This window comes from Ruegeria sp. YTSA064, from assembly GCF_059610325.1.
Map to the genome: position 1 here is coordinate 1 of NZ_JBXWNK010000015.1, position 57,671 is coordinate 57,671.

Annotated in this window: 50 protein-coding genes and 4 pseudogenes (1 of these 54 running past the window's edge); 22 read left to right on the top strand and 32 right to left on the bottom strand. The window is 54.1% G+C overall.

Annotated elements, in window-relative coordinates; all coding sequences use genetic code 11:
- A partial coding sequence (locus AC2FI7_RS19775) for a hypothetical protein (RefSeq protein ID WP_496833578.1) occupies window positions 1-528 on the top strand: 528 nt, incomplete at its 5' end.
- Here the strand turns inward: AC2FI7_RS19775 and AC2FI7_RS19780 are convergent.
- The 4 genes and pseudogenes from AC2FI7_RS19780 to AC2FI7_RS19795 form a co-directional block, all read right to left on the bottom strand.
- A complete protein-coding gene (locus tag AC2FI7_RS19780; RefSeq protein WP_010443771.1) occupies window positions 529-1,470 on the bottom strand; it encodes a metallophosphoesterase family protein in 942 nt (313 codons plus the stop codon). It lies immediately after the preceding gene.
- Complete coding sequence (locus tag AC2FI7_RS19785) at window positions 1,460-2,893, bottom strand: hypothetical protein (protein WP_010443769.1); 1,434 nt, start codon at window positions 2,891-2,893, stop codon at window positions 1,460-1,462. Before AC2FI7_RS19785 ends, AC2FI7_RS19780 begins: the two co-directional genes overlap by 11 nt.
- Before the next feature lie 758 nt (window positions 2,894-3,651).
- Window positions 3,652-3,867 (bottom strand): annotated as a pseudogene (locus tag AC2FI7_RS19790) (type III glutamate--ammonia ligase); the annotation flags it as partial.
- Between the two features lie 55 nt (window positions 3,868-3,922).
- Complete coding sequence (locus AC2FI7_RS19795) at window positions 3,923-4,606, bottom strand: IS6 family transposase (protein WP_010443762.1); 684 nt, start codon at window positions 4,604-4,606, stop codon at window positions 3,923-3,925.
- 540 nt (window positions 4,607-5,146) lie between these two features.
- Here AC2FI7_RS19795 and AC2FI7_RS19800 point away from each other — a divergent pair.
- Window positions 5,147-6,202 carry a tyrosine-type recombinase/integrase gene (locus tag AC2FI7_RS19800; protein ID WP_496816608.1) on the top strand — a complete coding sequence of 352 codons (1,056 nt, stop codon included), beginning with the start codon at window positions 5,147-5,149 and terminating at the stop codon, window positions 6,200-6,202.
- An 81-nt stretch (window positions 6,203-6,283) separates the two neighbouring features.
- Here AC2FI7_RS19800 and AC2FI7_RS19805 read toward each other — a convergent pair whose 3' ends face one another.
- A complete protein-coding gene (locus AC2FI7_RS19805; protein WP_496816610.1) occupies window positions 6,284-7,339 on the bottom strand; it encodes a ParB/RepB/Spo0J family partition protein in 1,056 nt (351 codons plus the stop codon).
- Window positions 7,336-8,646 carry an AAA family ATPase gene (locus AC2FI7_RS19810; protein WP_010442314.1) on the bottom strand — a complete coding sequence of 437 codons (1,311 nt, stop codon included), beginning with the start codon at window positions 8,644-8,646 and terminating at the stop codon, window positions 7,336-7,338. Before AC2FI7_RS19810 ends, AC2FI7_RS19805 begins: the two co-directional genes overlap by 4 nt.
- A gap of 374 nt (window positions 8,647-9,020) precedes the next feature.
- Between AC2FI7_RS19810 and AC2FI7_RS19815 the strand changes: the two genes are divergently transcribed.
- From AC2FI7_RS19815 to AC2FI7_RS19835, 5 genes and pseudogenes are all read left to right on the top strand, one after another.
- Window positions 9,021-9,719, top strand: coding sequence for a DnaA N-terminal domain-containing protein (locus tag AC2FI7_RS19815; RefSeq protein WP_010442315.1), 699 nt, complete (start codon window positions 9,021-9,023; stop codon window positions 9,717-9,719).
- Between the two features lie 315 nt (window positions 9,720-10,034).
- Window positions 10,035-10,313 carry a hypothetical protein gene (locus tag AC2FI7_RS19820; protein WP_010442316.1) on the top strand — a complete coding sequence of 93 codons (279 nt, stop codon included), beginning with the start codon at window positions 10,035-10,037 and terminating at the stop codon, window positions 10,311-10,313.
- A 629-nt stretch (window positions 10,314-10,942) separates the two neighbouring features.
- Window positions 10,943-12,640 (top strand): ABC transporter ATP-binding protein, encoded by a 1,698-nt coding sequence (locus AC2FI7_RS19825; protein ID WP_259462659.1) that lies wholly within the window; start codon window positions 10,943-10,945, stop codon window positions 12,638-12,640.
- A gap of 7 nt (window positions 12,641-12,647) precedes the next feature.
- On the top strand, window positions 12,648-13,559 hold the full coding sequence (locus AC2FI7_RS19830; RefSeq protein WP_010442318.1) for a glycosyltransferase family 2 protein: 912 nt from the start codon (window positions 12,648-12,650) through the stop codon (window positions 13,557-13,559).
- Window positions 13,560-13,762: 203 nt separating this feature from the next.
- Window positions 13,763-14,443 (top strand): annotated as a pseudogene (locus AC2FI7_RS19835) (IS6 family transposase).
- Window positions 14,444-14,499: 56 nt separating this feature from the next.
- Here AC2FI7_RS19835 and AC2FI7_RS19840 read toward each other — a convergent pair.
- Window positions 14,500-15,210, bottom strand: a complete 711-nt coding sequence (locus AC2FI7_RS19840) for a GntR family transcriptional regulator (RefSeq protein ID WP_170781411.1) — start codon at window positions 15,208-15,210, stop codon at window positions 14,500-14,502.
- A gap of 228 nt (window positions 15,211-15,438) precedes the next feature.
- On the opposite strand from AC2FI7_RS19840, the gene AC2FI7_RS19845 reads away from it, so the two are divergent.
- From AC2FI7_RS19845 to AC2FI7_RS19885, 9 genes and pseudogenes are all read left to right on the top strand, one after another.
- The gene (locus AC2FI7_RS19845; RefSeq protein WP_010442321.1) at window positions 15,439-16,626 is read left to right on the top strand and encodes an ABC transporter substrate-binding protein; all 1,188 of its coding nucleotides are present in this window, start codon (window positions 15,439-15,441) and stop codon (window positions 16,624-16,626) included.
- A 95-nt stretch (window positions 16,627-16,721) separates the two neighbouring features.
- Window positions 16,722-17,591: a branched-chain amino acid ABC transporter permease gene (locus tag AC2FI7_RS19850; RefSeq protein ID WP_010442322.1), complete on the top strand. Its 870-nt coding sequence runs from the start codon at window positions 16,722-16,724 to the stop codon at window positions 17,589-17,591.
- A 4-nt stretch (window positions 17,592-17,595) separates the two neighbouring features.
- Entirely contained in the window at window positions 17,596-18,582 is a 987-nt protein-coding gene (locus AC2FI7_RS19855) for a branched-chain amino acid ABC transporter permease (protein ID WP_010442323.1), read from the top strand.
- Window positions 18,579-19,361, top strand: a complete 783-nt coding sequence (locus AC2FI7_RS19860; protein WP_010442324.1) for an ABC transporter ATP-binding protein — start codon at window positions 18,579-18,581, stop codon at window positions 19,359-19,361. Before AC2FI7_RS19855 ends, AC2FI7_RS19860 begins: the two co-directional genes overlap by 4 nt.
- 3 nt (window positions 19,362-19,364) lie before the next feature.
- On the top strand, window positions 19,365-20,087 hold the full coding sequence (locus AC2FI7_RS19865; RefSeq protein ID WP_010442325.1) for an ABC transporter ATP-binding protein: 723 nt from the start codon (window positions 19,365-19,367) through the stop codon (window positions 20,085-20,087).
- Window positions 20,088-20,094: 7 nt separating this feature from the next.
- Entirely contained in the window at window positions 20,095-20,772 is a 678-nt protein-coding gene (locus AC2FI7_RS19870; RefSeq protein ID WP_010442326.1) for an aspartate/glutamate racemase family protein, read from the top strand.
- A gap of 380 nt (window positions 20,773-21,152) precedes the next feature.
- Window positions 21,153-21,308, top strand: coding sequence for a hypothetical protein (locus tag AC2FI7_RS19875; protein WP_238528816.1), 156 nt, complete (start codon window positions 21,153-21,155; stop codon window positions 21,306-21,308).
- A pseudogene (locus AC2FI7_RS19880) lies at window positions 21,304-21,783 on the top strand (aldehyde dehydrogenase family protein); the annotation flags it as partial. The gene AC2FI7_RS19875 and the pseudogene AC2FI7_RS19880, both read left to right, overlap by 5 nt.
- 26 nt (window positions 21,784-21,809) lie before the next feature.
- A pseudogene (locus AC2FI7_RS19885) lies at window positions 21,810-23,147 on the top strand (aminotransferase class III-fold pyridoxal phosphate-dependent enzyme).
- Window positions 23,148-23,618: 471 nt separating this feature from the next.
- Here AC2FI7_RS19885 and AC2FI7_RS19890 read toward each other — a convergent pair.
- On the bottom strand, window positions 23,619-24,554 hold the full coding sequence (locus tag AC2FI7_RS19890; RefSeq protein WP_010442332.1) for a haloalkane dehalogenase: 936 nt from the start codon (window positions 24,552-24,554) through the stop codon (window positions 23,619-23,621).
- Window positions 24,555-24,924: 370 nt separating this feature from the next.
- Between AC2FI7_RS19890 and AC2FI7_RS19895 the strand changes: the two genes are divergently transcribed.
- The 5 genes from AC2FI7_RS19895 (at window position 24,925) to AC2FI7_RS19915 (ending at window position 31,241) form a co-directional block, all read left to right on the top strand.
- On the top strand, window positions 24,925-26,655 hold the full coding sequence (locus tag AC2FI7_RS19895; protein ID WP_010442333.1) for a sensor histidine kinase: 1,731 nt from the start codon (window positions 24,925-24,927) through the stop codon (window positions 26,653-26,655).
- Window positions 26,652-27,992: a sigma-54-dependent transcriptional regulator gene (locus AC2FI7_RS19900; protein WP_496816616.1), complete on the top strand. Its 1,341-nt coding sequence runs from the start codon at window positions 26,652-26,654 to the stop codon at window positions 27,990-27,992. Before AC2FI7_RS19895 ends, AC2FI7_RS19900 begins: the two co-directional genes overlap by 4 nt.
- A 125-nt stretch (window positions 27,993-28,117) precedes the next feature.
- The gene (gene dctP / locus AC2FI7_RS19905) at window positions 28,118-29,128 is read left to right on the top strand and encodes a TRAP transporter substrate-binding protein DctP (RefSeq protein ID WP_010442335.1); all 1,011 of its coding nucleotides are present in this window, start codon (window positions 28,118-28,120) and stop codon (window positions 29,126-29,128) included.
- Between the two features lie 68 nt (window positions 29,129-29,196).
- Window positions 29,197-29,829, top strand: a complete 633-nt coding sequence (locus tag AC2FI7_RS19910; protein WP_010442336.1) for a TRAP transporter small permease subunit — start codon at window positions 29,197-29,199, stop codon at window positions 29,827-29,829.
- A gap of 11 nt (window positions 29,830-29,840) precedes the next feature.
- Entirely contained in the window at window positions 29,841-31,241 is a 1,401-nt protein-coding gene (locus AC2FI7_RS19915) for a TRAP transporter large permease (protein WP_010442337.1), read from the top strand.
- A gap of 1,487 nt (window positions 31,242-32,728) precedes the next feature.
- On the opposite strand, the gene AC2FI7_RS19920 is transcribed toward AC2FI7_RS19915, so the two are convergent.
- From AC2FI7_RS19920 to AC2FI7_RS19990, 15 genes are all read right to left on the bottom strand, one after another.
- On the bottom strand, window positions 32,729-33,826 hold the full coding sequence (locus tag AC2FI7_RS19920; protein WP_010442338.1) for a M56 family metallopeptidase: 1,098 nt from the start codon (window positions 33,824-33,826) through the stop codon (window positions 32,729-32,731).
- Window positions 33,813-34,208, bottom strand: coding sequence for a BlaI/MecI/CopY family transcriptional regulator (locus AC2FI7_RS19925; RefSeq protein ID WP_010442339.1), 396 nt, complete (start codon window positions 34,206-34,208; stop codon window positions 33,813-33,815). The genes AC2FI7_RS19920 and AC2FI7_RS19925 overlap by 14 nt, the downstream gene beginning before the upstream one ends.
- A gap of 65 nt (window positions 34,209-34,273) precedes the next feature.
- Window positions 34,274-34,675 carry a DUF2160 domain-containing protein gene (locus AC2FI7_RS19930; protein WP_496816619.1) on the bottom strand — a complete coding sequence of 134 codons (402 nt, stop codon included), beginning with the start codon at window positions 34,673-34,675 and terminating at the stop codon, window positions 34,274-34,276.
- Window positions 34,676-34,683: 8 nt separating this feature from the next.
- A complete protein-coding gene (locus AC2FI7_RS19935) occupies window positions 34,684-35,481 on the bottom strand; it encodes a carbohydrate ABC transporter permease (RefSeq protein WP_010442341.1) in 798 nt (265 codons plus the stop codon).
- Window positions 35,478-36,341, bottom strand: a complete 864-nt coding sequence (locus AC2FI7_RS19940; protein WP_170392846.1) for a carbohydrate ABC transporter permease — start codon at window positions 36,339-36,341, stop codon at window positions 35,478-35,480. The genes AC2FI7_RS19935 and AC2FI7_RS19940 overlap by 4 nt, the downstream gene beginning before the upstream one ends.
- A complete protein-coding gene (locus tag AC2FI7_RS19945) occupies window positions 36,338-37,414 on the bottom strand; it encodes an ABC transporter ATP-binding protein (RefSeq protein ID WP_010442343.1) in 1,077 nt (358 codons plus the stop codon). Before AC2FI7_RS19945 ends, AC2FI7_RS19940 begins: the two co-directional genes overlap by 4 nt.
- A gap of 1 nt (window position 37,415) precedes the next feature.
- On the bottom strand, window positions 37,416-38,465 hold the full coding sequence (locus tag AC2FI7_RS19950) for an ABC transporter ATP-binding protein (protein WP_010442344.1): 1,050 nt from the start codon (window positions 38,463-38,465) through the stop codon (window positions 37,416-37,418).
- A 91-nt stretch (window positions 38,466-38,556) separates the two neighbouring features.
- Window positions 38,557-40,296, bottom strand: coding sequence for an ABC transporter substrate-binding protein (locus AC2FI7_RS19955; RefSeq protein WP_010442345.1), 1,740 nt, complete (start codon window positions 40,294-40,296; stop codon window positions 38,557-38,559).
- Window positions 40,297-40,523: 227 nt separating this feature from the next.
- Complete coding sequence (locus AC2FI7_RS19960; protein ID WP_158005276.1) at window positions 40,524-40,796, bottom strand: YHS domain-containing (seleno)protein; 273 nt, start codon at window positions 40,794-40,796, stop codon at window positions 40,524-40,526.
- A gap of 182 nt (window positions 40,797-40,978) precedes the next feature.
- Window positions 40,979-42,034, bottom strand: coding sequence for an ABC transporter ATP-binding protein (locus tag AC2FI7_RS19965; RefSeq protein WP_496816622.1), 1,056 nt, complete (start codon window positions 42,032-42,034; stop codon window positions 40,979-40,981).
- Complete coding sequence (locus AC2FI7_RS19970) at window positions 42,034-43,281, bottom strand: MGH1-like glycoside hydrolase domain-containing protein (RefSeq protein WP_120981223.1); 1,248 nt, start codon at window positions 43,279-43,281, stop codon at window positions 42,034-42,036. Before AC2FI7_RS19970 ends, AC2FI7_RS19965 begins: the two co-directional genes overlap by 1 nt.
- 5 nt (window positions 43,282-43,286) lie before the next feature.
- Window positions 43,287-44,495: a carbohydrate ABC transporter permease gene (locus AC2FI7_RS19975; protein ID WP_010442349.1), complete on the bottom strand. Its 1,209-nt coding sequence runs from the start codon at window positions 44,493-44,495 to the stop codon at window positions 43,287-43,289.
- Window positions 44,495-45,730, bottom strand: coding sequence for a carbohydrate ABC transporter permease (locus AC2FI7_RS19980; protein ID WP_010442350.1), 1,236 nt, complete (start codon window positions 45,728-45,730; stop codon window positions 44,495-44,497). Before AC2FI7_RS19980 ends, AC2FI7_RS19975 begins: the two co-directional genes overlap by 1 nt.
- 65 nt (window positions 45,731-45,795) lie before the next feature.
- The gene (locus AC2FI7_RS19985; protein WP_496816625.1) at window positions 45,796-47,151 is read right to left on the bottom strand and encodes an ABC transporter substrate-binding protein; all 1,356 of its coding nucleotides are present in this window, start codon (window positions 47,149-47,151) and stop codon (window positions 45,796-45,798) included.
- An 18-nt stretch (window positions 47,152-47,169) separates the two neighbouring features.
- The gene (locus AC2FI7_RS19990) at window positions 47,170-48,309 is read right to left on the bottom strand and encodes a LacI family DNA-binding transcriptional regulator (RefSeq protein WP_037321643.1); all 1,140 of its coding nucleotides are present in this window, start codon (window positions 48,307-48,309) and stop codon (window positions 47,170-47,172) included.
- A gap of 104 nt (window positions 48,310-48,413) precedes the next feature.
- On the opposite strand from AC2FI7_RS19990, the gene AC2FI7_RS19995 reads away from it, so the two are divergent.
- Entirely contained in the window at window positions 48,414-48,704 is a 291-nt protein-coding gene (locus AC2FI7_RS19995; protein ID WP_496816626.1) for a hypothetical protein, read from the top strand.
- 154 nt (window positions 48,705-48,858) lie between these two features.
- Here the strand turns inward: AC2FI7_RS19995 and AC2FI7_RS20000 are convergent, their stop codons facing one another.
- The 9 genes in view from AC2FI7_RS20000 to AC2FI7_RS20040 are tightly spaced (at most 27 nt apart) and all read right to left on the bottom strand, a layout consistent with a single transcriptional unit that may run on beyond the window.
- Window positions 48,859-50,013, bottom strand: a complete 1,155-nt coding sequence (locus AC2FI7_RS20000) for a Gfo/Idh/MocA family protein (protein ID WP_496833583.1) — start codon at window positions 50,011-50,013, stop codon at window positions 48,859-48,861.
- Window positions 50,013-51,068 carry a sugar phosphate isomerase/epimerase family protein gene (locus tag AC2FI7_RS20005; protein ID WP_496816628.1) on the bottom strand — a complete coding sequence of 352 codons (1,056 nt, stop codon included), beginning with the start codon at window positions 51,066-51,068 and terminating at the stop codon, window positions 50,013-50,015. The genes AC2FI7_RS20000 and AC2FI7_RS20005 overlap by 1 nt, the downstream gene beginning before the upstream one ends.
- A 27-nt stretch (window positions 51,069-51,095) precedes the next feature.
- The gene (locus AC2FI7_RS20010) at window positions 51,096-52,154 is read right to left on the bottom strand and encodes a LacI family DNA-binding transcriptional regulator (protein WP_010442356.1); all 1,059 of its coding nucleotides are present in this window, start codon (window positions 52,152-52,154) and stop codon (window positions 51,096-51,098) included.
- A gap of 7 nt (window positions 52,155-52,161) precedes the next feature.
- The gene (locus AC2FI7_RS20015) at window positions 52,162-53,784 is read right to left on the bottom strand and encodes a dihydroxyacetone kinase subunit DhaK (RefSeq protein ID WP_010442357.1); all 1,623 of its coding nucleotides are present in this window, start codon (window positions 53,782-53,784) and stop codon (window positions 52,162-52,164) included.
- Between the two features lie 11 nt (window positions 53,785-53,795).
- The gene (locus AC2FI7_RS20020) at window positions 53,796-54,788 is read right to left on the bottom strand and encodes an ABC transporter ATP-binding protein (RefSeq protein WP_010442358.1); all 993 of its coding nucleotides are present in this window, start codon (window positions 54,786-54,788) and stop codon (window positions 53,796-53,798) included.
- Window positions 54,781-55,878 carry an ABC transporter ATP-binding protein gene (locus tag AC2FI7_RS20025; protein WP_010442359.1) on the bottom strand — a complete coding sequence of 366 codons (1,098 nt, stop codon included), beginning with the start codon at window positions 55,876-55,878 and terminating at the stop codon, window positions 54,781-54,783. The genes AC2FI7_RS20020 and AC2FI7_RS20025 overlap by 8 nt, the downstream gene beginning before the upstream one ends.
- Window positions 55,879-55,880: 2 nt before the next feature.
- Window positions 55,881-56,069, bottom strand: a complete 189-nt coding sequence (locus tag AC2FI7_RS20030; protein ID WP_010442360.1) for a hypothetical protein — start codon at window positions 56,067-56,069, stop codon at window positions 55,881-55,883.
- A complete protein-coding gene (locus AC2FI7_RS20035; protein WP_010442361.1) occupies window positions 56,066-57,004 on the bottom strand; it encodes a carbohydrate ABC transporter permease in 939 nt (312 codons plus the stop codon). The genes AC2FI7_RS20030 and AC2FI7_RS20035 overlap by 4 nt, the downstream gene beginning before the upstream one ends.
- Window positions 57,001-57,671, bottom strand: the 3' portion of a protein-coding gene (locus AC2FI7_RS20040) for a carbohydrate ABC transporter permease (protein ID WP_010442362.1). It continues 277 nt past the right edge of the window; only the last 671 of its 948 coding nucleotides appear in the window; the start codon falls outside the window, past its right edge — the gene reads right to left on this strand; its stop codon occupies window positions 57,001-57,003. The genes AC2FI7_RS20035 and AC2FI7_RS20040 overlap by 4 nt, the downstream gene beginning before the upstream one ends.

The following is a 57,671-nucleotide window of genomic DNA, read 5'->3' on the forward strand; positions in this document are numbered from 1 at the left end:
AAAGCCCGTAGAAGTGTCAGCGATATCGTCATGCCGCGACTGTTCTTCCTTTATGCGCTTGTCGGCATGGCGGTTGGTTTTCTGGTGGTTCAGCACGGTTCAATGATCGGTTTCGTTATCTTTGGCATCGGCGCGTTGCTCAGGTTCCGCTCCAATCTCGATGATCCGGTGGACACTGTCGAAATGATAATCGTGACCGTTCTTGGTCTTGCGGTCGGTCTGGGCTTGCCGCTGATGGCCACACTGGTGGCGGTTGTATGTTGGTGTTTCATTTGGCTTGGTGGAAGAAACAAGGGTGTAGAGATTTCCCTCAAGGCCTCAGACGAAGAGCACTCGTTGAATGTCAGCGGCGCCATTGAAGCTATGGCCGCAGACGCTGGATGGAAGCTGGTCAGAAAACACCACGTCCCCGGAAAATCTCGCGTTTCATTACTGTTCATCACCTCGGGTGGACTTTCAGAAGCTCGGATAGAAGAGATGATAAACGATCTGGTTCCTGAAAAAGTTGAACTGAAACTCAACCTCTAGTCATTTAACAAGGTCTAAACGTTTCAACACCGCATTCGGGGATCTGATCTCTTTCGGGAGCGACTTGAAGTTTACCGACCTTTCGAAATCAGGCCCTCGATATACTGCTATCCCAAACTCTCCGTTCGGCTGGAACGTAACATGAGTGAAGCTGTGAGGTGATCTGGTGCTATCGCCAATAAGCCGCCGTGGACCACCTCCCAAACAAGCTTGAGAGACATAAGCCACACCGTCTTTCCAACCGGGGTAGAAGGCATGATGGTGGCCTGACAGATGCAGAACAACACCGCTTTCCAGATAGATTTTTTCAAGTGTTGGGTCACCGATGATTTCGCGTTCGCGTTGGATCGCGAACGGCCAAAGTGGGAGGTGACTGAAAGTGACAATCGGGTCTCCGTCTGCACCCAGTTCCTGTAGGCGGTCCTGCTGGTCACCGGATAGAGGTCCTAGTGTCGTTGCATCCAGAGACGCAAAAGTAATGCCCTGCATCTCAAATGCGTAGAAGAGTGGGTAGTCATCTGAAACCAGGAAATCGACGTCTGGTTTTCTCGGAACCCATTCCTCTGCGTATATTTTTCTTTCACGCTCGAACCCACGGTAGGCAGAGGCATCATGGTTTCCTGGCGTGACTGCAAATGGAATGCCGGCAGCCTCTAAAGGATCTGATACGGCCTCGTGAAACGCCTTCCACATCTCCCTGACCTGTTTGTCGGACAAGTTGGGAATGCGCTGTCCCGCAACCATATCTCCGGTCGAAATAACCAGATCTGGATCAATCTCGATTATGCGCTCAATCGCCTTGTCGACGCGGGTATCGTATCTTACCGAACCGTAGCTTCCGTTCAAATCCGATATGACGATGACATCCAATGCCGCCCCTTTGCTGGCGAGCAGATTGGTCCAAATGATCACCGCAACAAGGGCAGAACGCTTAAGGGTCATTACAATCCACAACCTCTACCTCGGTGTCGTTTCTCAAAAAGAATGCGACAGGATCCAAGTCGAACATCAAATCACCACTAGAACAATTGCTCTGGAGGATGGACGTTGCCAGCGCAGTGTTTTTGACAACTTGTGCAATCTGTCTGTCTGACAATCCAAAGCTTTGCGACAACCAGTCATAGACCGGGCCTTGGGACTGAAGGTCACTATTCAATGCAACCAAGCGCCGATACGTACTTGGAGAGAAGTGCCGCATTTTCTCCAGCATTTGAGTAGATTTCGCGAAGTTGGCATACTCGACACGCCCGCCAGCATCGTTGTCGTTTAGATTGCTGCGACGGATCAATAATGCGTCGGCGGGAATATCTCCATCGTTCGGCTGATGGTGCTTCGTTTTCTTATGTTTTAGCTTTCCGTCTTCGACCCAATACCAATAGGGTGTGAAGTCTATGTTTCCTACACGGTCCTGCTGGCTGAAGATGAAGTCGAGTAGAACAATCTCGGTAAGTTCTTGCATCCAAAATGCCATCTGTTGGTCACTGACATCGGGGCCGAGATCCTTGTTGATCATCCGGTCTCTTCGGCCTTCTTTAACGCCCTCTTCAATAGCCTCTGGCAGGGGTTTTGAGGAACGCAAAGCCAAGAAAGCAGGCGTTTCCTGGAAATCACGGTTTTGGCCTTTCCCCCAACCAGACTTGCGGGTGCCGTTGATTTCCGAGCCGTATCGATGCCCAGGACTATCAAGCAGTACACCGTATATTTGCGTTCGATCTGCGGTGAATAGATCATCGGTCGGTTGGTATGAGTTCGGGTCGGCGTCCGCAGCTGCAAAGACCCGCCAGCCTTCATGGTTCATGCGCCCGCCGCGAGAGCCACCAGAAATCGCAAGGCCAGGCTCTGCAACCTCGGAGAAATGCGCCTGGGCGTCCATGCTACGCCAAACGGCGACTGGAACTTTGACAGTCGCGTCGAAATATCTGGAGAAATGATAGTAAAGCAGTGAAGACGTGGAAAAGGTTCCACTGGTGCCCTTTTGGTTCATGGTGGACTTGAATTTAGCCACCCTGTCCTTGGCCAGATCATTCGCCGCCTTCCCCTCTTTGCAAGCGTTTCTCTCGAATTCAGAACGGTTCCCCGTGTAGGGTCCTTCCGAAATATCGTAGACGGCCATTCCTGGGCTGGTGCTCCAGGTTTTCGGGCAAATAGCAATTTCGGAGGCATAGAAATCGATCTCGCAATAGGCAGTTTCTTCCTCAAGATCGCTGTCCTTGTACTCGCCAGTCGGAACTTTTTCGATCCGAATACAGCGTTCAGTAATGCCGTTGGGACTATCAAATGTCGTGGCTTCACCCAGAACATCGTCGTTCGCCCACAAGGCAGTGGGTGCAATGAGAGCAAGTGACCCAAGAAGATTGAACTTCATTTAGATAGTCCTCCCGGTATCATTTAGGGCAAATCGCTGCCTGTTGTTCGGTGGAGATTTTCAACTTTGGGTCGACACTGAAGTTGGAGAACTTTGTGTCAATCCACTTGTCGCACCCGCCTGAACAAGGGGCCCCGTTTCGGGCACCATTCCAATAATCCTTGGCCCTTTCTTCCGTCCAACCGCAAAACTGAACGAGCGCCATTGCCGACAATGCCCCCGAGGAATGAACGCCCCACATGCAGTGCACCAGAACAGGGCCCTTTCCAGGGTTTTCAATCACCTCGTGTATGGACGACATGACAGCACTGGGACGGGAGGATCTGGCGCTTTGATAGTCGAAAGATCCGTTTCCGCAACTGGTGCGACCGTATTCAGTGTTTTTGCCGAAGTCCGCATAAAACCCGGTTGAAAACCCTTCATCACACAAAGTTTCGCGTTGTTCTTCACTCAGGCCCGTTCGATCCTTGTCGCCGCCCTTGAAACCGGATCGATACAACACTCCGCTTAAGACTGGACGAAAGAAAGCGACACCATCAACGCCTCCGTCACCACCCTTTGACAGCATTTGACTGTTGTTTGGACCGCCATTTCGACTGGTCACGTCAGAATTCGCAGCGGTTGCGAGAACACCAATGAATATGAGGGACGCCAAAAACCGCATGCGAACTCCTTTCTATTTGTCAGCCTGTTATGCTCAAACTCTTCCCACTTGGCGGGGCCAGAACATCCTAAAACAACGCGATGGGATCAAACAGTTAGACATCCAATGTGTGTTCTTTTTCCCAACGCGAAAAGTGGTTTGTAAAAGACATCCACTCCTGCTTCTTCATCTTCAGGTAAGCGGCCGAGAATTCCTCGCCCATAGCAGCCTTCAACCCTGCATCCTTGTCATATTCGCGCAGCGCGTCCAGCATGTTCAGCGGCAGCTTGGGCGCATCGGTGACAGTGTGCCCTTCGGCATACATGTCGATAGGTTCTGTCGCAAACTTTTTAGATGGCAAAGCATCAGTGGATTTGGCGAGCAGTTTATCCCGCCATTTGGATGAACTGCTGAAACGGACGGAGTCCGGGCGTGAATTGACCTTTGCGGATCATGTTGACCAGTTCTATGCCTGCCAGGACAGATGCGGCTGAAGCGAAGGATTTGAACCCCAGCATGGGTCTGATCCTTCGTTTGATAAATCGGTGATCCTGTTCAATGATGTTATTGAGGTATTTGCGCCTGACCATCTCGATCGGGATTGGACAACCAAAGCTCTTGAGCATTTTGTTGATCGCCTTGATGCCAGCTGTATTGGCACCACTTTTGTCGATGACGATCTTGCGCAGTAGACCGTTCACCTCAAGCGCGCGGGCGAAGAACTTCGTCGCAGCGGCTTTATTCCGGCGCTCGGACAACATGAAATCCAGGGTCTTGCCGTGTTTGTCGATCGCTCTGTAAAGATAAACCCATTTGCCTTTGACCCGCACATAGGTTTCATCCATACGCCACGAGCGGTCTGCGGGACGCTTTCTATACCGCGCAGCTTCAGCAATGAGGCCTGCATATCGACTGACCCAGCGGTTTAGCGTTGCATGATCCAGATCAACGCCACGTTCCGCCATGATTTCTTCCAGATCCCGGTATGAAACACCGTAGCGCAGGTAGAAGAAAACCGCATGCAAGATCACGTCTTTCGGAAAATGCGCACCCTTAAATGAGATCGTCACGGCCTGCTCCTGTCAAGTTCTAGTGCGCGCTACCAGAAATGCACTCGACCTGACAGGTAGGGACAAAGTTTGCGACAGAACCATTTCCTTGTCGTCTTGATTTGGTTGAACGGTCATTAGACTAAAAATTCCAACACCAACTCAGTTGTGTGAGTGGCCTCATCTGACTGGTCCAGTTTGATTGTTAGTGCATGATCAGCCTGTGTTCCATCGGGATGATGGTGGCCGAGCTCGCGGCGAAGACCCAATCTCAGACGGTTCTTACAACAAACTGCGGGCAATTACCCAATCGAATGAATGCAGGGAGGCTATTCAAGACGAATAGAACGATCAGAGGTGCAACTCCATGAAGGTCAACAGTCGAGGTCCGCAACAGATCCCGGCAAAGCCTTTACGTTTAACCTAATAACATCATTACGCGCAAAATTCACTCTTTTTGGTTGTTACATTTCTCACTCTATCAAACTCTTACCATATCCGATAAGTATCCCTTATCATGTTTGATTGATTTTGCCGAAAAATCAGCGCAGAATGTGCCCTATGAAGCCGCCTGCCCCCTATCTTCCAGCTGCCACCCCTGCCCTGTCGCAGGCGGATCAGGATGCGCTGACCGACCTGTATGTGCGCGGCACGCCGGCCAATACGCTGCGTGCCTATGAGCGGGATCTGCGCTACGTGACGGCATGGAAAGCCGCGCGTTTCGGATCAGCGTTGGATTGGCCGGAAAGTGCGCCGATCGCGCTGTCTTTTATTCTCGATCACGCCCGCGACCTGAACGACGCACCAGAAACGGATGTGGCGCGCGAAACCGCAGAGCTGCTGATTGCGCAAGGGCTGCGCAAGTCCCTCTCCTGCCCGGCCCCGTCCACGCTCGACCGGCGCATCGCCTCCTGGCTGGCCTTCCACCGGATGAAGAACCTGACTTCGCCTTTTGACGCGCCACAGGTGAAACAGGCCCGCGCCAAGGCCCGTCGTGCCGCGGCCCGGTCCCCTGCCCCAAAATCCACCCATCCAATCACCCGTGACATTCTCGAACTGCTGCTGGCCACCTGCCGGGGCTCGCGCCGGGATTGCCGCGACCGAGCGCTGTTGATGCTGGGCTGGGCGTCGGGTGGTCGGAGGCGCTCGGAGATCACCGGGTTGATGCGCGAGGATGTCTCGCTCAAGGAATTTGACAAGAGCGGCGTCGTCTGGCTCTCGCTGCTGGAAACCAAGACCACCCAGAAGGGCGAGACCCCGCGACTGGTTTTGAAAGGCCGCGCAGCCCAGGCGCTGGTGCATTGGATCGAGATTGGCGGGATCGAGGATGGACCGCTGTTCCGCCCTGTCTCAAAAGCGGATCGTGTGCTGAAACGTCGTCTGAGCCCGGATGCGATTTATCAGATCGTCAAACACCGCCTGAAACAAGCCGGATTGCCCGAGGATTTTGCCTCGCCCCATGGGCTGCGCTCGGGGTTTCTGACCCAGGCCGCACTGGACGGTGCGCCCATCCAGGCCGCCATGCGCCTGTCACTGCACCGCTCCCTGGCCCAAGCGCAGAAATACTACGATGACGTCGATATCGCGGAGAATCCAGCTACAGACCTGTTGGGGTGAATTGGGGCTAAACGAAGAAGGCGGTAACCCATGGGTTACCGCCATTAAAATCAAAAAACGTAAGCATGGGTAACCCGCGGGTTACTTCTCGTTCAAAACCGCTTCGAAAGCTTCAACCGCCCTCTGGAGCTTTGAACGGTCAATCGAACTAAAGTCTTGACCGGACAATATTCTGCACTCTCCCTTTCGCGCAGTGATTTTTGAAGCGCCCACATGAAACTCATACTTCACGCTCTCGACTTTCTCACGTCGCTTGCCTTTACCCCGTTCAGAATCAGTATCCGCCAAGAAAGCATCAAGCACCGCGTTTTGCTCATCAGCTGTGGATGCGCGCGCCAACACATCTTTTAACACAGCAACTGAACCCGACGAAGCTCGAAGTTTCCGCGCAACCTCAACGCCAAGATTTCTGGAGACACTCTTAGGAAATGGCAACGCGCCATCAAGTTCATTGAGCAGGTAAACAAAGCTACGAATATAAGAGCGTTTCATCTTGTGCAGGGATGAGTAAAGCCTTCCGACCAAAGCTTCTGCATCCCCTGCCCCCAACTCAGAATCGTTGGAAGCAAGAATTGCCACTTGCGCCATCTCAGCAAAAGTCAGGTCCTCTCGAACAACGTTCTCTTCAACCATGTCAATGTAAAGGTCGATACGATCACTCTGGGATTCGGCAACTCGCGCTGTAACACTGGAAAACCGTTCATCACCGGTCTCCTCATAAAGCTGCTTAAGAGCAGTTACTCGTCTCCAACCCTTTTTGAGCTGGAATCGACCATCTGAATCCTTATAAAGCTCTATGGGCTCCTTCTGGCCGCGTTCCTGAATAGAAGCCTTGAGTTCATCCATCTCATCCGAACTTGCGACGGCCGATAGATCCAAGCGATCTCTTGGAAGATCTGTCGTAAGAATTTCATTGATGCTGACCGCAACCAAAACTCGCCCCTCGTCACGAGCTTTGCGATACTCCTTGGCATCGGAGGCATTTTGCCGTCGCTGTTCGACACGGTTCTCAGTGCTTTCATTTAAACTGTTTGCTGTCTCGCGTACCGCAGCCCCCATTGGACCCACTTCGCGGCGGCGTGTTTTCTTGATGTCATCTTCATCAATTGGAGTGAAGCCAAATTTGTTACCGCTCATTCTACCCGCTCCTCAACTTTGGTACGCGCCTCCCAGGCCCGTAGGACGACGTCCTTAAATTCACTGTATGCATTATCAAAGGACAGACGCGCCCGTTTCCATGTGTCCCGAGTCATCTGCCTATAGTCCTGCTCGTAGACAGACATCTGGAACCTACCAGATTGCTCGACCGCACGTGTCATTTCGATGGGATTTTGACAGACATCGGCCCCGAAGACATTTTTGAAAGCGTCCATCATCGCGACATGCAGAGAGTTGCTGGCCTCGAAGCGAGTCATGAGAACACGTATGTCATCGAACCTTTTAGGAAGAGTAATACCAGCATCCTGTGCAATACGTTCGAAACCGCTGGTTATGTCTTCCAAGGCGTCGCCAAGCTGACCAAGATAACTCGTTGTGCTGTCGTACTCCCAATAGCCAGGACCAGACGGAATATAGAGGATATCAGCCGCAAAGGCCGCATTCAAAGACTGATATCCAATTGCAGGCGGACAATCGAAAACAATCAAATCATATTGGTCGTCTGGCAACTCATCGAGATATCTTGCGACGCATCCAAAAAAACTCCATGCCTTATGAATGGACCTATACTGGGCGGAAGCAAATTCAACGAAGGCGGCGTTCGCGCAGCTCGGAATGATGTCAATCGTCGACCATGAAGTTCTTTGAATGAAATCCTGAACACGCTGTGCGCCGATCGACTGAACATCTTCTGGCAACTCGTCAGCAGTAGGGTAGGGGCAATCTGCAGGATCATCATATTCGTCCGCGATCCGGTTCGCCTCACGGCAGAGGTCGCGACACATAATGCCCCAGACAGTATTCCACTCTCTTACTTCAGCCAGACCCATTGAATGAGTGAGTGTCGCCTGGGGGTCAAAGTCCACCACCAAAACACGATAACCATCAAGCGCAGCCGCATTCGCCAAGTGCTGAGCAACGACAGTTTTGCCAACACCACCCTTAAAGTTCGAAACCGCCACTCTCATAGCCCGGCCTGCCGGCCTTTGAGGCAGAAGGCTCTTACCCCTAAATCTCAGACGCCGTCTCAGTTCATTAATCTCAGCAAGAGAAAACCATCTTTGCCGTCCATCATCTTCAGTCGCACCTTGCGGAAGAGACGGGTCTTCGGCCAACTTCTTTCTCAAGGTGTCCGCCGGGACATCAAACATGAACTGGCTAATTTCCCAGATTGAGAATGGTCGAAGAACTTTCTCGTCTGCAGGCGAGAAGGTAGCGCGGCGGACGGCAGCCTGTTGAGCCAGGCTTCGTTCGTTCATAGCTTGAAGGTCGGTGTGGTCACGCATGATGTTGCTCTTGTTATATGACGGTGGTCTTTTATTAACGCGATTTTTGGAAACTGCAAAACGTAAAGAATAGAAATTCCGCTTTTTTGCCTATGATCCGTTAAATACGGGAAGAAATTCGAATGCCAGGCTATGTTTTGGTGACAAGCATCAATCACTAACTAGATATATGGTGACATTCACCCCCCAATAGGGTGACATCCAGCATGTCACCTAATACCTAATAACCGATTTTTCTTTTGAATTTGAGAAGTGAAGTGGGCATCCTGCTTTTCAAAGTTCGTTGACAAACTACGGGATTTCATCACACTGAACCCAATTGATGGAATCGGACAGCAAGACCGATCCGCTCGAGGCACAGTGGCAGTATCAAAATGGAAATAAAACGATTTACAGGACATCAGGCCGGTTCACAGAAGTACGATCTACTAACTGCAATCTCTGTTGCGGGATTAAGTGGTACACCCGGTTTTCAAAATTCAATGATGCGGCTCATTGCGTTGATAACCGCCCGATACAACTGGCGCACTGACGAGCTGACGGTCGGACAAAAAGAAATGGCCCGCCTCTGGTCCGTGGACCAACGAACCGTCAAGCGAGAAATTAAGCGATTGACGAATTATAATATGCTTCTTCAGCTTAGGCCCGGAGTTAGAGGCCGTGTTGCGGCGTACCGACTCAACTACACGGAAATTTATCGCCTAAGCAAACCAGTTTGGCAAAATGTTGGTTCTGATTTTGTATCACGCATGGAAATGCAAATACCAAAACCATCCGAAAAGGTCGTTCATGTTCAATTTGGTCAAGAAAAACAATTAGAAGTCGAACTTGAGAGGCAAGATCTTCAAAGTCCGTGGGGTAGGGTGCTCCAACGCCTATCAGAGTCAGAAATGTTGTTGTTCAAATGCTGGTATCGTGACCTTCAACTTGTTGAAACCCAAGATCAGACGATCACCTTGCGTGCGCCAAGCAAGTTCATTGCACAATACATTCAGTCTCACCATTTGAAACCTTTGCTTGGAGCTATCCAACTTGAATTTGGGCGAATTCGGAAGGTGCGTCTGATAGGCTAACTGGACCATGCCGTTGCTTTTCCTGAATTTGTTTGAATTATACCAGTCAGATTTTCAGATTAAAACTAGTAGGGAACCGTTCTTTGTCGCGGTCGTTGATCGGCATGTTGCAGCTTCGTGTGTTTATTCCAATCGAGGCTTGGTCTGTAATGATATTTGGGAAAGTCTTGTGATCTATTTCAATGGCGCGCTCTACCCAGTATCTGTGATCCTATTCACGGTCTACTTCTGCGTTCGAAACGGCGTTTCCTATCGTGATCTAGAAGAAATACCGGCTGAAAGTAGTGTTAAGGTCGAACATGCAAGGATGAACAGATGGTTAGTAATGTATTCATCCTTGGCGGGTTGCAAATCACAGAAATGGAAGGCCAACACAATGGCATCCTAAAGCGGATCAAAGTTAACAAATTTCGTAGCAACACGACCGGGATCAAAGAAGTAAACAATATCTTCAAGCAGGATCACCGGCTCATCAAGCAGCTTACGAGGCCCATGCTTCGCTTTGAAAGCTTCACCCCGGTTGTTGCAGACTTCGAAACAGCAAATTTGATCGGTAAGAGGCCGCTGGGACGTTCGACACGCGGATTCCGCTAGTTTGCAGAACTCGCTGGATAATTTAACCTAATCAGAGTGATAGCTTTATTTCTCTGCTATGTTTGCGATAGCTCCACAGATTCTACTTGGTACGGTTGAGGTGAGCCCATTTTCGGATCAGACTTTCAGAATCGGATGCAACATGAACCCGATCAGCACAACAATATTGTCGCGTCTTAGTCAAATCCAGCTAATTCTCCCTCTCTAGGGGAGGGGGGCTGGGCGCAAGTTCAGACCATTTTACATGGGTGCGATCCAGAGTTTTGGGTCAGTTGGTTTCGACATTTGAACGAGGCCGAAAGGGTAGGGGCCTAGGCTATGCTTGTTGAGCCTTCTTGTTTATTGCCCACTACATTGCATATCAGTGGTCAGGGCGGGTTTTGGCGGTCGACACACCGATCAGGACATTGCGCATCGAAACCGTGGATTAAGGCGGAATACCGCGTGGGCTTGCCCAATAGAGAGCGGGCGACTATCTAGCGGACACGATTTATGAGTCTGTCATAACAGACATGTCTCAATCCTGATCACAGTGGGCATGTGCATTGCAAAAGATCAAATCAAAGTTTGCGGCGGTACTAAGCGATTCCGTCTTGTGGCGTTTGCTGTCAGAGAACATGCGGGAGCAAATGCTGCCGTATACCATTGCAATTATCGCGATGGTGTTTGTGGCGGGGACTACAGCTGGTATCGCGTTCATCATGCGAGATGTCGTTGACTCGCTGTTCGACAGTGAGAATTCGGCCAAGATCTTTAGCGTTTCGATGGCCGTGTTCACTATTTTCTTGGTAAAAGGTGTCGCCACCTACGTCCAGGTTGTGGCATTGACCCGCGCTGGGAACCGGATCGTATCAAAACAGCAGATCAAGCTATATGACAAGCTTTTGCGGCAGGGCGTATCTTTCTTTAACCTGACCGAAAGCTCGGATTTGCTGTTGAGAGTGACACAGACAGCACAGGCTGCGCGGACGGTTATCGAAATAATGGTCACGACCGCCGTTCGAGACATGCTTACATTGATCGGTTTGCTTGCCGTGATGTTCTATCAGCAACCAGTTTTGTCCCTCTTTACGCTAATCGTCGGCCCGCTTGCAATTCTGGGGGTTCGGATGCTGCTTCGTAAAGTCCGCGATATTGCGGATATGGAGCTGCAGTCGATGAGCGCGATCATGAAAGTCATTCAGGAGACGTCAGCCGGAATTCGGGTGGTCAAGTCCTTTGGACTAGAAGAACGCATGGCGGAACAGATGAATTCGGCAGTTAAAAGCGTCGAAAAACGCCGAAATAAGCTTGCTCGCTTGCAAGCGGCAACCAGCCCACTGACTGATATTCTGGCAGGATTTGCAATTGCGTCGGTCATCGGGCTGAGTGCAGGTAAATTGTTTGGTGCAGCGGCCTCTACCCCAGGCGAACTGATGTCATTCGTTACTGCTGTGATGATGGCGTATGAACCTGCGAAGCGTCTGACCAAGGTGCGGGTGAAGATGGAAGTGGGTTTGCGGCGTGTTAAAATGCTGTTCAGCATGCTGGACGAGCCGGAAACCCTGCCTGAGGAAGCTAATCCCAAAGCGTTACCGGATGGGCCTCGCAAAGTCGTGTTTGACGATGTTGTATTCGGCTACGCCCGGCGTGATCCGATCTTGAAGGGGCTTTCGTTGACCTTTGAGGCCGGCAAGACGACCGCTTTGGTTGGCTTATCTGGTGGCGGAAAGTCGACCATTTTGAACCTTGCATTGCGCCTATATGATCCAAACAGTGGTACGATTTCGATTGATGGCCAAGACATAAAATACGCCTCTTTCAAGACGTTGCGCCAGAATATGTCCTTTGTCGGCCAAGAGACATTTCTTTTCTCAGCGTCGATCGCAGACAATATTCGCTTTGGCCGAGAGGGAGCGACACAAGAGGACGTGATTGAGGCCGCCAAGGCCGCAAACGCCTATGATTTCATAATGACTTTGGAGCAGGGCTTTGACACCATGGTGGGCGAAAACGGAGCCTTCTTATCTGGCGGTCAGAAACAGCGCCTTGCGATCGCCCGCGCGTTGTTGCGCGATAGCCCCATTCTGTTGCTGGACGAGCCGACGAGTGCGCTGGATTCAAAGTCGGAACATCTGGTGCAGGAAGCGCTCAGCAGGCTTACGGAAGGGCGTACAACAATTATCGTTGCGCATCGCCTTTCAACGATTATGCACGCGGACAAGATTGTTGTGATTGAAAGCGGGGAAGTGTTGGAGCAAGGGAGCGCCAAACATTTGTTGAAAGAACAAGGCCCTTTCAAAACCTTGTACGACCATCAGTATTCTAACGCAGTTAGCGCAGAGTGAGCTTGGTTTGACGCAGCAATCTGCAAGACGACCGGCGCGGCAACCACTGGCCGCGACCGTCATTATTCCAACTTACCACAGTTGGGATCAACTGCAGATCTGTCTGGACTGTTTGGCTTCCCAGACCCTGAATGCCGTTCAATTCGAGATTATTGCGGTAAACAATGATCCTTCCGACCAAACTCCGTCTGAGTTTCGCTTGCCTGCAAACGCTCGTATATTGAGCGAAGCAAAGCCGGGCTCATACGCGGCACGAAATCGCGGTATCGATGACGCGAATGCCGACCTATTTTTCTTTACCGATTCAGATTGTCAGCCTGACCCACAGTATCTGGAAGCTGGATTGAAGATGGCCCAGGATCACCCTGAGGTTGGGCGGTTCGGAGGCAATGTTGTTCTAATTCCTAACGGGGAAGAATGGACGACAACGGAATTGTATGACGTTCATCTTGGTCTGGAGCAGCAGAAGTGGGTTGAGCGTGGCAGAGCTGTTACTGCCAACCTGATTTTGCGTCGCAGTGTGATAGATCAAGTCGGTCGGTTCAACGACACGGTTTTGTCAGGTGGTGATATGGAATGGAACGATCGCGCAAAAGCTGCAGGCGAACCTATCCTTTTTGCCGAGGAAGCCATCGTAAGACATCCAGCGCGTAGAAGTCTTGGTGAACACATCACCAAAGCCCGCCGAATTGAAGGCGCGCGTTTGCGTAGGAACGCGAAGCGTGGATTTGTGAATTACATACCACCCGTTCACAAGCTGATCCCGTCGTTTAAGACTCTGAAAAATCTTCTTGGAAAATCCGATCTATCTACCCGACGAGCCCTTGGAGTTTGGGGTGTCCATTATGTTCTTCGAGTGGTGAAGATAACTGAAACTATTCGTCTGCTCTGGCTACGACGCGCCGATCAGCGGAAATAGGGCTAATTAAACAGATCTCTTCATGTACTTGGTTTGAAAACTCAAATTCTTTGCGAAACTAGGCTTTTGTGTAGTAGTCATAAGTATAATATTTTGATTATTAAGACGCGTTGATGATGGCTCAGTTGCAAACTCTTATCCATTGACCTTCGTGGCTTTAGCGCATGTGTGGCGAACGACACTATCCAGTTGAAGGTTGGTCCATGATTTCTTTCAAAGGTGCGCAATATCCGAAGGATGTTATCCTATTCGCAGTCTTCTTTTACGTCCGATACGGCGTGTCGTACCGAGATCTGGAAGAAATCATGGCAGAACGCGGTGTATCGGTTGATCATGCGACACTGAACTGTTGGGTGACACGATGCTCAGGCGCAATTGCTGATGTAGCGCGCCGCAGGAAAGGGCCATGTGATCGCTCTTGGAGAATGGATGAGACTTACATCAAGGTGAAGGGTGCGTGGGTCTATCTCTATCGGGCCGTCGATAAATACGGCAAGACGCTTGATTTCATGTTTTCACCACAGCGAAACAAGCCTGCCGCGACGAACTTCTTCGCTCGGATGAAGGAGGTCAATGGTTTGCCACGGAAGATTGTCATCGACAAAAGCGGAGCTAACACGGCTGGCATCAAGGCCATAAACAAGATGCTGAAAGGCTTTGGTTGCCCGATCCCGATTGAGATGGTCAGGCGGAAATACCTGAACAACATCGTGGAACAGGACCATTGTTTCATCAAGAGACGCATCCGGCCAATGCTAGGGTTCAAGGCATTTGCCTAAGCGGCGGCAACCCTCGACGGAATCGAAGTGGCGCACATGATCCGCAAAGATCAAATCACGCCCGGACTCTGTCCCTTTCAACAATTCAGAGAACTGCTCGCATAACAAAGAAGGTCAGATGTATTTCCTTGAACATCGGAACACTTCGCAACAGTACCAAGTTACATGCGCCCGGTGAGTATCTTAGCCAGATCGGGTTCAACCTTTCGGGTTTGTTCCAAATCCAGACTGTTTTTTACGTGGAGGAGGTGGTGTTGGATGTTGTCTTCCGCGGATTGTGGGTCACCACTCACGATCGCATCAATGATCGAGGCGTGCTCATCATCGGGACACGAAGAGTCCCTGTTAGTTCCAAACAATGCCACGATCAGAGATGACCGGGTCACCAACTCGCGCACAACGCGTGTAAGTACCGAATTGTTGTGGCATTTGGCCAGTTCCACATGAAATTCACCTGAAAGCCGGATGATCTCAGTTCGATCATTTGCTGCCCGAGCTTCATCTTCTTCTTTGACATGTGTCCGTAGCGCGTCGATTCCTAGGCTGCCGTTCTCATGTGCCAGTGTACGTACGATGCCAGATTCAATCATCAAGCGGGCCTCAAAAACCTCTCGAGCTTCGTCAGGGCTTGGACAAGCTATAAAGGCGCCACGGTTGGAGTGCAGTTCAACAATGCCTTGGCTGCTCAATAACAACAAAGCTCGGCGAACGCGCATTCGGCCTACGCCAAAAGTCTCGCACAAGGTTTGTTCGCTCAATTTGGTTCTAGGCGCCAGCTTCTGTTCCATGACCGCAGAATAAATTCGGTCAACGATCAATTGCTCATCCGGATCGGATTGGACGGCGTCGAGTTTTTGTTGGGCGTCTGTCATCTTGTTCCGATTTGGCAGGAATACATGTCGATCGTACTTAACCGTACAACTTCTAACTGACAATATATTGGTCTTCTGTTTGCAATATCAACAATCACGTTTACTAAAAGTGTTGACACAGATTGTTAACAATGCAGTATCCAAGAGGCATTCCGGGATTCGACCGGTCGCATTGTATACTTCGCCAAGCGCCCAGAAGAGGCGCCGAGACCTCATAGGGAGGAAAGAATGAAACGTAGAAAACTGATTAAATCCTCGGTCGCATTGGCCTTGACCGCATCCGTGCTTGGCTCGGCTGCCTGGGCGGATAACCCCGTACTTAAGATCGGCTTTGTCGGGGTTACCTCGGGTCCGGCGGCGGCTTGGGGCATCTCTAACCAGCGATCGATGGAGGCGAGGGCAGACTGGATTAACGAATCCGGCGGTTACCAGATTGGCGATACCACTTACGATATCGAAATCGTTTCATTCGACGATCAGAAAGACCCCAAACGTGCGATCGCTGGCATGGAAAAAATGGCGCAGGAAGGGATCCACTATGTGGTTGGTCCCAACGTGGATGACGGCGCAGCCGCCGTTCGCCCAGTTGCCGAAGCAAAAGGGATCATGTATTTTCCATATGCTTTCCCTAAAGAGCTTTACACAGCGCCGGCATCGAATGCGGTTCTGGGCATGGTTGCAAACTACCAGTCAGGTCCAGCGATTTATAAGTATCTGAAGGACGAAAAGGGCGTGAAGACGGTGGCTTTTGTTGCTGCCAACGAGTCTGATCCGCTGAGCCAGCGTGATGGCGGGATCGCTGCGGCCAATGCGCTGGGTCTTGAAGTTGTCTCTGACAATGTGACGTATCAGGTGGACACTACGGACTTTACCCCAGTTCTGACGCCGGTCATGCGGACACAACCTGATCTGCTGGTCCTGTCAGGTGTTTCACCGGCCAATGCCCCTCAGCTGATCCGTTCGGCTCGAGAGCTTGGGTTCCAGGGCATAATTTCAACTGAGACGGCGCAGGATGCGACGGTTTTGCGCGAAGGCGCAGGTGAACTGGCCAACGGGTTCATCTCGGTGGGCGGCGCTTCAACCCCTGAAATTGCATCGGATGACATGAAGGAATTCGTCAAGCGCTACACTGACATGTTCGGCGAATATAACGACGAGTCGAATACCAAGGTCTATGCGCTAGAGTATATTCTGGCGACGCTAAACGCCAATCCGGCAGGTATCGACGATGTGAACGCTTTCCAGACCACAATGGACACGTTCGAAGCACCAAATCCCTTCATGAAGGGCGATGCTAAGATGCGGTATGTCGGCACGACATCGTTCGGGCAAAAGCGTCAGATCGCGGTTCCGCTGGTGGTAAATGTCTACCAGGACGGAGAGTTTGAAACACTCTTTGTCGCCGAAGTCGACTGAGGCAATACTCCCAACCAAGGCAATCGTCTAACGAGCCTCAATCTCTCCCGGGCTGATGATCAGCCCGGGATACCCGAACCTTACGCGGGACTCCAATGGAACAGATACTAGCAAATGGCATCTATCTGGGCGCGCAATATGCGATGATCGCCTTAGGACTGACGCTGATCTTCGCCCTGATGAACGTACTGAATTTTGCTCACGGACAGATGTACGTTCTCGGCGGCTTCGTCACTTACACCTTTTACGGGCAGCTTGGTTGGCCATTCATCCTGGCGTTGCTTGCGTCTTGTATCACCCTGGCAGTACTTGGCGCACTCATCGAACGGTTCTTGTTTGCGCCAGTGATACGACGATCGTCGCGCGAAGAAAGCACAATGCTGCTGGCGGCGGGACTGGCGTTTCTGTTTGACGCGGTCATCCTGCTTGTCTTCGGAGAAAAACAGCGTGGCGTGCCCAAGATTGTCGACGGTGTCTTCAACTGGGATTTCAGGCTGATCATGCCTTATGATCGGATCCTGATCTGCGTGCTGGCCATTCTCTCAATCGTCACCTTCATTCTGTTCATGCAATATTCCAAAACCGGCCGCGCCTTGCGTGCGCTGGCGCAGGACAGAACCGCGGCCCAGCTTATGGGCGTGAATGTTGCCCGGTACTCTATGATCGGGTTTGCCCTGGGTGCGATGCTGGCTGGTCTGGTCGGCGGCCTGCTGGTGACCATCACAGGCGTCAATCTGGGCATGGGCGGGCCGACCTCGATCAAAGCCTTCATGATGGTAATGATCGGCGGTGCAGGTGTGATTTCTGGCGCGATCGCCGGAGGGATCATCCTTGGCTTTATGGAAGCCATCGGTTTGGCGGTTCTGTCGCAATACGGCGATATCACATATCTACTGATCTTCGTTTCACTGATGATTTTCCTGGCCATCCGCCCGCAGGGCTTGATGGGCAAACCGTGGGGTTAACACTGTGCCGAAACTTTCCACGATCCAATGGGCCGGTTTGGCGTTTTTCCTACTGGCCATCTTCGTCGCGGTTCCCGGCTTTATCGCGGCGTCCGGGCGGTCTGACCTTTACTATACGCTGACCTCGGTTGCGCTGCTTTCGATTGCCAGTGCCGGTGTCTGGCTGACTTTCTATATCGGCCGCATCAATATCGGGCAAGGCGCTTTTGCCCTGATCGGAGCTTATGTCTCGGCCATTCTTGTGACGAAGGCTGGCATGTCCTTTTGGTTGTCTCTGCCGCTCGCGGGTCTGTTTGCGGCAGGGGTCGCCGTGTTGATTGGCTTACCGATCCTGCGGCTGCGGGGGGTGTACTTTGCGATGATCTCGCTGGTACTGACGCAGGTTGTCACCCTGACCGCGCTAGCCTTACCAATCACCAATGGGGCCAAGGGGATCACCTCGATCCCGCTGCCGGGTGGCGTGTCGATCCTGGGTCTTACCCTGATCCCGGATTTCGCGACGCTCGAGAATCCACGGCTGGCCTTCTACTACTCGGCCTGTGTGCTGATGGTGCTGACCTTTGCCGCCATGTACCGGCTGGTGAATTCGCGCCTCGGCCACCTGTGCCGGTCGATGCAGCAGAACGAGGAACTGGCCAGCTCCATTGGCGTGAATATCTCATATATCCGCATCATCATCTTTGCTATTTCCTCCTTTCTGGGCGGCATTGGCGGAGCCATGTTCGGATCGATTGCACAATCGGTCTATCCGTCCAGCTTTCAGGTCGCTGACAGTGTGAACTTCATGCTGAACTGCTTCCTCGGTGGTCTGGGCTATGTGTTTGGCCCGATGTTGGGCACACTGGTTCTGTATTTTGGATGGGATCTGTTGTTTGAGTTGGGGCGCTTCCAACTGCTGGCCTATTCCAGCCTGCTGATCATTCTGATGCTGTTCCTGCCGAACGGGCTGCTTAGCCTGCGGCTGCCGGGCAAGAAAGGAGATGACAAATGAGCCATCTTCTGGAAGTCCGCCACGTCACCAAAAAATTCGGCGGGTTGACCGCCAACAGCGATATCTCATTCAACGTCAATGAAAACGAGATCCTGTCGGTGATTGGACCGAACGGTGCTGGAAAGAGCACATTGTTCAAGATGATCTCGTCGTTTCTGCCGACGACCGCCGGAGAAGTGCTGTTCAAAGGTGAGAGGATTTCGAACCTGAAACCGCATGTGGTGGCGCGCAAGGGGGTGGTCCGTACCTTTCAGGAAACCACGATCTTCAAGTCAATGACCGTGCGCGAAAGCATCATCGTCGCTCAGCACCTGCGTGCGCGTGCCTCGCTGGCCGGGTATTTCTGGGGCACGAAAACGGCACATGAAGACGTCGACAGTTTTGGCCAGTATGCCGATGACCTGATCGAATTCCTCGGCATGACCGAGATCGCTAACGAGCAGGCCTCGAACCTGCCGCAGGGCAATCTGCGCGCGCTGGGGATCGCCATCGGTCTGGCCACTGATCCCAAGGTCCTGCTGCTGGATGAGCCTTTTGCGGGTATGAACCACGACGAGACCATGAAAATGGTCAATCTGGTCCGCAAGGTGCGCGACGACCGGGGTGTCACAGTGCTGTTAGTGGAACATGACATGCCCGCAGTGATGAACATCTCGGACCGGATTGTTGTGCTGAATTTCGGCGAAATGATCGCCGAAGGCACCCCAGCGGAAATCCAGAACAACGAAAAGGTCATCGAAGCCTATCTGGGCAGCGCCGATGACGAGATCGGGATCTGAGCCATGAGCAAGATGTTGGAATTCAAGGATGTCGAGCTTTACTACGATCACGTCTATGCGCTGAAGGGCGTGTCGATTGATCTTGAGCAAGGTGAAACCGTCGCCCTTATCGGTGCCAATGGTGCGGGCAAAAGCTCCATCCTGCGGGCGATCACTGGGCTGGCGAAGATCAAGTCCGGTTCGGTTGCGTTCGAGGGCGAAGATATCGCAGGAACCAACCCGGCTGAGATAGTCTCGAAAGGCATTGCGATGGTGCCAGAGGGGCGGCGGGTCTTTCCTTATATGACGGTCAAAGACAACCTGCTGATGGGTGCATTCACCCGTTCAAATAAAGCGGATGTGCACCGCACCTTGGATTCCGTTCTGGAACGGTTTCCGCGTCTGAGAGAACGCTATAGCCAGTCCGCTGGTACACTCTCGGGCGGCGAACAGCAGATGATGGTGATTGGGCGCGCCTTGATGGCGAAACCTCGACTACTGCTGCTGGATGAACCTTCGCTGGGCATCGCGCCCAAGTTGGTTCAAGACATTGCCCGCTCAATAGTGGCGATCAACCGGGACGAAGGAGTGTCGGTGCTGCTAGTCGAGCAGAACTCGCGCATGGCGCTGTCGATCTCACACCGCGCCTATGCGCTAACGACAGGAAATGTGGTCATTTCAGGAAACTCCAAGGAACTTTTGACCGATCCGCGGATAAAAGCTGCCTACCTGGGCGGAGAAGTGTGAGGATGTTGTGAAACTTCTAGTCGTCAATCCCAACACTACCAGTTCCATGACGCGAAAGATAAAAGAGGCAGCGCGGGCGGCTGCGCATCCTGAAACCATGATTATCGCTGCCACGTCCCAAAACGGTCCCGCCAGCATACAGGGCTATCTGGATGTCTCTACCTGCGTTCCCGGACTGCTGGAGGTTGTGAACGCGCATCCGGACGCAGATGCAATTGTTGTGGCCTGTTTCGACGATACTGGGGTCGACGCCGTGCGCTGCGTCACTTCGGCGCCAGTCATCGGTGTTGGGGAAGCGGCCTACCATGCGGCATCCATGATCAGTCCAAAGTTCAGTGTCATCACCACATTGTCCCGGTCTTTAGCAGGGCTGGAGGCCAACTTGTTGCGATACGGTCTGGATCGTCGCTGCGTTCGAGTTCGGGCATCGGATGTTCCGGTTCTGAAGCTCGAGGAAAACGATCCGGCGACAATCGACAAGATACGGGTCGAAATTCGCGCTGCCATCGAGGAAGATCGGGCTGAGGCCATTGTGTTGGGCTGCGCGGGGATGACCGACCTCATGTCGCATCTTTCGGAAGAATTCAATCTGCCCGTTGTCGATGGAGTGGCCTGTGCCGTTACCTTTGCCGAAGCCTTGGTCAAAGCCAAGCTCACGACTTCGAAACTTTGTTCCTATTCCTGATCCGATTAACCACCTTTCCTGCGGTTCATAGGGTTGTGTTGCAAATTTTTGGAACGATCAGAGTACCAGTCGTTCGCTGCGGGTGCGAACGGCATTGTTAACCATCGCGAAAGCGGACATACGTACATCGACTACCACTAGGTAAAATTTACGACTCTCGAAGTATCGGCCGCTACGACCTATTCAATTAACTGGCTTGTCAGTTGGTAATTGTTTTTGTCAGGCGTTCACCCCATCAAAATGTTCTTTGGAAACCTTCAAACCCGTTGTGTTCATAGAGCCGATGATGCGGCCATGCCGACCAAAAAGCTCTCTACTTCTGAGCGAGCCACTTCGGGTTCTTCCGACCTTATCGCATCTGCGATCTTTGAAAGACGGTCATGAAAATGCTTGCGTACAAGATTTGCAACGGGCGCCTGATTTGTGCCGCCGTCAAACTTGTTAGCGCGGCGCGCAGAGACAATCTGGTCGAAAGTCCAACACAGAAATCCGTTGCCAGCTTCGACGTAGTAGAGCTTTGCGAAACCATAGATTAACGATCCAGACCTCGGGCCGCTGATAAACGCGGCAGCAGTCGCTAAGCAGATCGAACAGGTTGAAGACGCAGTCGCGCATGGCGCAAACTGTTTACTCGGAGGGCAGATATCGGACAAAGGCCCTCTGTTCTTTGAGGCCACTGTCCTCAGCGATGTGCCGACAAGCGCAAAGATCTTTCACGAAGAGACGTTTGGCCCTGTGGCAGCGATTGCGCCCTTCGATACTGAGGACGAGGCCGTTGAGATCGCAAATGCGACGGAATACTGGCTGGTCGCGTATGTCCACACTCAGGACCCACGCCGCATTTATCGAACCAGCCGGGCCTTGCAATTCGGCATGGTCGCCGTGAGCCGGACAAAAATTACCGGCGCGCCGATCCCTTTCGGCGGCGTCAAACAGTCTGGGCTTGGGCGCGAAGACGCAAGACAAGGGCTCGAGGCGTTCACAGAAAGCAAATATATCTGCCGCGACTGAGCGTGACAAAGGCGAGGAACAAAACAATGCTGACAAATGATCAACTGGCCGCATGGGATCGCGAAAATTTCTTCCACCATTCAACGCATCTGGCCAACCATGCACATGGCGAGACGCCGTCTCGTGTCATCACAGGCGGAAAAGGCGTGTATATCGAAGACCGGGATGGCAAACGACTACTTGACGCGTTTGCCGGGCTATATTGCGTCAATGTTAGCTATGGGTGTCAGGAAATCGCTGATGCGATTGCCGAGCAAGCCAAGGAACTGGCCTACTATCACGCTTGCCAAGATGATCCTGGATCGCGCGCCGGATCATATGTCCAAGGTATATTTCGGACTGGGCGGGTTCGACGCGAATGAGACCAACATCAAGCTCGTCTGGTACTACAACAACATCCTCGGCCGCCCTGAAAGGAAGAAGATCATCAGCCGGTGGCGGGGTTATCACGGATCAGGCCTAATGACCGGATCACTCACCGGGTTAGAACTCTTCCACAAGAAATTCGACCTGCCGCTTGCTCAGGTTATTCACACCGAAGCACCATAATACCTGCACCGACACGAGGCCGGCATGAGCGAACAGGAATTTTCCGGCTGGTGCGCCGCGCGTCTCGAAGACCTGATCCTCGCCGAAGGGCCCGACACGATTGCTGCGTTCATAGGCGAATCCATCCTTAGAACCGGCGGGATCGTCCCGCCGCCTGATGGGTATTGGGCAGCCATTCAGGAGGTTTTGAACAAATACGATATTCTGCTGATCGCGGACGAGGTGGTCACCGGCTTCGGGCGGCTCGGCAGCATGTTCGGCTCGACGCATTATGGATTGCAGCCGGACATCATCACAATCGCCAAAGGCCTGACTTCGGCCTATGCGCCGTTATCCGGTTCGATCGTGTCCGAAAAGATGTGGTCTGTTCTGGAACAGGGGACAGATGAAACGGCCCCATCGGTCAAGGATCGACATACTCCGCCCATCCCATCGGGGCCGCCGCCGGTATTGCCAATCTGCAGCTGATCGACACGCTGGATCTCGTAAGTAACGCAGGTACCACCGGCGCCTATCTGAATGCCGAGATGCAAAAAGCATTAGGTAACCATCCAAACGTCGTTGAAATTCGCGGCTTGGGTATGCTCTGCGCTGTCGAATTTGCGCGTGATCCTGCATCGCAGGCATTATTCGAGCCCAGCAAAGGCATCGGTGCAAAGGTCGCCGGAGCGCTCTTGGGGGAAGGCATCATCGCAAGAACCATGCCGCAAGGCGACATACTGGGCTTCGCCCCTCCACTATGCCTCACGCGCAACGAGGCCGACCGGATCGTCGAGGCAACACGCCGAGCCGTTGCGTCCACCCACTTTGCATAGGCCCATCGTTTCGTTGCCACCGTAGTGTCACAATTCGAACGTGCTGGGGCGTTAGGGATAATTGAAGCTCGACGCCTCGGCAGCGATTGTGGGTTCCTTTGAACCTCAATTGCTACCGTCGACGCGTTTGAAAGGATGCACGCCCGATAGCCTTTTGTGCTGACATTGCTCTGCTCTCTTCAACTGTCGTTCTGAACTCAGGTCCCATAAAGCGGTCGTTTGAACAATGGCCGGTCTGTCCCGCGTTTCCGACTTCCGTCTTTTATCAACTCATGCAACTGAAGCGAATGGTGGCTTTGGCGGGCTGCACCGCAGCGGAGTAGGCCTTTGGCCAGTAGCAGCTGGGCCGTCCTCGTGATCAGTTATTGGCGGGGCAGCGGGCTTTGCTGCAATGGCACAGAGGTCGGTAGCGAGCCCAGAAGTAACTGATGCTGCGGTCTGCAGGAAGGTCCGATTTCTAAACCATTAAGGCTATATGGGATGCCCTACATCTTCCCATGCAGACAAGCACGCGCGAGCAACTTGTTCGCCGTTGGTCTCCTGAACGAAGTGTCCTGCGTCTGGCAACATCAGAGGTGGGCGAACTACGCCCAATATTTCGTGCATGCGTTTCATCAGCCTCGGCGGGATCAGAACATCTGCTTCTCCTATCGCCATGAAGCTGTCGCCAGACCAGTCAGTTTTCCACCATGCCGCTGCACGTCGTGACACATCAACGCCCTCCATGTCGGGTTCGGTCATCACCAGCGACGGGAACTTCCGTACGCCGCCCCGATAACGCGCGTCCGGGAACGGGGCGGCGTAAGCGGCCGCAACTTCATCACTCATGCCGGGCACGTATTTTTGAAACAATGCGGCCACGTCATAGTCCGGGTGGGTTCGGTGGAAATCCCTCCATGCATCGAACCCTTCGCTGCTACCGCCACCCAAGCCAAGAACCGTGTTCATAACCAATAGCCGATTGAAGCGATCAGGCATGTCTGGTGGAATTGTAAGACCAAGAAGCCCACCCCAATCCTGTACAACGAGTGTAATTCCTTTGAGATCGAGCGTTTCAATCAACTCGATCAAGCTCTGTCTGTGAAATGTGAAAGTGTAGCAATTATCTTGGATAGGTTTGTCAGACCGGCCGAAACCGAACAGATCAGGAACGACAACTCGGGCGCTAGTCTCGAGAAAGACCGGAATCATATGCCGATACAAAAAACCCCATGAAGGCTGCCCATGAAGGCACAAGAACACCCGCTCTGCATCCTGCGGACCTTCGTCTATTCTTGCCATCCGCAGGCCTTCATACCCGGCCAACTGATCTTCGTACTGAGGACGCCAGACGAAATCAGGCAGGTTTAGAAAACGGTCGTCTGGCGTACGTACAGCGTCAATAGGTGACAATCCTGTTCCCTGCATTTCTGTTTCTGTTGGCTAAAATTGCATCTTTCAGAGTTTTCCCACAAGCGGACATTCGCAATTCACAACTGAATGGCAACTTCGTCCGCATCCTGTGAACTCGCAGACGTCGAGATTTTGCATTTGCAGCGAATGTCAGAAAAGCGGGCTGCGTCCGCAGAATTGCGATACTGTGCTAGATGTCTCCTTTGGGCCGAATCTGCTTGCGGAATGCAAATAGTTGTTTCGGCATGTTCGTTCATTGCTTCGCGTTCTCAAATTACTCGGTCATTCTTGTTCGGCCAAAACATCCAAATGTCAGTTTAGAACTCTTGGGATGGACGGCTAATACCTACTGTGATCCTATGCCGTCGCAGTTCATGGGCATTCAATGCGATCAGCTTCGTATATTGTAGGTATTTTGATAGCCATTGCCGCCAGCATTGGCCTTTATTTGGTTTCTTACCAGTACTTCGTTTCGGAGGAGCTTTCGAAAGCTCAGGGCCGGCTCTCTCTTTACCAAAGCTCGGTGAACAGCGAACTCGAGCGATTTTCCCACCTCACATATGTGCTGTCACAGGATTCCTTTGTAATTGGAACAGCCGAAGGGGATGGCACCGGAACTTTAAACCGACGCCTCGAGGATTTTGCGGCGCAGGCGGGGCTGGATGCGATCTACCTGATGGACGAAGACGGGATCACGATTTCCTCATCGAATTATCGCGACACTGGGAGCTTTGTTGGCCAGAACTACGCTTTCCGCCCGTATTTCCAAACTGCCATTTCTGGAAAACAGGGCCGCTTCTATGCCATCGGGGCAACGACTGGTCTGCCAGGCTACTTCATCGCCAACGCAGTGCTTGACGACGAGGGAGCTTCAACTGGCGTCATAGCGATTAAGATCGATTTCTCTAATCTTCAGGATAGTTGGAAAAACTCGGGTGAACAGGTTCTTTTGGCCAATGAAGACGGCGTCGTTCTGCTTTCTTCGAACTCGGATTGGCGATATCGCGCGTTGACGCCATTGTCAGAACCTCAGCAAGAGCGGATTCGGGATGCCAGGCAGTTTCCGGGGCAAGACTTAGATGCGTTGGATTGGGTTGAGTTGCCGGGAGATCAGGCCAGAATTGCTGGGACGAAGCGCCTGCACCTTGCAGCAACGGATTTGCCCGATGGCTGGTCGCTTCATTATTTTGCAAGTGACGATCAGGCCGTAGCACGTAGTTGGCTTGTAACCGCAATCTTTGTCCTTTTGGCGGGGCTCGCATTTATCTTTTTCCAAATACAACGCGCGAGGCGCGTAAGCGCGGCCTTGGAGCGGTCCGAAGAAGAAGAAGCAAAGCTGCGGGAGGCAAATGAAAGGCTCGCTATCGAAATCGACGACCGCAAGACAGCCGAGCGGAGCCTCAAACGCACACAAAGCGAGTTGGAACGCGCAAGCCGATTGGCGGCTCTGGGGCAATTATCCGCGTCGGTCACGCATGAACTGGGCCAGCCGATCGCAGCGATGCGCAATCACCTGGTGGCAGATGAGATCTCATCTTCCGGTGAGTCCAAGCTACCGCAAAAAATTGGAAGCCTCGTGGACAGGATGGAAGGGATCACGCGCCAATTACGGTTTTTTGCACGGTCAGAGAGTGAAGCGTTCGACGACGTAGACTTATGCACTTCGGTTGACGCCGCGTTGGCTTTGGTTGCGCCAAACATCGAGCAGGGCAAGGTGAAAATCTCAATTGATGCGTCGACTGGTCCGGCCATTATCCGGGGCAGTGCTCTGCGGATCGAACAGGTCATCACTAATCTTTTGCGTAATGCCATAGATGCTACGGATGAAGCGGATGGGCCTGAAATCCATATCGCTGTCATGGCTTCTGATGATGAGGTCGTGTTGGAAATTCAAGACAACGGTCACGGATTGGGCGAAGCAACGCTGGTTGAGTTGCAAGAGCCATTTGTAACCACAAGAGAGAGCGGGAGAGGCATGGGCTTGGGACTGGCTATCTCCACCAGCATTGTCAAAGATCACGACGGCACAATGACGGCCCGAAATCGTAACGACGGCGGAACAATTTTTCGTGTCACCTTCCCGATTGCCCCAATTACGGAAGAAACGGACGAATGACTCAGCAGCAACCCTTCAAAATTCTGGTCGTTGATGATGACAAATCGATGCGACAATCTCTTATCGAGTTGCTCGAAGCCGCTGGCTGGATTGTTAGCGCCCTGTCGCGCGCGACCCAAGTGATGGAGTATCTGGCCAGCGCGTCGCCCGATGTTATTCTGTCCGATGTGCGTATGCCGGGTATGTCGGGGCTTGAATTACTGGCCAGTTTGGACAGACAGGTGGCGCCTCCGGTGGTATTGATTTCGGCACATGGTGACATCCCGATGGCGGTTCAGGCCATACAGGACGGGGCGTACGGGTTCATCGAAAAGCCATATGAACCACGGCGATTGCTTACGGTGCTGAGGCACGCAGCTGAACAAAACCGAATGCGAAGAAGCAATGCCCGCCTCAAAGACCGGCTGTTCAAACTGTCAGGCCTTGACAGCATCCTGCTGGGCCAAACAGACGCCATTACAGACTTGCGACAAGAAGTACTTGATCTTGCTGATACCTCGGTTGCGGTATTGTTGCAGGGGGATACGGGCACCGGGAAAGAGCTAGTTGCCCATGCTTTACATGATTTGGGCCGCTCGCCGGAGGCTCCGTTCTTGGCGCTTAATTGCGCCGCATTGTCGGCCGATACGTTCGAAGTGGAAATGTTCGGCGTCGCGGGTGAATCCGACGGAAGGCTTGTGGCGGCATCAGGCGGGACCTTGTTTCTGGACGAAATCTGCTCATGCCCACCGGCGGCGCAGGCCAAGCTACTAAGGGTCATCGAGGATCAGCAGGTGCTGCCAATGGGGGCTGTGTCGCCAGTGCCAGTAAGCTTCAGGGTCGTATCAGCAACCAACGAAGACGTTGTACTTGCAGCCGAGGAAGGTCGACTGCGTCAGGATCTTTTGTTTCGATTGAATACTGTCGTCCTGTCTTTACCTCCGCTACGTCAAAGACGGGATGATATGGTTCTGTTGGCAACGCATTTCTTGAACGAATACGCGCAGGTTTATGAGATAGACGCGCCAGAACTCGATCAGGACGATTTGGCCGCTCTGCTTGCCCATGACTGGCCCGGCAATGTGCGTGAATTGCGCCATGTCTGCGAACGACGCATTTTAGCGGCCCGACGCGGGGGCGGGTCGGTGGCGCAGGCTATCCAAAGCGATCAGCAATTTGACGAAGTACCGGATACGCTGCGCGAAGCGGTTGCTGCGTTTGAACGCGAGCTCATCGGCAAGGCCATCAAGGCGCATAAAGGCCGCATGGATGCCGCCGCTGAAGCGCTTGGGATTGGCCGTCGGACGCTCAACGAAAAGATCGTCAAACTCGGTCTCGATAAAGAGGCGCTGTTGTAAGCGAAACCACTCTGCGGATATCCGCAGGGAAGTCGATATTCCACGCGCATTTTCCTTCATAGGCAGGCTGCCGCGCATCCTGAATACTCCACCCAAGCGAATTGCGTGATCTGGGAGGAGCCATTATGCGCAAACATCTGAACCGGGCGGCCATTGCGGCCCTGTCGCTGACCGTTGCATCCGAAGCACTGGCTGTCGAATGGAACGTTTCCCTTTGGGGCAAGCGTCGTGCCTTTACCGAACACGTCGAGAAACTCGCCGAACTGGTGAACGAAAAAACGGGCGGTGAGTTCACACTCAACATCAGCTATGGTGGCCTGTCGAAGAACAAAGAAAACCTCGATGGGATTTCGATTGGTGCGTTTGAAATGGCCCAGTTCTGCGCTGGCTACCACCGCGACAAGAACCCCTCGATTACTGTCCTGGAACTGCCGTTTTTGGGCGTGACATCCCTTGAACAGGAAGTCGACCTGTCGATGGCCGTCTATCAACACCCGGCTGTTGTCGAGGATCTGGCCCGCTGGGACGCGACTCTGCTGATGCCGTCGCCGCTACCGCAGTACAACCTTGTTGGTGTCGGGGAAGCACCCAAATCCCTAACCGATTTTGAAGGTCTGAGCGTTCGGGCGACAGGTGGCATCGGCAAGGCGATGGAGACGGTTGGAGCGGTTCCGACCTCGATGTCTGCATCCGAAGTGCGTCAGGCAATGGACAGCGGCATCGTCAAAGCGGTCAGCTTTGCGCCACACGCTCATATGTCATTCGGCACCATTGAGAATGGCACGTGGTGGACGACGAACCTCAACCCCGGCACCGTCAACTGCCCCGTCGTGGTGAACACACTGGCACTGGAAGATCTGTCTGACGAACACCGCGAAGCTCTGCTGGGATCGGTGGAAGAGGCACTGGATCACTACGTGAGCCACTACCAGACTAAAACGATGGAAGCGTGGGGCCCTGAGCTGGATCAACGCGGCATCGAACGGGTCACTTTCAGCGATGAAGAAATCGCAGCGTTCAAAGAAGCCGCTGCCGCCCCCGCGGCCGAGGCCTGGATCGTAGAAAACACCGAGCGCGGCCTGCCAGCACAAGAGCTTTATGACCTTGTGACTGGCAAGATCGCAAACGGCAGCTAATCCACTCACTGCCCGGCGTCAGCTTGATTGGCGTCGGGTTCTTTCTTTCCTGACAGCGGAGTACAAAGATGGCCGGGTCATCCCAGGTGCTGTCCGACGACAGCCGTCTCAGCATCCTCGATCAACATCTCTACAAACTGGAGCGCCTTCTGGCTCTGATCAGCGGTCTTGCAGTTTTCTCGCTGATGGTCATGGCCGTAGTCTCTGTTGGTGGTCGGAATTTCGCCAATGCGCCACTTCCTGGTTACGTGGACTGGATCGAGCAAGCCATGCCGTTAATCGCCTTCATGGGAATTTCCTATGCGCAGCGTGATGGCGGTCATATCCGAATGGACATGGTTGTTGGAGCGCTTAGAGGCCGGACGCTCTATATCGTTGAGTTCGTCACAACCGCTGTCATTCTGGCGCTCATCGTCTTGCTGATCTGGGGGAGCTGGGCACATTTCGCACGCAGCTTTGACTTTGGTGCTCCACTCTGGAGCCGCGACAGCTCGATCGACATAGGTATCCCGTTGTGGCCCGCAAAGCTATTGGCCCCCGTCGCCTTTAGCGTGCTTTGCCTAAGGCTTGTCCTACAGCTCTGGGCCTATGGGCGCGCGATCCGGCACCCCGATCAGGCACCTATTGCCGTCCCACTGATAGCCGATGCAGCCACTCAAGCTGCAATGGAAGCCGAGCACGTCTCGGGCCACGACAACTGAGGTTAAATCTGATGGAACCCATTGATATTGGTCTGATTGTCTCGGGCGGTATGCTTGTTCTTGTGGTGCTGGGGATGCGCGTGGCCTTTGCCGCCGCGACAGCTGGCATGATTGGCCTGATCTGGATCTTCTGGGCCAAGTTTGGGTACGACCCGGCGCGGTTCGGCAAGGCTGTGACTGTGGCTGTCAAAACAGCGGGGCAGGTTCCGCACTCCAAGATTTCAAGCCAAGCGTTGAGCCTTATCCCGACTTTCATCCTGATTGGCTACCTCGCCTATTACGCGGGCCTGACCAAAGCACTGTTCGAAGCCGCGAAGCGTTGGCTCGCATGGGTCCCGGGCGGGCTGGCGGTTTCGACCGTTTTCGCAACCGCTGGGTTTGCGGCGGTATCTGGGGCCTCGGTCGCCACTTCCGCCGTGTTCGCCCGTATCGCCATCCCCGAGATGCTGAAGATAGGCTACGACAAGCGTTTTGCTGCAGGTGTCGTTGCTGCAGGCGGTACGCTCGCCTCGCTCATCCCGCCTTCGGCCATTCTGGTCATCTACGCGATTATCGTCGAGCAGGACGTGGGCAAACTGCTGTTGGCGGGATTCATCCCGGGCATGTTCTCGGCAGTAATTTACGGCTTGCTGATCATTGGCATGGCCGTTGTGATCAAAGGATTTGGCCCCGCAGTCACCGGATTTACATGGAAAGAACGTTTCCTCTCGTTGCCGCCCGCATTGCCCATCGTGATTGTCGTCGTCACCATCATATTCTTTGTTTACAACCCGTTCGGCGGCGATGCCTGGGGTACGCCAACCGAAGGTGGCGCAATTGGAGCATTTGTGGTGTTCCTGATGGCGCTGTATCAGGGCATGCGCTGGTCCGAACTCAAAGACGCGCTTTTGGAAACCGCCAAGCTGAGCGTCATGATTTTCACGATCATCTGGGGCGTTTTGGTTTACGTTCGTTTTCTCGGTTTCGCCGAACTGCCAAGTGCATTCTCCGACTGGATCACCTCGCTTGAGATGTCTCCGATGCTGATCCTGATCTGTATTCTTCTGGCTTACGCTGTACTGGGCATGTTCATGGATGCGATAGGTATGCTGCTGCTGACGTTGCCGGTAGTTTACCCCGCCGTCATGGCGTTGAACGGAGGTGAAGCCGTAAGTGCAGCCGAAAGTACCTTCGGTATGTCCGGACCTATGTGTGCCATCTGGTTTGGCATTCTGGTTGTCAAAATGGCCGAGTTTTGCCTGATCACCCCACCTATTGGGCTGAATTGCTTTGTCGTGGCCGGCGTTCGTGATGACCTAAGTGTTCAGGATGTTTTTAAAGGTGTAACGCCTTTCTTTCTGGCGGATGCTGCAACCATCGCGATGCTCGTTGCCTTCCCTGCTATCGTCCTATGGCTTCCTGGTCAGGTTTGAATCACATGGAATGATTTTGGAGTGCGGTATGCCGGTGCAGCTAAGGCCTGCATCAATCAGCTGCACTGCAGAATACATGACACTTGTTCAATGGCCGGTTTGGGCCGAATGGTGGCGAACTATCCGTTTCAGTCAGGCGCTGCTAGCTCCGCTTTCTCGAAGGTCTCAGTCGTGACACATTTTGCAAGATCCCGCGAACAGCGGGCATGTGTACACGTACAGAATAGATTGCTCGCAGCAAGCCGTCGCGCGGCAGGGGTTCTACCAAACGGCCACCATGCACTGTACCAGGATACAAGAGAAATAGTAGCGTCGGTGCAGTCTCAGTTTCGGCATTTGGGCCCAAGTAGTCAAAACATATTGGAACCGGGCCTTGCAATCAATCGCGTGGAAAAAGCTCATTGGCATCGCTAAGTAAGAACAGATTTGTTCGCTTGCTGCCTTGAACAATCTCCGTGAGCGCGTTCCGCCAACCTAGGATTTTTTTCCTGTCGCCTTTAAGCCTAGACCCATCAACCACCCAAAGCATGTTTTTACAAAAATCCCCGCAGGCTCGACGCTCTTTGGGATCGAGATGGGAATGTTAAATCTCCAAAGTGAGGCCTGCCAGCGTGTAGACGTCGGCAATGTGCCTCTCACCAGTATCTTGATCAGTAAACACTTGTTCTTGCCAACAGAGTGGAAACTCATTTTTCCAGTTCCGATTCCAATCAGTTTCTGGTTCCCACCAAGGATCACATTCCACTTTGCATTTATGCGCCCAATGATGAACCCTAACCTCGCCAGAACGCGGAATCATTTCAGATTTGCAAAATGAGCATTGCCTTACAATCCTAGGGATCGGTCTACTTTGGTTGCCATTTATGATTGCTGTTAACATTCCTGCGCCTGGAGCCTGTGGTTTTGAGGTCAGCTAAACGTAGCAGCTTTTCACATCCATCTCGGACTGTTTCGCGAGGCTTAGTGCCATTGGCTTCAGAGCAGCGCATTGCGAAACAATGGGCCCGAGTCTGGCTCAGCGTGGCGCAATGTCCGCTTTGGGGAAGCTGCGATGCTGCATCGGATGGTGATTTCAGAGTCCGCCATGGTCCGTCTTCATCGGAGCTGTAAGTTGGTTGATATCGAATGCTGCTCTCACCCCGATGTCGGCAGCGAGTCCATAGTTCTAGATGCTGCATCTTGAATGAGTGACTGCGAAGCTATGATTGCTGCCATTGGTCTGCGCAAGGCGGCCTATGGCTGACCTTCATCTGCGGGTTGCGATGCTGCGTTGCAGCAGGTTGGAGCCGCCATCGGCTGCTATCAAATCGTTCTCGGACAATCGATGTCAAGCAACACGGGCGCCCGCATTAGAGCCGGTGATAGCGGCACATTGAACCCGGTCTCATTGAAAACCAGCAGCATCGTAGCGCCGAATCCGCGACCAGCTTGCTAGCAAACCCGTGAGGCCGATTTTCCAATCCACGCCGGACTTAAAATTCGGCCTTTCAATTTCCCTGATTCCGAGCTTCCAGCCGTTCCAGATTTACAACTGTCGAAAGCATAAGACGATCATGGCTCCAATCCTGGGTTTGACGAACCGAGGCCGACCCAATGGCAATCACAACAACCAGAGAAAGCGTCAGCCCAAAGAAGTTTGTTGACAATTGTGTGGTCGTTACGGGCGCATCGGTCAGGGCGATCACACGCTGGCGCAGAACATGCTTTGCTTTCGGCCCGTTAACCAGGGCCACACGAAGAATGCGAGGGTTCTTCAGCTTAATAGATCGTGTGCAGTATTCCAGTAGACAGGCGGTATAGTCGGTCGCGTCAATGCCTTTGCGCGAGACGACAGACTGGTCGCAGGCCAATTCGCGAAGCCGATCAAACTGATGTTTCATGGCCAGATAGGCCGGGTTCCAAAACAGCAGAGGGCGCATAAGCTCGAAACCCAGTTCCCATTCCACGTCCAGCGCGCGGATGTGCTGGAATTCATGTGCCAGGGCAAAGCGCAAATCGCGTGGCGAGTTTAGCAAATGGCTGGGCAAAACGACGTGACGGCGACGAAGGCCGCGCACTGCAAAAGGCACAGTTACGCGATCTGAAAGGCGAATGTCCACCTTCGCCGATTGTCGCCAAAGAAAGCTGGAGCTTACGGCCTTGCGAATTGTGAGCGCGTTGCGGACAACCCGAATTGCCAGAACAATTGATAGAAGAACCAGCGTAGTCAGCGCGCAAGTTACGAAAACAGAGCCGCCTGACAAGACATAGTCGAGCCAGCGTTCGCGCGTATTCAAAAGGGTTTCGAACTGCGCAGCGGGCATGGCGATTTCGCCGCGCAAATAGGCCGCCACTGCGATATCCCCCAGCGCGACAACACGTCCGGGCCACACCTGAGCGACAAAGCCCGAAACACCGATCGCCAGAACCGGGCTGAGCATAACGCCGATGCAAAGTATCTTGAGCGAACGAAGCTGAGCAACAAAGCTGTACCTCATGGGCGTCAACGCAAGGCCCCCACGCACGGCCAGCCAGATCAGCGCCGATAATCCAAGCACAACGTTGAACTCGAGAAACGCATCGAGAACCGGTTTAACCGCTGTCATTTTGCAGTCTCCTCTCTACCAGTGCTCGAATCTCCTCTAGGTCATCTTCTGTCAGGCCCTCATCGTCGACCAGCCTTGCAACCAGAGTTGCGGGCGTGTCGTCAAACAGGGTCCGGGACAGATTCTGCAACGACCGCGACTGATACCTGTCCTTCTCGAGAAGGGGTCTGTAGATCAGCGACTTGCCGTTCTTCTCGCTTTCGACAAAGCCCTTCTCATCAAGGATCCGCAAAATTGTGGCTCCGGAAGTGTAGGCCAGATTGCGATCAGGTGGCAGGCGATCAAGGACTTCACGGACCGTGCCCTGACCAAGCGCCCAGAGTTCGTTCATGAACTCAAGTTCCACTTCGGTCAGAAGATTTGTTGTCTTTTTCTTTCGCATCAATCTCGGTGTCGCCATTATTAGTATGCCTGACAGACAAGCATCCTTTCGCTGTTTCGCAAAGCCTAAACTTTCCAGAAGACGGAGACGCCCCAACCGATGGACAGGAAAAGCGGCGTCCAAACAGGTTGGCCAACCAGCCCGAGCCAGGCCAGGAAGATATAGGTCGAGCCCAGCAGGGTGATGAACAACCGATCCCCCAGCGTGGTGGTCAGTCCCAGCACGCCGCGCCGCTCGATCCCGTCTCGGAATTTGAACCCTTCCAGCAAACCGATTAGGGCGATGGCCGAAAATATACCGATGAACACCGCCAGTGTTGCCGGAGTCCATGCCATCCAGAAATCCGGCCACAAAGGAGCGGTCCACGAGAAACCTTTTTCCTCTTGCTGGCCGACACTGCCCCAACCGGCCTGTTGGGCGTAGGCCACTGAAGGCAGGAATGGCAGAGTGACAAGAAGTTTACGCATATCGAACCTCACACACGTCCCATCGCGAAACCGCGCGCGATGTAGTTGCGGACAAACCAGATGACGATGGCGCCGGGGATGATGGTCAACGTGCCGGCGGCGGCCAGCAGGCCCAGTTCGTACCCCGCGCTGGAAGCGGTGCGGGTCATCACGGCGGCAATTGGTTTGGCCTCGACTGCCGTCAGGGTCTTCGCCAGCAACATCTCGACCCATGAGAACATAAAGCAGAAGAAGGCCGCGACCCCTACGCCGGCTTTAATGTTTGGTAGGAAGATCGTTACGAAGAAGCGCGGGAAGGAGTAACCATCGACATAAGCCGTTTCATCCAATTCCTTCGGGATACCTCGCATGAAGCCTTCCAAAATCCAAACCGCCAGCGGAACGTTGAACAGCGTGTGTGCCAGCGCCACAGCCAGATAAGTGTCGAACAGGTGGATCGACGAATACAGCTGGAAAAACGGCAGCGCGAACACAGCTGCCGGTGCCATCCGGTTGGTCAGCAGCCAGAAGAACAGCTGTTTGTCCCCCAGGAACCGGTAGCGCGAGAACGCGTAGGCCGCAGGCAGCGCCACACAGACCGAGAGCACCGTGTTGATCGTAACGTAGATGATCGAGTTGATATACCCCCAGTACCACGTCGGGTCGGTGAAGATCGTGAAATAGTTCTCCAGCGTGAAGGTTTGGGGGAACAGTGAAAAGCCCGACAGGATCTCGTTCGTGGTTTTGAAGGACATCGCCACCAGCCAATAGATCGGTAACATGAGAAACGCGATATAGAGGATCGGGATAAGGGACCGCTTCTTCATTGCGCGTCATCCTTTGTCATCAGAGTGTAGAAGACCCACGACACAAGCAGCGTGATGGCGAAGTAGATCAGGCTCATCGCGGCTGCAGGGCCAAGGTCGAACTGTCCCAGCGCGATCTTCACAAGGTCGATCGACAGCAAGGTGGTTGAGTTGCCGGGGCCACCGCCGGTCAGAACGAAGGGCTCGGTATAGATGTTGAAGCTGTCCATGAAGCGAAGCAGCACGGCGATGGTCAGGACGGTCTTCATCTTGGGCAGCTGGATATAGCGGAATACCGACCACGGGCTGGCACCGTCGATTTTGGCTGCCTGATAGTACGCGTCCGGGATCGAGACGAGACCCGCGTAGCACAGCAGCACCACCAGCGAAGTCCAGTGCCAGACATCCATGACAATGACGGTGATCCAAGCCGACAGCGGCTGTTGCGTCATGTCATAGTTGATGCCCAGAACGTCATTCAGGAAGTATCCCAGAAGACCGATCTTGGGCAGGGTGAAGATGTTCCACATCGACCCGACTACGTTCCACGGGATCAGCATCGGCAGGGCCATCAGCACCAGACAGACCGGCACCCAGAACCCTTTGCGGGGCATCGACAGGGCCACGATGATGCCAAGGGGCACCTCGATCAGCAGGATCAGGAAGGTGAACAGGAACTGTCGCCCTAAGGCAGCCTGAAACCTGTCAGAACGCAGGATTTGCTCGAACCAGCCCAGCCCTTCCCAGAAGAATTGGTTGTTGCCAAAGGTTTCCTGCACCGAGTAGTTGACCACCGTCATCATCGGCACCAGCGCGTTAAACGCGACCAGCGCCAACACCGGTAGGACAAAGAACCAGGCTTTTTGGTTTTCGGTTCTCATAGCGCCCGCTCCTCGGTTGCGATCCAGCCGTCGCGATAGACGCGGGATTGTTCAGGTTTGAATTGCAGGTAGACCTGTGATCCGGGCTCAGGCACGCTGTGTTCAGTCACGGCCTTGAGGGGGGTGTTACCGACCATGGCACTGACCACATAGTGGCGACCGATGTCCGAGACTTTGGTGACATGCGCCGGGATGCCCGAGTCGCCAAAGCCCACGTATTCTGGGCGGATGCCCAGATCTGTGCGACCTCCGTCGCCATGGGTGGGGCCTTCTAGAATGACCTCGTGACCTTCGAACACGGCGCGGTCACCTTTCGCTTCACAGGGCAGGACATTCATGCCGGGGGAGCCGATGAAGTGGCCGACAAAGGTGTGTTGGGGCCGCTCGAATAACTCAACGGGCGTGCCGATCTGCACCACTTCACCTTCCTGCATCACGACCACTTCGTCGGCGAAGGTTAGTGCTTCGGTCTGGTCGTGGGTTACGTAGATCATCGTGGCTTGCACACGCTGGTGTAGCTCTTTCAGCTTGGAGCGCAGTTTCCATTTCAAATGTGGATCGATCACCGTCAGCGGCTCATCGAACATCACTGCGTTCACGTCATCGCGGACCAGACCGCGGCCCATGGAAATCTTCTGCTTGTTGTCCGGGCTAAGGCCGCTTGCTCGGGTGTTCAGCATATCCGTGACGTCTAGCATCTCGGCAATCTCATCAACGCGTCGCTTGATCATTGCCGGGTCAACACCCCGGTTTTTCAGCGGGAAAGCCAGGTTCTCGCCGACGGTCATCGTGTCGTAGATCACCGGGAACTGGAACACCTGTGCGATGTTGCGCTGGTCGGGGGGCAGGGCGGTCACGTCACGGTCGTCAAACAGGATCTGTCCTTCGGACGGCGTCAAAAGACCCGAGATAATGTTCAGCAACGTGGACTTGCCACAACCGGACGGCCCCAGCAGAGCGTAAGCCCCACCATCCCGCCAAGTCACGTCGATTTCCTTCAGCGCATAATCTTCCGGGCCTTTCGGCGCAGGCATGTAGCTGTGTCGCAGGTTTGAAAGCTTGATCTGTGCCATGTCAGGCCACCCTTTTGCCGTCTTGGCCGAAGTACCGGCAGTGGGCCGGGTTCATGTAGAAGCTGTGATCTTCGCCAACCTGATAGGGGTGGACGCCCGAGGCAAGTGACACCCACGCATCATCGCCATGTTGGAAATGCGCGCTGGAATCCGAGCCGGACAGTTCGGTCACGATCACGCGGCCGGTAAGCTCCACATCATCATCGGAAGAGCGAAACGGGGTCACCCGATGGGGCCGCACGGCGACCATGTAATCTCCGTCGGCCATGTCTGTGACAGCCCAGCCACCTCCACCAGCCAATTGCGCCTGAGCGCCGGACACAGTGATGCGCGCGACATTGACCGGCGGATCCGAAAAAACTCGCGCGGCGGCGATGTTCTCAGGGTTGCGATAAATGTTAGCGGTTGGCCCGAACTGGGTCACGCGGCCATCTTCCATCAGGGCCGTGTATCCACCCAGTAGCAGTGCTTCTTCGGGCTCTGACGTGGCATAAACCACCACAGCACCACGACCTGCGAACAGATCGGGCAGCTGCTCGCGCAATTCTTCACGCAGTTTGTAATCAAGGTTGGCCAACGGTTCGTCGAGAAAGACGGCGCGGCTCTCTTTCGCGATGGCGCGTGCGAGTGCCGTGCGTTGCTGTTGCCCGCCCGACAGCTCATGCGGGCGGCGGTGTAACATCGGGCGCAGTTGAAGCAGATCCGCGGCTTCTTCCACGCGACCCACAATCTCGGACTTTGCCATGCCCGCAACGCGCAATGGAGAGGCGATGTTGTCGAACACGGTCATATGCGGGTAGTTTACAAAGAACTGGTGCACCAGGCTGATCTGCCGCTTCTGCGTGCTCAGTTTAGTCACATCCTGCCCATCCATACAGACCTTGCCCGAGGCCATCGGGTCCAGCCCGGCCATCATCTTGATCAGAGAGGTCTTACCCGATCCTGTCGCGCCCAGCAGCACATTGAAATGGCCGGTCTGCAGCGTCAGGTTGGTTGGTTTGATATGGATGACGTTGCCGACCCGCTTGGTCGCGTCCTGTAGTTCGATCATTTTCGCGAATTCCGATCCCGCAGCGCCCGCGCTGTCTTGGTCTTGGTGTAGGTGTGGGGGTGCCGCGAACGGCACCCCGGGTTGCTTTGGCTTACTGAGACTGCCAGCGCTGAACCAGCTCGTCATAGTTGACAGTCTGGCCTTGCGGCTTTTCGTTCTCAAGCTTGGCCTTGGGCGAACCCTCTTTCTCGAGCCAGAATGACGCATCCTGCGGCTCGTTCAGGCGCGGTCCGCATCCACCGTAAACACCTGCGCTTTCATCCGCGGCCTGCATACGGGCCATGGTGATGTCCATCTCTTCTGCCAGACGGTCCATCGCCTCTTGCGGAGTAAACGCGCCTGAGTTCACGTCACCGATCTGCTGCCACCAGATCTGGGCCAGCTTCGGATAGTCCGGAACGTTGATGCCGGTCGGCGACCATGCCACACGGTCAGGCGAGCGATAGAACTCGACCAGACCACCGAGCTTGGGTGCGCGTTCGGTGAACGACTCGTGGTTGACCGAGCTGTCGCGGATGAAAGTCAGACCCACATGGGACTTTTTCACATCGACAGTCTTGGAGGTCACGAACTGAGCGTACAGCCATGCTGCTTGAGCACGATCCGCAGGGGTCGATTTCAGGAAGGTCCAGGAACCCACATCCTGATAACCAACCTTCTGGCCTTCTTCCCAGTAGGGGCCATGCGGGCTGGGCGCCATCCGCCACAGCGGCGTGCCTTCGTCGTCGACGGTGTTGTTGCCTTCGGATTTGGGCTTGACCATGTCGGCGGTAAAGGCGGTGTACCAGAATATCTGTTGGGCCACATTGCCTTGGCTGAGCGCCGGTAGCGACTGATAAAAGTCATAGCTTGCGGCACCCGGAGGCGCATAGTTCCGCAGCCATTCATCCCACTTGCGGATCGCATAGACCGCAGCCGGACCGTTTGCAGCACCACCGCGCGAAACGGACGCACCGACCGGGTTACATGTGCCCGCTTCCATTCGAATGCCCCATTCGTCGACGGGAACACCGTTCGGCTCGCCCACGTCACCAGCACCAGCCATCGACAGCCAGGCGTCGGTCATGCGCCATCCGAGGTCAGGCGCGCGCTTGCCATAGTCCATGTGGCCATAGATCGCGACGCCATCGACTTCTTTTACGTCATTTGTGAAGAATTCAGCGATGTCTTCGTAGGCCGACCAGTTAACCGGAACGCCCAGATCATAGCCGTATTTCTCTTTAAACGCGGCTTTGTTGTCCTCGTCATCGAACCAGTCCTTGCGGAACCAGTAGAGGTTCGCGAACTGCTGGTCAGGCAGCTGATACAACTTGCCGTCCGGACCGGTGGTGAACTGAATGCCCATGAAGTCATCCAGATCCAGCGTCGGAGAAGTTGTCGCAGCCCAGTCGCCACCCATCATGTCGGTAAGCGGATAGGCCAACTGCAGACGCGAATGTGTTCCGATCAGGTCGCTGTCGTTGACATAACCATCATAAAGGTTCCGCCCGGTTTGTAGCTGAGTCTGAACGGCCTGAACCACTTCACCTTCGCCAAGAATCTGGTGATTGACTTTGATCCCTGTGATTTCCTCGAACGCCTTTGTCAGAACCTCGGATTCATAGGAATGCGTCGGGATACCCTCGGACAGGACATTGATTTCCATGCCCGAGTAAGGTTGTGCAGCTTCGATGAACCACTTCATTTCGGACAACTGTTCGTCCTTCGACAAGGTCGATGGCTGGAATTCGTCGTCAATCCAACGTTGTGCTGCGGCTTCGTCGGCCCAAACAGGACCATGCCCCGCAATGACGGCCGCTGCCGCCACGGCGGAAAGTAGATGTCTCCGCATCTGTCTCCTCCCAAGATTATGTGATCCGGCGCAGACCGGATGGCAATCAGCATCGGTGATATTCGGCGCAGCTGTCAAACTAATTTTTTAGTAATAGCAGTATGTATTGTTAACTATATGATAATGAATATTATTTTTACTATCGAGGTATCTGTGATTAAAAATTTGTTCAATCAACTGGTATCCGTGGGTGGTTAAAACATCGCGTAACTAATTCTTGAGTCGGCTCAACACCCGCTGCTCAAATGCGAATTCACAAATAGAAAAAGCGGCCCGTCAATGATGTCCGCATGTTTCGGATCTCCATCGAATTTCTTGCCAAGCGCGATCACGAAGGCATAGAAGCCGCCATATTGCGGAAGATACGCTTCAGAGTTTGCTTCGAACTTCGCTTTACTTTCTTTCGAGGCAAAGTAGTAGGCACCGCCTTCATGCACGGCGGTGTAGACGGCTGTACCGTCCGCCACGGCACCTGTTGTCGCTAAGGTCACGGCATCCAACCCGTGCAACCCAAGGGGCACAAAGTAGTGGCCCAATTTTAGGGGGCAAAGACACTAGGTTTAGGCTGAATATAGCAGCCCACATCGATAGGGTTTGCTTCGGCTTCAGTTCTTTAGCTTTACACTCACTGTGTTCTTGAGTGTCAATGGTCAAGGTTTGCAACGGATACCGATGGGTTCATCTATCCAAGCCCCAAAGCCTGCCCGTTTTCATCAAAAAAATGCAGATTGTCCGTGGGGAAGTGCAGACCAATGTGGGTGCCCGGTGTCAGGGCCGTATCGCCGTTCAGACGGACTGTGACCTTGTCCTCGCTTCCACAATCCACAATCAGGAATGTGTCTGCACCCAGATATTCGATCACCTCGATGACGCCGTCAGTCTGACCATCGCCTGCAGCGCCTACCCGAATGTGTTCGGGGCGGATGCCAAGCTTGGTGGCCGCTGCGGACTTTGAAAACGGGCCACTGCGGCCGTGCTCAAGATGGAAGCTGTCACCCTCGGTCGCGCAGGGCAGGATATTCATCTTTGGGCTGCCGATGAACTGGGCCACGAACAGGTTCGCAGGGCGTTCATACAGCTCGCGCGGCGTACCGACCTGAGCGATCTTGCCGTATTCCAAAACCACGATGCGGTCGGCCAATGTCATCGCTTCGACCTGATCATGTGTCACGTAGATCATCGTGCGCTTGAGGCTTTGGTGCAGCTTGGCGATCTCATACCTCATCTCGACCCGCAGGGCGGCGTCGAGGTTGGAAAGCGGTTCGTCAAACAGGAACGCGGTGGGATCGCGGACAATGGATCGGCCAATAGCCACTCGTTGCCGTTGACCACCAGACAGGTCTTTGGGTCGGCGTTCCAGGAACGGTCCCAGCTTGAGAACCTCGGCCGCGCGGTTGACCTGTTCGGCGATGTCCGCCTTGGGAACTCCGGCCACCTTCAAAGAAAACCCCATATTCTCGGCAACTGTCAGATGCGGATACAGCGCATAGGATTGGAACACCATCGTCAGGCCGCGCTTTGAAGGCGGGTGATCGGTGACATCACTGTCATTGATCAACAACGACCCGCGCGAGATATCCTCGAGCCCGCCGATCATGCGCAACAGAGTGGACTTTCCGCAACCTGATGGGCCAACAAAAACGATGAACTCGCCCTCTTCGATCTTGAGGTCCACTCCCTTGATGACCTGGGCCGAGCCGAACCATTTTTCGACTGACTTAAGTTCGATGCTACCCATCAGGCCCTCCCTGCCCAGTGAAGCCAAACTGCTGCTGTCCAAGAGAAAGCCTTACCACCAGCCGGGCTCCCGGTTATTGGATCGAAGTATTCTGCAAAACCAAAGCCCGAGATCAGATCGCCGGTTTTTTTGCGCAACTGATTTGCGTGCTCGGTATGACCCAGATCCTGTAGCCCGAATCCGATCATCATGTTCATGAAAGCCCAGGTGGGCCCGCGCCAGTAGCGGCGCGCGTCGAATTTCGGCATTTCCGGGTCATAACTTGGAACCGGATAGGGCACGGTTTCTAGTGTGGCTTTCAACCGTTCCAGCATCTTGTCCGACTCAACACCCGCATACCAGCACAGGTAGGACGCGTTCGATACGCTACCTGACATCTCGCCGGTATGTGCGTCACGCGCGTCAAAGCTGCCCAGCTCTTCGTTCCAAAGCGAGCGAGCGCCAGCTTCCAGTTTTTCAATGTCTGTGCTTAAGCCTTCAGCTGCCAGACCAAGCTGTTCACTGATCACCAGCAAGTCCCGCGCGGCCCGTAATGTAGTAAAGGTCATCGTCGGATCGGCGATACGGAACGGGTTCAGCGACAGCAGCTTCTGCTGATCCCAGGCTGCTTTTCGACCGATCTGTACCAGCCTGATGTAACGGTCATAGTCGAACTTTGTCGGGCGATCCTCGCTGTTAACATGGCTGGTGTCGCGGCGTTTGTACTCTCCCACATCCGACGCATCCATGCGCGCCATTGAATTGTCCCAGTCTGGCGCGTTATCACGACCCGCTTCCCAAGGGTGGGTTGTACAAACAGCCCCGAATTCATCCAAACGCCATTTCATGATCCAGCGGTGCCAAGCCCGGAGCTTTGGGAACAGCGCCTTCATCCGCGCGTCTCCGAACGCGGTGTCCTGTTCCCAGATTTTGCGGGTCATCGTGGCCGCGATGGGGGGTTGGATAATACCCGATGAGGGGATCGGACCATTGCAGCCCCAAACATCCGGGCCGGGGAAATACCCTTCATCCTGCTGGTGGAAAAGGATGTGCGGCACCATGCCATTATCCCATTGCCCGGTAAACAGTGTCTCGATCTCCACCCAGGCGCGGTCGAGGTCGAACTGGGCAAATCCAAGCGCAGTAATCGCGCTGTCCCAGTTCCATTGGTATGGGTACAGCCCTTCGGTTGGGATCGTGTAGCCACCGCGATCATTGGCAATCAGGATATTGCGTGCCTCGCGGTCGGGGTTTGTGTGTTGATTCATCTCGGTCATCCTTTGACAGACCCCGCTGTGAGGCCTTTGGTCATAAAACGTTCAAGCCCCAGGAACAGCGCCATGATCGGCACGGTGGCGATCACCGCACCGGCCATCAGGTGCTGACGGGGAATTTCTGAGGAGTTCAGCATCGTGACTCCTCGGGTCAGGGTAAATTTCGACGGGTCGTCCAGCAGCATGAAGGCGAGAAGGAACTCGTTCCATGCGATCATGAAGACATAGAGTGAGACTGAGGCCAGCGCTGGCAGGCTCAGCGGCAAGGTAATCTTCCAGATTACTGCCAGACGGGACAGGCCGTCCATCAGCCCGGCCTCTTCCACCTCGGTCGGCAATCCGCGAAAATAGCCCTGCAGCATATACAACGCGACTGGAATTGTCGTAACCGGGTAGATCATCACGATACCGAGGATCGAGTTGCGCAGGCCGGTCAGCGAGAAAGCAATATAGATCGGCAGCGCCAGAACGATCATCGGCACCATGTAGATCAGCAGAATCGAGCGGGAAAAGGCCTTTTGTCCCTGAAACCGGAACCGCGCCACGGCATAGGCTCCGGGTACGCTGAACAGCACCGTTATGAACACCGTCAGTACCGAGACATAGAAGGACGTCCACAGATAGCTGCCGAAATTGAAGTCGCGGAACAGCTCGGTATAGCTGCGGAACAGGGCGGTGCCCTGGCTCAGGTCCACCGAGAAATCCAGCGGGTTCTGCAACAGCGCCTGCTGGGATTTCAGGCTGGTCATCACCATCACATAGAACGGAATGATCACAATGGCCGTGAAAAAGATATAACCAAAACCGGTGCAGAACCGGATCACCGCATCCTCGTATTCATGGCGGGTGAGCTCACCGAACGGTGTTTCCTTCAGGATCGCTGCCATCGACAGATGCATCACAACGGCAATGCCGATCACCGTGATCAGAACCGCCTGCAACGATGTGCCAGAGCCGATCAGAACCGGGCCAAATCCGGTGAGGCAAGACAGGCCCAACAGTGCCGAAATTCCCAGACGCGCGCGTGCGTGCTGTTGCGGAAAACGGACATAAACAAGGCCAGCCAGTGTTCCCCAGATCAGGCACAGTAAAACCTGTGGTCGGAATGCGTCGCCGGTTGAGAACGACATGGTGATGGCAGCGGTGGTGGCGATCACCACCATCCATAGCGCGCCCAGAACAGGGCCGGTTATATACCCTTTGCGCATCACAGACCCTCCTCTCGGCTGATGAAGCGGAAGAAGACGAAGCTAAAGGCGATCAGGCACATCAGGATTACCACGGCGACGGCCGCGCCCGCGCCGATGTTCGAGATTGCAAAGGCCTGCTCATAGACATTTACGGTCAGCGTGCGGGTGCCCGCATTGCCGCCGGTCAGCAGGAAGATGTCGTCGAACTTGTTGAACGTCCAGATAAAGCGAAGCAGGAACAGCACCGACAGGATACCCAGCAGTTGCGGGATGCTCAGCAGCCAGAACTTCTGGAACGGAGAGGCGCCGTCCATATCCGCCGCCTCATACATGCTAGAGTCTATGGACTGCATCCGCGCCAGAATGAACAGGAAGGACAGCGGGAAATAGCGCCAAATCTCGAACACCGTCACCATGATCAGCGCCAGTGGTCGTTCGCCGAAGAAGTTGATTGGTTCGCTGCTCAGGCCCATTTGAACCAGCAGTGCATTGGCGGAGCCTGAGAATGGGTCAAACAGAGTAACCCAGGTGAACGCTACAGCAATCACCGGGGCGACATATGGGAACAGATAGAGACCGCGTATGAACCCTTGACCGCGGAAACTTTTGTTAAGCAGCAGCGCGGCGAACAATCCCATGACCAATGCACCGATGGTTCCGAAGACGGTGTAGAACAGCGTCACCCAAAGCACGCCCCAAAACTCTGACCCATCGAAGACGCGGGCGTAGTTTTCTAGGCTGAACTCGAAATTGGTCAGCACATTGGGACCGCTGCCTGTGACGCCGGGTTCTGACCCTTCGACCAACTCTTCGAATGCGTCAGGGTCGCCGTCTACGGTGACCGGAATACGAATTCTCTCGCGTTGGCCGCCATCCAAGATACCAAAATCGCAGAACAGGTCTTGTCCTTCCAGCACACATGGTGCTGCGATCTCACCTGTGGGTGTCACACCCTCAGGCAGCACATCGCTTAGAGTGACGCCGCCGATGGCAATCTCCTGACTGGAATTACGCAGGCGATATTCGATCCGCAGATCATCGCCCGATCCACGCAGGCTTTCTCGGACAACCGGCGCCGGTGGGCGCAGGTCGGACAAGGTAAAGGGCTTGAAGCTGATCCAGATGATCGCCAGCAGCGGCAGGATCACAACAAGAGACACGCTTATCACGGTCGGAGCCAGCAATGCCCTGGCAAGACGCGCTTCGCGCTTGGCAAGAGCCCCGGTACCGTTCGGTGGGGTGGCCGAAGACATGAGAGACCTCAGAGGGTTGGGTGCAGCGGCGCGAACGCCGCTGCAGATGCCATTGAGTGGTAGCGTTACTCGACCTTGGCGAGTTCTTCGTTCATCGCCGTAACGGCTGCTGCGGCGTCAATCTCATCGTCGATATACTGACGGACGACGCGGTTGATCGCCTGGCTGTTGATTATCTTCGATGCCAGTGCCAACTGACCCTCGGCCACGCCCCAGCGCTGCGCCACATCCAAACCGCCGACGATCTCGTCGATCATCGACTGTTCGTATAGCTCAACCAGCGGTGCCTTGCGGTCGACGCCAACGGGCAGTTCGGCCCAAGCCTCAGAGAATGCATTCGGGTTGTCCGCATTGCCGCGGCGCACCGGGAACTTACCCTCGGGCGCAATCGCCAGCGTCCGGGTATAGCCGTCATCCATCGCGAATTTCACGAATTCCATCGCCGCATCGGTGTCCGCGTCGTTGGTGATGCCAAAGTAACGGACGTCACCCCATGCTGCGCCATCGGGGTTCGACGGGCCGGACAGTTTGGTTACGATGCCGGTTTTGCTGGCCAGATCACGCGAGGTTGGGTCGTCATTGATGGTCGGCGGAGCACTATCCCGCAGACCGGCCAGTTCATCCAGAATGAAGGGCGACCAGATGATCATCGCGGCCTTGCCGTCAAAATACAGCTCGCGCGATTGCTTCCAGAACAGCTCACCCGGAGGAGATGCCTTGGAGATCGCTTTGTAGAAATCCAGAACCTCGGTGGTTTTGGCTTCGTCCAACGGCTGGAACCCATCGGGGCCAACCGGCGACACACCATTGGCCAGGAAAACATGCTCGAGCACCTGGCTCATGAAGTTCTCATCAACCTTGGTGGCCGAGACAAAGCCATACATTTCCGGCGGGTTGTGCAACGCTTCCAGCGCGGCCTGAATGTCGGCAAAGCTGTCGGGCGCTTCCAGACCAGCTTCGTCGAACAAGTCTTTGCGATAGACTACCATTTGGGTCCAGCCGTCGACCGGAACAGAGGCCGTTTCACCGTTGAACGCCGCCATTCCCAGCGCGCCCGGTGCAAACGTATCGGCACCCAGTTCTTCGATCACCTCAGACGCTGCTTCGGTGTCCAGAATTCCGGCTTCGGCCCAAGGCAGGGCGTATTGCAGCGGGTGGTAAACCACATCCGGCAGGTCACCAGCAGCAAAAGCAGCTGTGGCACGGGTGCCCAGATCGGTTTCTGTAACCGGGATCACCTCAACCGTGGTACCGGTTTCGGCTTTGAACTGATCGGCCATCTCTTGCTGCTTTGCCAGACGTTCGGGCTGTTCCTCGGTGGTCCAGAAGCGGATTGTGTCCGCCTGCGCAGAAACGGCAGCCAGCACCAGCGCCAGCGATGTGCCCAGCATCAGCCGAGATACTTTAGGTGTGAGTTTCATAGTCGGTTTCCTCCCCGGTTATGATCGTTGGATTAGGTTGATTTTTCGCGCCAGTGCCTCGGGTGTCAGCCGGGGTGGCCCGTCGGATTCGCGTGCGATAAGCACGGCTTCGCTGAGTTCGCGCAGGGTTGCGGGTTCTTCGCCTCGGGTCTGGCGGATCAGTAGCGTGGCCAGACGCTCTCCTGCGCGTCTCGAATCCACGCTGAATGTTGTCAGCCCCGGATTGACGTATTGGCATTCGGGAATGCCGTCATATCCAAGGATTGAAACGTCTTTTCCGATCTCAAGGCCAAGTTCAGCGCAAACTGGATAACACCCTAATGCAGCCAAGTCGGTCGCAAACACCATTGCGGTTGGCGGGTGGTCCAATTTCAACAGTGACCGCGCTTCGTTAGCCCCTTCTTCGCGTGTCCGTGCACCTTCCCGGATCAATTCTGGATCATCCCGCAAGCCGGCAACTTTCAGGCCTTCAAGATACCCGTCGCGGCGCAAATGACTGTAGTTGAACTTCGGATCACTGCCGACATAACCGATACGGCTATGGCCAAAGTTGACCAATCGAACGACCGCATTTCTGATTGCTGCTTCACCCGATATGTCAAACCAAGACATATCATCCATTGGATCAGATTGGCCGTATTCAGTCCGCCCGTATAGGATAAATGGGACCTTCAATTCTCCAAGATACTTTACCCGCGCGTCGTCCACTTCGGTCCGGGGCAAAATGAAACCATCTGCCTTGCGTTCTTCGACAAGACGTTCCAACACATTGAGCATATCTTTCCCGGACTTTGCTGTGGAAATTGTCATTGTCCAGTCCGACGCACTGGCTGCTTCGCAAGCGCCTGCCAGAAAATCCTGAAGAAACGGGTTGTGCTGGTCCGGTTCTTCGCTGTTGATGACCATCGCAATAGCGCGAACTTTTCCTGTTCGAATAGCCTGCGCGTGACTGAGCGGGCGGTAGCCCATCTTCCTTGCCGTGACCTCAACTCTCTTTCGCGTGACTTCCGAGATGTCTGAATACCCGTTCAATGCGCGCGATACCGTGCTCTTTGAAAGCCCGAGATGATCCGCCAATTCGTCGAGTTTCACCCGCCGTGGTGGTGAGGCGCTCCTAGACTGAGATTGGCGGTTTTGCAGATTGGGATTCGTTGTCATCCTACTATTTGTTTGTTCCGAAACCGGTTTCGGCAACAGAAAAATCGAACTACCTCTCAAGTGATTTGTTTGAAACGTTATAGCGAGCGTAACGGGGTTGAGGCGTGGGCGAGAACGATCCCGAGTTTGATACGAGGACCTATCTCAATGAGATGTGGAAAGAAGATTTTGCGGAGTCTGTCGCGATGGTGGAGGCCAGAGACAGCCTTGGAATAAGTGACGCGGACCTCGCCGAAGACTTAGAAACGCAGTTCAAACTGATTGCAGCCGCTTATACTACAGGCGAGGCGGATGAGATCGATCGCGTCATAAATCACATTGCATTCTTTCGGCATATGAAAAAGCAAGAGCTTCATGAAGCTGGGGATGCGAATGATAAGGACCTCGGCGAGTGATGCTACAACGTTAAGGTGGTTCACATAACACCCGTTCAGCGATGCTCGCAGCTTGTTGTTTCGGAGCGTTCATCTAAAGATTGTGCGAGCTTCAGTTGTTGGCAGATACTCACAGCGTTTTTCAAGATGTCCACTCTATCCGCACAACCAGACTTTACTCCAACTTGACCCAAGCCGCATTTTTTGAAGAGCTTTGCACACACGCGGCTACAAACTTAACGCCATTGAGGCCGTCGCGGACCGTTGGATAAACAACCGAAGCGTCAGGTGAAGTCCCGTTTCGGAAAGCTTGGATCGCCTCCGCAGCCTCCCCATAGATATTCGCGAACCCTTCCAGATACCCCTCGGGATGGCCCGGAGGAACTCTGCTCAACCTATTGGCAGGATCACCGGCCCCAGCTCCATTTCGGGTGATTAGACGCTTGGGTTCGTTGTAGGGCGTAAACCACAGATAGTTAGGATCTTCCTGAGACCACTCCAGTCCACCTTTTTCGCCATAGACTCGCAAACGAAGTGCGTTTTCATTGCCGGGAGCCACCTGAGAAGACCACAACATACCCCGCGCTCCGCCTTCGAAGCGAAGCAAGACATGCGCGTTGTCATCGACCTTGCGCCCCGGCACAAAGGCCTGCAAGTCCGCCGCCAAGCTTTCCGCCTTCAGCCCGGTTACAAAGCAAGCGAGGTTGTAAGCATGAGTCCCGATGTCACCGGTTGATCCACCCGCGCCCGAGCGTTCGGGATCGGTTCGCCATTCTGCCTGTTTGAAATCCTGTTGCTCGGTCAGCCAGTCCTGCGGGTATTCAACCTGAACCACGCGTATCTTTCCGATATCGCCGTTGGCGACCATTTCACGTGCCTGCCGAACCATCGGATAGCCCGTGTAATTGTGGGTTAAAATGAATAGGGCATTCGCGCTTTCTGCTGCTTTGACCAGTTTTTTGGCATCGGCAAGAGTCGAGGTGAGTGGTTTGTCACAAATTACATGAATACCGCGTTTCAGGAACTCGCGTGCGGCTGCATAGTGAACGTGATTTGGCGTGACAATTGAGACCGCCTCGATCCCAGACTTCAGCCTAGCTTCCCTGATCGCTATTTGTTTGAAGTCTTCGTAAACCCGCTCGAGCCCCAATGCCTGCCCACTTTCAATGGATTTTTCGGGCGTCGAAGATAAAGCACCGGCAACCAACTCAAACTTGTCGTCCAATCGCGCGGCTATGCGGTGAACGCCGCCTATGAATGCGTCGTTTCCGCCGCCAACCATGCCAAGCCGAATGCGGCCCGAGGCTTCTTCACTGCGTCCTGTGACCATCACTCAATCCCCAGCATTTTTCGATTGGCGTCTTCGTCTGCACCTCCATCAGCGAAATCATCAAAGGCTTTCTCGGTCACATGGATGATGTGATCGGACACGAACTGCGCGCCTTCACGCGCTCCATCCTCGGGGTGTTTGAGGCAGCATTCCCATTCGACAACTGCCCAGCCATCAAAGTTATTCGCCGCCATTTTTGAAAAGACCGCCCCGAAATCCACCTGGCCATCGCCAAGCGACCGGAAGCGCCCGGCACGATCGACCCAGCCTTGATACCCGGAATAAACACCCTGTCGGCCGGTCGGGTTAAACTCGGCATCTTTGACATGGAACATCCGGATCCGATCATTGTAGATGTCGATATTGTCCAGATAGTCGAGGCATTGCAGCACGTAGTGCGACGGGTCGTACAACATGCAAGCGCGTGGGTGATTGCCTGTCCGTTCAAGAAACATCTCGTACGTCACGCCGTCGTGGAGGTCCTCACCTGGGTGAATTTCGTAACAGACGTCAACGCCGCATTCCTCGGCGTGATCCAGTATTGGCACCCAACGACGAGCAAGCTCTTCGAATGCCGTTTCGATCAAACCAGCAGGGCGCTGCGGCCAAGGATAGACATAGGGCCATGCCAATGCGCCTGAGAATGTCGCATGCGCTGAAATACCCAAATTTTTTGAAGCAGATAGTGCTTTTTTCACTTGGTCTACCGCCCATTCTTGCCGGGCTTTCGGGTTTCCTCTGACGCTTTCGGCTGCAAAACCATCAAACGCGCTGTCATAGGCCGGATGAACGGCCACAAGTTGGCCCTGAAGGTGGGTTGAAAGTTCAGTGACTTCGACGCCATTTTCCTTTGCTTTGCCTTTGAAGTCATCACAATAACTGGCGCTGGACGCGGCTTGTTCCAGGTCGAACAACCGGCCATCCCAACTAGGAACCTGAACGCCCTTGTATCCACAGTCAGCCGCCCATTTGGTGATCGCGTCCCACGAATTGAACGGCGCTTCGTCCCCCGCGAATTGCGCAAGAAACAAAGCCGGACCTTTGATTGTCTTCATAAAATTTCCTCCCCAAAACCTAAGCCTCTATGGCGGTAAATTTTCCTTCAGATAGATGTCGATACGGATACGTTCCTGGGCTTTGTTGAATGGTACTTTGTCTGAAGTTGCACGCAGCAGACGGACGGCTGAACGAACAATATGCCCGGTGTCTTGCGAGATAAGAGCGTCAAATGTACCGAGCGTAAGCGCCTCACGACTGAGCGGAGTAAGCTCATGAGCTATGATCACCAGATCTTTGCTGAGCTTGTTCTCGGAAAGAAATTGAATCAGGCCTGCATTGCCTGCTGCTGAGGAATAAATTCCAACCAGATCCGGGTAGGTGTCAAAGATCTCGGGCATCATCTTGTAAATCAGATCCGGGTCATCCCGGCCCTCGACAGACGCTACGACTTCGAGGTGTGGGAATTCCTCAGCCACAACTAGATCAAAGCCTTGACGACGCTCTAGGTGGTCACGTGCCAAACGGGATCCTGTAAGTACCAAGACCTTGCCGTCGCGATGCACAAATCGTCCCATCAGCTGAGCGGCGGTTCGCCCTGCCGAAACGTTATCAATTCCTACAAAGTGGTCTCGCTCGGAACTCGGCAAGTCAGACACCAACGCAACCACCGGAACGCCTTTGTCTCTCAGCCTTTTTACGGCGTCGCGGACAGAAGGCGTTTCGGGTCCGAAAACGGCGACTCCGTCAACCTCCAAACTGTCGACAGTATCCAGAATGTTAACGATATCCTGCGGCTCAAACGGAGCAACTTTCTTTATCGCAACGCGGGTCCTCTCGATAAATTGGTCGCGGGATTGTTCTGCGATCTGACTGCTGATTGCATCCACAAACTCGTTGTCCGTTTCCGGCAGAATAAAGAGGAAATTGTAGACACGGTTTCGTGCAAGGTTTGCTGCGGCCGTGTCTCGCACATACCCCAGCTCATCAATCGCCTTTTGTACTTTCTGTACGGTTACGGCCCGTACGCCGGGGCGCCTGTTCAAGACCCGGTCAACAGTCGCCAGGCTGACACCCGCTACGCGCGCGATGTCATTGACGGTTGGCTTTTTAACCAATTCTAGTTTTTGTTTTTGGTCTTCCACGTGTTTTTCAACCCTCAATCTCCCGCGCTAAGCCCTCAAACAACAAAGCAACGGCCTCAGCGCCAGGATCGTTATGACCAACTAGGTTTTCTTCGGGAACATAAGCTGCGCGGCCTGCCTTCGCACGTCGAATATTCGCGGTGTTGTTCGCGCCTTCGCGGGCAGCCTCGGCCGCATGCGCCAGACCAGATGGCAGAGCGGCAAGTGCCGGTGCCAGGGCGTCAATCATTGTCCTGTCACCTACCTTGGCACCCCCAACCTGGCTGACGCGATTCAGACCTTCGACCAGAGACTTCGGTACCGAAGCCCCGCTCGCAGAGGCATCTCCAGCCGCGTTGAAAAAAATAGCGAGTATCACGCCGGAAGAACCACCCATTGTCTGGCTTAACTCATTGCCCAACGCCGGAAACAGTTGTGTCAGATCAGCGAGCGGCATTCGGTCAAGGCTACTTTGCAACGCTCTAGCGGCCGTCGCCAACGTGCTTCCTGTATCGCCATCTCCGGATTTCGCGTCCAGCTCGTTCAGGTTCTTCTCGGCGTTGATGAGCAGTTCAGACAATCGGGTGATCGTCTCCCTTGTGGCGGGATTGTTCGAAGGAATTGGATCGATAGGGGTCAGGCCATCAGGCAAAGGCGCTACTTTTATCGGGTCGATGGAATTGACACCGGGCCAAGCCGCCAGATCAACAGGAGCTTCAAGTGCCGCTAAATCGTCCTGATCTACAGGCAGAATAGAAACAGAAAACCCGTGCATATCCAGCGATGTCATCATTGGCGCTGGGCCGATGATGTGATGGGCAATACCAGTCTCGGACAAGGCGTGCGTGAGGACAGCCATTTCTAGCGGAGTTGTCGACCCAAGGTTGTTGACCAACGCCACACAATCCCCAGAACCCACCCTTTGCTTCAGCTTCTCCACCACTGTGGACATGGCCGATACAGCATTTGAGAACTCGACTTGCTGTACACCGGGCTCGCCGTGGATGCCTAAGCCGAGCTCCGCTTTGCCGGGTGCGATCCGGTCTTCCTTTGGAGATCCCGGAACGGTACAGGTGTCAAGGCTCATACCGATGCTGACAACCTTTTCTATAGTGCTTGTTGCTGCTTTGGTAACGGTGTCTAGGTCAGCACTGCTTTCAGCGAGCGCTCCGGCGATTTTGTGCACGAACAACGTACCTGCCACGCCACGTGGTTGCGGAAGGTCGGGCAGGGCGATGTCATCATCAACAACAACCATCTCTACCTTGCGGCCCAATGCACGGGCGCGTTCAGCCGCCAGTCCAAAGTTCAACCGATCACCGGTGTAATTCTTCACGATAAGCAAACACCCAGCCTCACCCGTAACCGCAAGAATGCCCGCCAGTACCGCCTCTACCGACGGGGAAGCAAACACTTCGCCGCACACCGCTGCTGTCAACATACCGGGGCCAACAAAACCTGCATGGGCGGGTTCGTGGCCAGATCCTCCGCCGGACACCAAGGCGACCTTCGACTTGTCCCAATCCGACCTGAAAATCACCTTGATGTGTGGGTATCCGTCCAGCCGGGTAAGTTGCCCTCCGGAGGAGGCCAGAAGGCCGTCTATCGCCTCTGTCACCAGAGTTTCTTTTGTGTTGAGGAACTGGGCCATGATTTTGCTCCTTAATTCACTCGCGCGCCGGACGCGTCAAAATACAAAGGGTTGTGGGGGCGGATTTTTATAACTTTTCCAGATGGATAATCCTGATGGACATCAATCAAGGTCACAACCGGGTGATCGTTTAAGTCCAGGTGCAACCGCGTTTGATCCCCCAGATGCTCAGCACGTATGACACGCGCTTCACTGCCTTCGCCTTCAATGATGTTTTCCGGGCGTAGGCCAATCTGCGGGCCTTTGTGATCGCCTTCGAACAACCCGGACGGCAGGATATTTATCCGCGGCAGACCCAATCGGCTGGCTACGTAAACACTGCCCGGGTTTTCATAAATGTCCCGCGGTGTTCCGTACTGAACCAACCGGCCGTTCTCCAAAACGCCGATATGCGTCGCCATTGTCATGGCTTCGACCTGATCATGGGTCACGTAGAGCAAGGTTGACCCCAGATCGGCCTGAATCCTTTTCAACTCGACCCGCAAATCCGCCCGAAGCTTGGCGTCCAAAGAACTGAGCGGTTCATCCATCAGGAAGATTTGGGGATCACGCACCAGCGCTCGTCCAATTGAAACGCGCTGCATTTCACCGCCAGACAGTTCAGTGGCTTTGTTATCCAGTTTGTGCGGGATCTGGAGAATCTCCGAGACCTCATTAACCTTCCTGGTGATCTCGTCCTCTGGGGTCTTCAGGATCGGCGACCGCAGAGGGAAGGACAGGTTTTCCCGCACTGTCATATGCGGGTACAGCGAGTATTGCTGGAAGACCATCGCTACATCGCGCTGAGCGGGAGTGTCTATTCCAACGTCACGCCCGGCTATGTGCACAGTTCCTGAATCCAGTTTCTCGAGTCCGGATATCAATCTCAGCGTCGTTGTTTTTCCCGCGCCAGTCGGGCCCAACAACACCACAAAGGCACCGTTGGGGATCGTCATCGAGATATCATCCACCGCTTTAAGATTGCCGAAGGACTTTGAGATATTCTCCAACACGACTTCAGCCATTGCTTAGTACCTCGTCGTTCAGAGCGGACCTCAACGCGCGTCCGGTGGATTTTTCAAAAAGGGTTACAGCAGGTGAGCGGAACTGTAACCCCACTGACTCGCCGGGATTAACGACTTCGCGTGCATCAATTCGCGCTTTAAGTTCACCGTTCGGGCTTTGCAGTGTAACGATTTGGGTGGTCCCCAAGTATTCTGCGGCCAAGACTCTGGCCCGGTATTCGCTCCCATCCGACAGAAAAACATGCTCGGGGCGAACGCCAAAAACCAAGTCACCTTCCGCCCCTTCCATCAGCCTCGGCACGGCTTCGTCATGGCCATTCAGCCGAACCATTTCCGAACCAGGCTCGACCTTTCCCTCAAACGGCAGGAAGTTCATCGAAGGAGACCCGATAAAATCCGCAACGAACATCGTAGCTGGTTTGTCGTAGATTTCCTGGGGTGTACCGAATTGCTCGATCACAGCGTTGTTCATCACAACGATCTTGTCGCCCATTTGCATGGCTTCCAACTGATCATGTGTCACGTAAACAGTGGTCGCGCCCATGCGATCATGAAGTGCCCGCAGTTCTTCGGCCATGTGCTCGCGAAATTCGGCATCCAGGGCACCAAGAGGTTCGTCCATCATGAATGCCTTGGGTTCGCGAACAATCGCGCGTCCAAGCGCTACGCGCTGTCTATCGCCGCCCGAAAGCCCACCTACTGGGCTATCGAGGATGTCGTTGATCCCCAGAATTCCCGCGACTTCCTCTACTTTGGCTTTGACAGCAGCACGCGGCATGCCCTGCGATATCAGGGGGTAGCTGATATTCTTGCGCACGTTCATGTGGGGATACAGCGCGAACATTTGGAACACGAAGGCAATGTCCCGCTCCGACGGTGGCCGCTGGCTGATCTCTTCACCGTCCAGATAGATTTCACCCGATGTTGGAAGTTCCAATCCAGCTATCATCCGCAGCGTCGTCGTCTTTCCGCAGCCGGATGGCCCGAGCAGCATGAAAAACTCACCGTCCTCAATCGTGAACGAGCTTTCGCGGACAGCCGTGAAATCGCCAAACATCTTTCTTACGTTTTTGACTACGATCTGGGCCATTTCTACTCCGGGAAATGACTGACGATGATGAACATGACGGTTCCGATCAGCGTGACGATGAAGGAATAGGTGAAGGCCCAAAGGACAAAGGGTTGCATCAGCATGAAGACTCCCAGTGCGATAAGGATGGTTGCGACCATCTCCCACGGGCCGCGGCGGAGCCGCATCAATCCGGTTAGAAAATCGCTCATTTGCGCACGGCTCCGAATGTGATCCCACGCAGCAAATGTTTGCGCATCAGGATGGTGAAAATCATGACGGGGATCAGGAAGATCGTGGCACCTGCCGCCACAGCAGGCCAGTCCAGGCCCCCAATACCAATAATGGTCGGGATGAACGGTGGTGCAGTCTGCGCATTCGCGGATGTCAGCAGCACGGCAAACGCGTACTCATTCCAGGCGAAGATCAGGCAAAAGATAGCTGTTGAGGCTATGCCGGTTGCGGCTTGCGGCAGCACCACTTTGTAGAACGCCTGAAATCTCGTGTAGCCATCTATGAGGGCGGCCTCTTCGTACTCTCTTGGGATTTCGTCGATGAAACCCTTCAGCAACCAAACCGCCAAGGAAATATTCACGCCCGTATACAGCAGGATCATTCCCAAATGCGTGTCGCTGAGACCAAGGTTTCTGAACATCAGGAATATTGGAATGGCGACGGCGACCGGGGGCATCATCCTTGTGCTGAGGATGAAAAATAGAAGGTCGTCTTTGAGCGGTACTTTAAACCTGCTGAAGGCATACGCGGCCAGCGTGCCAAGGAAGATACTCAAGAACGTTGAGCCAAATCCGATGATCACCGAATTCATAAAGCGTTCCCCGAACTTGGATGGCCCGACAATCACCATGTCGTATTGGCGCACGATCTCATCGGCCCAGTTCTGCGGTGGGTTTGCTTCCAGAAATTCCTGCGTTTGCCGTGTTCGTGTGGTGAACAGGTTGACGTAACCTTCAAGTGTTGGGTCAAAGACCACTTTGGGTGGGTAACTGATCGCATCGGCCGGGGACTTGAAGCCAGTCAGCAAAATCCAAACCAGCGGGATCATCGTGATCAGCGCATAAGTAATTACCAGGAAGCCTGCGATCCACTTGGACCGGTTCGAAGGTTCGGTGACGGAAAAACTGCTCATCTCTGTTTCACCTTGTTCAGGGCTTTGACGTAGATCGACGCGAGGCCGAACACGGTGACGAAAAGGATGATCGCATAGGCCGAGGCATAGCCCGTACGCCATTTCTCAAAGGCTTCGCGTTTCAGGTTGATCGAAGTGAGTTCCGTTACAGAACCGGGGCCTCCGCCGGTTAGCTGAACAACCAGGTCGAACATCTTGAAGTTCTCTATGCCTCGAAACAGCACGGCCAGCATCAGGAACGGTAGCACCATCGGGATGGTAATCGTAAAGAACTGTCGCAGCTTGCTGGCCCTGTCGATTTCAGCCGCCTCGTAGATGTAGTCGGGAATGCTGCGCAGACCGGCCAGACAGATCAGCATCACGAAGGGGGTCCACATCCAGGTGTCGACGATCACGATCGCCCACGGAGCCAACGTCACGGATCCCAGCATTTCAAAGCTCGACGGGTCCTTGCCGGTAAACCAGGACACGATGTAGTTAAACAGTCCGATTTGAGGTTGATACAGGAACTTCCAGAAGTTCCCGACAACCGCCGGGGACAGCATCATTGGCAGCACGATAATCGTGGTCCAAAGATCGTTGCCCTTGAATTTCTTGTTGATCAACCACGCCAGAGTAAACCCGATCAGGACCTGGAAAAAGATCGTCCAGAACAGGAAATGCGCCG

Coding starts and splice junctions, on each gene's coding strand:
- AC2FI7_RS19780 (WP_010443771.1), bottom strand. CDS start 1,470: ATGACCCTTAAGCGTTCTGCCCTTGTTGCGGTGATCATTTGGACCAAT.
- AC2FI7_RS19785 (WP_010443769.1), bottom strand. CDS start 2,893: ATGAAGTTCAATCTTCTTGGGTCACTTGCTCTCATTGCACCCACTGCC.
- AC2FI7_RS19800 (WP_496816608.1), top strand. CDS start 5,147: ATGAAGCCGCCTGCCCCCTATCTTCCAGCTGCCACCCCTGCCCTGTCG.
- AC2FI7_RS19805 (WP_496816610.1), bottom strand. CDS start 7,339: ATGAGCGGTAACAAATTTGGCTTCACTCCAATTGATGAAGATGACATC.
- AC2FI7_RS19810 (WP_010442314.1), bottom strand. CDS start 8,646: ATGCGTGACCACACCGACCTTCAAGCTATGAACGAACGAAGCCTGGCT.
- AC2FI7_RS19815 (WP_010442315.1), top strand. CDS start 9,021: ATGGAAATAAAACGATTTACAGGACATCAGGCCGGTTCACAGAAGTAC.
- AC2FI7_RS19820 (WP_010442316.1), top strand. CDS start 10,035: ATGGTTAGTAATGTATTCATCCTTGGCGGGTTGCAAATCACAGAAATG.
- AC2FI7_RS19825 (WP_259462659.1), top strand. CDS start 10,943: ATGCTGCCGTATACCATTGCAATTATCGCGATGGTGTTTGTGGCGGGG.
- AC2FI7_RS19840 (WP_170781411.1), bottom strand. CDS start 15,210: ATGACAGACGCCCAACAAAAACTCGACGCCGTCCAATCCGATCCGGAT.
- AC2FI7_RS19845 (WP_010442321.1), top strand. CDS start 15,439: ATGAAACGTAGAAAACTGATTAAATCCTCGGTCGCATTGGCCTTGACC.
- AC2FI7_RS19850 (WP_010442322.1), top strand. CDS start 16,722: ATGGAACAGATACTAGCAAATGGCATCTATCTGGGCGCGCAATATGCG.
- AC2FI7_RS19860 (WP_010442324.1), top strand. CDS start 18,579: ATGAGCCATCTTCTGGAAGTCCGCCACGTCACCAAAAAATTCGGCGGG.
- AC2FI7_RS19865 (WP_010442325.1), top strand. CDS start 19,365: ATGAGCAAGATGTTGGAATTCAAGGATGTCGAGCTTTACTACGATCAC.
- AC2FI7_RS19875 (WP_238528816.1), top strand. CDS start 21,153: ATGAAAATGCTTGCGTACAAGATTTGCAACGGGCGCCTGATTTGTGCC.
- AC2FI7_RS19890 (WP_010442332.1), bottom strand. CDS start 24,554: ATGCAGGGAACAGGATTGTCACCTATTGACGCTGTACGTACGCCAGAC.
- AC2FI7_RS19895 (WP_010442333.1), top strand. CDS start 24,925: ATGCGATCAGCTTCGTATATTGTAGGTATTTTGATAGCCATTGCCGCC.
- AC2FI7_RS19900 (WP_496816616.1), top strand. CDS start 26,652: ATGACTCAGCAGCAACCCTTCAAAATTCTGGTCGTTGATGATGACAAA.
- dctP (WP_010442335.1), top strand. CDS start 28,118: ATGCGCAAACATCTGAACCGGGCGGCCATTGCGGCCCTGTCGCTGACC.
- AC2FI7_RS19910 (WP_010442336.1), top strand. CDS start 29,197: ATGGCCGGGTCATCCCAGGTGCTGTCCGACGACAGCCGTCTCAGCATC.
- AC2FI7_RS19915 (WP_010442337.1), top strand. CDS start 29,841: ATGGAACCCATTGATATTGGTCTGATTGTCTCGGGCGGTATGCTTGTT.
- AC2FI7_RS19920 (WP_010442338.1), bottom strand. CDS start 33,826: ATGACAGCGGTTAAACCGGTTCTCGATGCGTTTCTCGAGTTCAACGTT.
- AC2FI7_RS19925 (WP_010442339.1), bottom strand. CDS start 34,208: ATGCGAAAGAAAAAGACAACAAATCTTCTGACCGAAGTGGAACTTGAG.
- AC2FI7_RS19930 (WP_496816619.1), bottom strand. CDS start 34,675: ATGCGTAAACTTCTTGTCACTCTGCCATTCCTGCCTTCAGTGGCCTAC.
- AC2FI7_RS19935 (WP_010442341.1), bottom strand. CDS start 35,481: ATGAAGAAGCGGTCCCTTATCCCGATCCTCTATATCGCGTTTCTCATG.
- AC2FI7_RS19940 (WP_170392846.1), bottom strand. CDS start 36,341: ATGAGAACCGAAAACCAAAAAGCCTGGTTCTTTGTCCTACCGGTGTTG.
- AC2FI7_RS19945 (WP_010442343.1), bottom strand. CDS start 37,414: ATGGCACAGATCAAGCTTTCAAACCTGCGACACAGCTACATGCCTGCG.
- AC2FI7_RS19950 (WP_010442344.1), bottom strand. CDS start 38,465: ATGATCGAACTACAGGACGCGACCAAGCGGGTCGGCAACGTCATCCAT.
- AC2FI7_RS19955 (WP_010442345.1), bottom strand. CDS start 40,296: ATGCGGAGACATCTACTTTCCGCCGTGGCGGCAGCGGCCGTCATTGCG.
- AC2FI7_RS19965 (WP_496816622.1), bottom strand. CDS start 42,034: ATGGGTAGCATCGAACTTAAGTCAGTCGAAAAATGGTTCGGCTCGGCC.
- AC2FI7_RS19970 (WP_120981223.1), bottom strand. CDS start 43,281: ATGAATCAACACACAAACCCCGACCGCGAGGCACGCAATATCCTGATT.
- AC2FI7_RS19975 (WP_010442349.1), bottom strand. CDS start 44,495: ATGCGCAAAGGGTATATAACCGGCCCTGTTCTGGGCGCGCTATGGATG.
- AC2FI7_RS19980 (WP_010442350.1), bottom strand. CDS start 45,730: ATGTCTTCGGCCACCCCACCGAACGGTACCGGGGCTCTTGCCAAGCGC.
- AC2FI7_RS19985 (WP_496816625.1), bottom strand. CDS start 47,151: ATGAAACTCACACCTAAAGTATCTCGGCTGATGCTGGGCACATCGCTG.
- AC2FI7_RS19990 (WP_037321643.1), bottom strand. CDS start 48,309: ATGACAACGAATCCCAATCTGCAAAACCGCCAATCTCAGTCTAGGAGC.
- AC2FI7_RS20000 (WP_496833583.1), bottom strand. CDS start 50,013: ATGGTCACAGGACGCAGTGAAGAAGCCTCGGGCCGCATTCGGCTTGGC.
- AC2FI7_RS20005 (WP_496816628.1), bottom strand. CDS start 51,068: ATGAAGACAATCAAAGGTCCGGCTTTGTTTCTTGCGCAATTCGCGGGG.
- AC2FI7_RS20015 (WP_010442357.1), bottom strand. CDS start 53,784: ATGGCCCAGTTCCTCAACACAAAAGAAACTCTGGTGACAGAGGCGATA.
- AC2FI7_RS20020 (WP_010442358.1), bottom strand. CDS start 54,788: ATGGCTGAAGTCGTGTTGGAGAATATCTCAAAGTCCTTCGGCAATCTT.
- AC2FI7_RS20025 (WP_010442359.1), bottom strand. CDS start 55,878: ATGGCCCAGATCGTAGTCAAAAACGTAAGAAAGATGTTTGGCGATTTC.
- AC2FI7_RS20030 (WP_010442360.1), bottom strand. CDS start 56,069: ATGAGCGATTTTCTAACCGGATTGATGCGGCTCCGCCGCGGCCCGTGG.
- AC2FI7_RS20035 (WP_010442361.1), bottom strand. CDS start 57,004: ATGAGCAGTTTTTCCGTCACCGAACCTTCGAACCGGTCCAAGTGGATC.